The sequence below is a fragment of the Novosphingobium sp. UBA6272 genome (assembly GCF_002440635.1).
Classification (GTDB): Bacteria; Pseudomonadota; Alphaproteobacteria; order Sphingomonadales; family Sphingomonadaceae; genus Novosphingobium.
The window spans coordinates 1-56,958 of record NZ_DJUW01000034.1 but is presented as its reverse complement, the minus strand read 5'-3'; the positions used below and the strand labels follow the sequence as shown (position 1 = coordinate 56,958).

The window sequence follows — 56,958 nt, the reverse complement described above, 5'->3', positions numbered from 1 at the left end:
TTCGCTCAGGCCGGCACCGTAGAAGATGTTGTCGCCCAGAACCAGCGCGCTGGGCCCGGAGCCAACGAAGTCTGCGCCCAGGTGATAGGCCTGGGCCAGGCCTTCGGGGCGGGGCTGGACGACATAGTCGATCTTGATCCCGAACTGCTCGCCCGTTCCAAACAGGCGGCGGTAATTGTCGAGATATTCGGGTGAGGAGATCAGCAGGATCTCGCGAATCCCGGCAAGCATCAGCGTGCTGAGCGGGAAATAGATCATTGGCTTGTCATAGACAGGAAGCAGCTGCTTGTTGACGGCCAGCGTCGCAGGGTGCAGCCGCGTGCCCGATCCGCCTGCCAGGATTATGCCCTTCATCGTGCCTGTCCTTCACCTGCCAGCCGGGCCACTATTTCGGCGACCGCCTCCTGCCACGGGCGCGGCGAAATACCAAAGTCGTTTGCGATTTTTGTGAAATCGAGCCGCGAATCCGCCGGTCGGCGGGCGGGGGCGGGGTACTCGGAAGTTGTGATTGGCTCGACCTTCGTCGGAACCTTCAGCCCGTGCTGGGAGGCGCAGGCGAAGACCTGCTCGGCCAGACCGTGCCAGGTTGTTTCACCGGCATTGGCGAAGTGCCACACGCCCGAAGCCTGTTCGGGATCGGCCACAAACCTAGCGGTGATCCGGGCGAGGGCTGAAGCGAGATCGCCGGCATAGGTCGGCGTTCCGCGCTGGTCGGCAACGACCTGCAAGACGTCGCGCTCGGCGCCGAGCCGGAGCATGGTCTTGACGAAATTTTTGCCATCGGCACTGATCACCCAGGACGTGCGGACGATTGCGTGGCGTGCGCGCGAGGCCTTTACGGCCATTTCACCCGCCGCCTTTGTCTTCCCGTAGACGCTGAATGGGGCAATCGGATCGTCTTCGCGCCAAGGGCCTTCACCTTCGCCAAAGACATAGTCGGTCGAAACGTGGATAATCGGAATGCCCGCTGCCGCAGCTGCTATTCCCAGCATTCCGGCCGCTTCGCAATTCACGGCATGGGCCTGAGCGGGTTCGGTCTCAGCCTTGTCAACTGCGGTATAGGCCGCGCAGTTGATGACTGCGGTAAACTCGGAAAGCTCGAGAACGCCCTGATCGATCAAAGTCGACAGGTCGAGCACATCGCGCCCCGGCGCAACGATATCCACCCCCGGCGGCGGATTGCGGCGCAGCGCGAGGCCGACTTGCCCCGACCCGCCGGTCAGCAACCAGCGCTCAGCCATTTGCCAAGCCAAGCCTTTCGCCCTGATAAGCCCCGCTCTGGACCGCACGCCACCAGTCCTCGTTGCCGAGATACCAGGCGACAGTCCGGGCGATGCCGCTCTCGAACGTCTCGCGTGGTTCCCAGCCGAGTTCGTCCTTCAGCTTTGTGGCATCGATTGCGTAGCGGAAATCGTGTCCCGGACGGTCGGTCACGAAGCTGATCTGGGAACGGTAGGGCTGGCCATCGCTGCGCGGGCGCAGCCGGTCGAGCTCGTCGCAGATCGCATGGACGACTTGCAGGTTGGTCCGTTCGGCATTGCCGCCGACACAATAGGTTTCACCGACCCGTCCGCCGGCAACGACGGCGCGCAGCGCGCGGGCGTGATCTTCGACATGCAACCAGTCACGCACGTTGGAGCCATCGCCATAGACTGGCAGCGATTCGCCCGCGATGGCCTTGAGGATGGTGAGCGGGATCAGCTTTTCGGGGAAGTGGTAAGGCCCATAATTGTTCGAACAATTGGTCAGGACCACGGGCAATCCATGGGTGTGGTGCCAGGCGCGGACCAGATGGTCGCTCGCCGCCTTGGATGCCGAATAGGGCGAGCGCGGGTCATAACTGGTAAACTCGTCGAAATGGCCCTCGGTTCCCAGCGAGCCAAACACCTCGTCGGTCGAGATGTGATGGAACCGGAACGCGCCGCGCGCCGCCGCGTCCAGCCCGCGCCAATAGGCGGTTGCCGCATCGAGCAGCGTGAAGGTGCCGACCACGTTGGTCTGAATGAATTCCGCCGGGCCGTCGATCGAGCGGTCGACATGGCTTTCGGCGGCGAGATGCATGATCGCTTGGGGCCGGAAGTCGGCCAGGACGTGGGCCAGCGCCGGACCGTCGCAGATGTCGACCTGGTGGAAATGGTGACGGTTGGATTGCCGCGCTTCGGCCAGTGAAGCGAGGTTTCCGGCATAGGTCAGTTTGTCGACATTGCAGACCTCGGCCGGCGTCTCGTCAATCAGCTGCCGGACCAGCGCCGAGCCGATGAACCCGGCGCCGCCGGTTACCAGGATGCGTTGCGGTTCGGACATGCTCGATCAGGACTCCAGCGGTGCCAGCGGCGTGCCATCATAGTCGAACTGGCCTGCAAAGTCGCCCAATGCGGGGAGCAATTGATCCTTGTCGGATAGGACCGGTTCGATCCCCTCAAGCGGCCAAGCGATCCTGATCGCTGGATCGTTCCACATCACCCCGGCTTCGCATTCGGGTGCATAATAATCGGTACACTTGTAGTGGACTTCGACATTGTCGGTCAGTGTCAGGAAGCCATGGGCGAAGCCGACCGGCACGTAAAGCTGCTCGCCGCCCTCGGCGGTCAGGGTCGCGGCTACCCAGTTTCCGAATGTCGGCGAACCGCGGCGCAGGTCAACCGCGACATCGTAAATCGCCCCGCTCAGGCAGCGCACCAGCTTGGCCTGCGCAAATGGTGCAAGTTGGCAATGCAACCCACGCAGGGTCCCTCGTGTTACCGACAGGCTGTGATTGTCCTGCACGAACACATCACCGATCCCAAGCTCGGCAAAGGTCCTCGCATTGTAGGTTTCGCTGAACCACCCGCGCGCATCACCGAAACGGCGGGGGCGAATTAATTTCGGGATCACGCAGCCAAGTCTCCGTCAAGACGGGGAATTTCCGAATTACGAATGTCTTTCAGGATTTTGGACATGACAAATCCCTTATGCCGCCTTAGTCAGCATGACCAGCCCCAACAGCGGGCGGGATCGCTTTTCAATTCAACCGGCTGAGGATCAGCGCGCCGATGGCACCGAACAGGCTCCGTTTGCAGCGCAAATCGGCGTGGCTCAATCCGCTGACGCAACTTGGCATCGCGGCCCTGGCCTGTGTGATCTGGCCGTTTTTCCTAACCGTGCGATTTCTGCCGGCCCGCTGGCATGATTACGTTGCACAAAACACCTTGATTGCCTGCCTGATCGCCCTGGTGCTGGGTTTTACCCTGCACCGCTCGCTCAGCAAACTGCCGGGGACCTTTGAAAGCTTCGGGATTCTGCCAGGCTATCTGGCTTCGTTCGGCCTAGTCCTTTCCGGCATTCTGTTGCTGCGGATCGAATATACCCGGTCGCTGCTGGTTTTGAGCTTCTTTGCCTGCGTGGTCTGGTTCTTCATGGTCTACTTGGTAGTCCAGCGCAAAACGGTGTTGCGGCTTGGGACCATACCCGGCGGACGAATGCCTGCCTTCGCCGAGCTGGCTGGCGTTTCCAGCGTGGAGCTGTCGCTGGATTCGTCGCTTGAGGAGATCGACGCGATCACTGCCGATTTCCGCTTTGATCACAGCGATGAGTGGGAAGCGCGAATCGCCGATTTCACGCTGGCCGGAATCCCGATTTACCACTCGAAGGACCTTTACGAATCACTGACCGGTCGGACCGAGCTTGAACATCTTTCCGAAAACAATTTCGGCGCGCTTGGACCGGCCAATTCGTGGATGCTGCCCAAGCAGGCGATCGACTGGATAGTTGCCTTGTCATTGGCTCCGATCGTGCTGCCGGTCTGCCTGATCGCGGCTATCGCAGTCCGCATCGACAGTCCTGGGCCGTCGCTGTTCCGCCAATCGCGCACCGGCTATCGCGGCGAGGAATTCACCGTGTTCAAGTTCAGGACCATGAAGGTCAGCAACAATGGCAGCGCCAAGGCCCCGGTTGAAGAGCTGATCACGCGCAAGGAAGATGACCGAATCACCCGGCTCGGTCGTTTTCTGCGGTTCACCCGGATCGATGAATTGCCGCAGCTGATCAACGTCCTGCGCGGCGAAATGAGCCTGATCGGACCTCGCCCGGAAGCGACCGGGCTGGCCGACTGGTACCAGGCCGAAGTGCCGTTCTACCGCTATCGGCACATCGTCAAGCCGGGGATCACCGGATGGGCCCAGGTCAATCAGGGCCATGTCGCCGGGGTAGACGACATCAAATTGAAGCTTCAGTACGATTTCTATTACATCCGCAACTTCTCAATTTGGCTCGACATTCTGATCGTCATGAAGACGGTGAAAACGATGCTGACCGGTTTCGGTCACAAATAAGGCTATCCGATGAACGACTTTTCTCCTCGCGTTGCCGTGATCGGCCTCGGCTATGTTGGCCTGCCGCTGGCTCTGGCCCTCGCGCGCCATTTCGAAACCCACGGCGTCGATGTCGACAAAGGTCGCATCGCCGAACTGCGAACCGGCCACGACCGGACCGGCGAGATCGAGGAGCCGGCGCTGACCGCCAGCCCAATCACGCTGCACGAAGGCGTGGAGAGCTGCCCGCCGTGTGATTTCTACATTGTCACCGTGCCGACCCCGATTGATGGCGAGAACAGGCCCGATCTCGATCTGGTGGTCCGCGCCAGCCGCTCGGTCGGCGCGGTGCTGGCCGGTGCCGCCGCCGAAGACCGCCGTCCGGTGGTGGTCTATGAAAGCACGGTCTATCCAGGCGTCACCGAGGATATCTGCGCGCCGGTGCTGGAAGAGGTTTCTGGTCTGATCTGCGGGAAGGACTTCTTTCTCGCTTACAGCCCCGAACGGATCAATCCCGGCGACCGCGAGCATACGGTCGACAAGATCACCAAGGTGGTCTCCGGCCAGACCCCCGAAGTGCTGGATGACGTCTCCGCACTGTATGGCGCGGTTACCACCGGCGGTGTGTTCCGCGCAAGTTCGATCAAGGTCGCCGAGGCCGCCAAGGTGATCGAGAACGCCCAGCGCGATATCAACATCGCCTTCATGAACGAGATCGCGCAGATTTTCTCGCGGATCGGAATTTCGACCTGGGACGTGCTGGCGGCGGCCGGGACCAAGTGGAACTTCCTGCCGTTCACCCCCGGCCTGGTCGGCGGACACTGCATCGGGATCGATCCCTATTACCTCGCGCACCGCGCCCGCGAACTGGGGATCGAACCCAACGTGATTACAGCCGGGCGCGGGATCAACGATTCGATGGCTGAATGGGTTGCCGGCGAACTGCATACCGCGCGCGGCGGCAAGGGTGGCTCAGCGCTGGTGCTGGGGCTGACCTTCAAGGAAAACATCCCCGACCTGCGCAACAGCAAGGTCGCCGATCTGGCCGCCGCGCTGGGCAAGCTGGGCCACAGCGTGACGATCCACGATCCGATGGCCGATCCGGGGGAGGCGCGGCACGAATACGGCGTCGAGCTGGCGGCGGAGCTTCCGGCCGGTCCATTCGATCTGGTGCTGCTGGCGGTGCCGCATGGCGATTATCTGGCGCTGGGGCTCGATGCGCTCCGCGCCAGGCTTGCGCCGGGCGGGACCCTGGCCGACCTCAAGGGTGTGTTCGGCGGCAGGGCTGACTGGTCGCTGTGACTTGCGCCGGGGCAGACAAGCTGTCACTGGCCCGGCTATGACTGATCCCCGCGTTCTCAAGCTCGATGGCGTCCACAACTTCCGCGATTATGGCGGTTACGAAGGCGCGGAAGGGGCGCGGGTAAAGACCGGTTTGCTGTGGCGCTCGGCCCAGCATGGCGACGCCAGTGATGCCGATCTGCAGGCGATCCACGATCTTGGCATCGCCGATGTGATCGACCTGCGCGGTCCGATCGAGCGCGACAGCAAGCCCTGTCGTCGCCACGATGGCTTCGCCGGGCAAGTCTGGACTTACCCTGAGGAAACCGCCGGCCTCGCGCTCCACACCGAAGCTGCCGACGGCGTGGTGACTGCCGCTGAAGCCCGCGCGGCGATGGTCCGGCTGTATGACGGGATCGCCTTCCGCGAAAACCTGGTGCCGATGCTGCGGCTCTATTTCGAACTGCTGCACCGCGCCGACGGACCCAGCCTGGTCCATTGTGTGGCCGGGAAAGACCGCACAGGCTTCGCGGTCGCCATGGCGCAGCACGTGCTGGGCGTCTCGCGCGAGGCGATCATGGACGATTACCTGCTGACCAACAGCGCCGGGAACATCGAAGCCCGGATCGAAGCCGGTGCAGTGCAGATCCGCGAGCGCCATGGCGCGATTTCCGACGAAACGATCCGCGCGCTGATGGGGGTTGAAGCCGATTACCTCAACGCCACCTTCCGGGCAGTCGAGGCGCGTTATGGAAGCCTCGATACCTATCTGGCCGAAGTTCTGGGGATCGATGCGGCCAAGCGCGAGGCGCTGCGCGGGCATTACCTCGAAGGCTAGAGGAACGCCCGCACTTCCGCGATGAAGCGGTCGAACTGGTCATGGTGAAGCCAGTGTCCGGCATTCTCGAAGTCGACCACCCGAGCGTTCTGGAACAGCTTGTCGCGACCGTCCTTGGTCGGGCTGGTTGCCCATGAATCGTTGCCGTAAAGCAGCAGTACCGGGCAGGTTATCGCCCGCCAAAGCTCTTCGCTCAGGTGCTGCGGGGTATCCTCAAACGGCCAGACATTGAGATAGGGATCGAACTTCCAGCTCCAGGTGCCATCTTCGTTGCGGCTTGCCCCGTGAATGGTCAGGTGGCGGGCCTGTTCGTCGGTCAGGAAGGAGTTCTCCTCCTTCATCCGCGCGAAAGCCGCTTCGATCGTTGGATAGCGCCGGGGGATTCGCCCGGCGGCAGCGCGGCGCTTTTCGATCCATTCGCGAAAGCGGTTGGCATAGCCCTTCGCCTCACGTTCGGCGCGGGTCTGGGGGGAGGGGCCAAGTCCCTCGATGTTGACCAGCTTGCGGACCTTTTCAGGGTAAAGCCCGGTGAACCGCGTCGCGACGTTGCCGCCGAGCGAGTGCGCCACGATCGTCACCTGCTCATGATCCAGCGTGTGGACCAGTTGGGCAAAGTCATAGACGAAGGCGTTCATCTCGTAATTGCCGTCGGGCGCCCAGGCGCTGTCGCCGTGGCCGCGCAAATCGGGGGCGATCACGTGCCAGTCCTTGGCCAGCTCTTCCGCCACCCAGTCCCAGCTGCGGCTGTGGTCGCGCCCGCCGTGCTGAAGGATCAGCGGCGGTGCCGAAGGATTGCCCCAATCGACGTAATGCAGGCGCAGGCGCTGCGAGATGAAGCTGTTGGCGGTCGGTCCGTGCGGAGTCATGGCGAAGCGCTTTGCGCGCAAGCGGGGCTTGCGTCAATCCGGGGGAAATCGCCGCCTGCAACTCTGGCATTCGGGCCATGTGCTGCCTATCTGCCACCGACATAACGGAGGACGAGATGGCAACCCACACCACGCGCATGCTGATCATCGGTTCGGGACCGGCAGGGCTTTCGGCCGCGATCTATGGTGCCCGCGCCGGGATGCAGCCGATCGTGGTCCAGGGGCTACAGCCCGGCGGGCAGCTGACCATCACCACCGATGTCGAGAATTATCCCGGCTTTCGTGATGTGATTCAGGGGCCGTGGCTGATGCAGGAAATGCAGGCCCAGGCCGAACATGTCGGCACCCGGATGCTGTGGGATACGATCACCTCGGTCGACCTCTCGGGCCCGCCGTTCCGCGCGGTGGGTGACAGCGGCGACATCTATGAGGGCGAAACGCTGGTGATCGCGACCGGGGCCCAGGCCAAGTGGCTGGGCGTACCGGGCGAGCAAGAGCTTTCGGGCAAGGGCGTTTCGGCCTGCGCGACCTGCGACGGGTTCTTCTATCGCGGCAAGAAGGTGGTGGTGATCGGCGGGGGCAATACCGCGGTGGAAGAGGCGCTCTACCTCACCAACCACAGCCAGGACGTGACCCTGATCCACCGCCGCGACAGCCTGCGCGCCGAGAAGATCCTGCAGGATCGGCTGCTGGCCCATCCCAACATCAAGGTACTGTGGAACAAGGCGGTCGATCACTTCGTCGGCGATGCCAGCGGGCTGACCGGCGTGGCGCTGACCGATACCGTGACCGGCGCAAGCTCAGTCGAACCGACCCAGGGAGCTTTCGTCGCGATCGGCCATGCCCCCGCGACCGAGCTGTTCAAGGACAAGCTCGAGATGGATGCCAGTGGCTATCTGCTGGTCGAGCCCGGCACTCCCAAGACTGCGATCCCCGGGGTGTTCGCCTGCGGCGACGTGATGGATCACGTCTATCGCCAGGCCGTTACCGCTGCCGGCACCGGCTGCATGGCCGCGCTTGATGCCGAGCGCTTCCTGGCCGAGCGCGAATTCGCCGCTACGAAGGGCTAAAGTCCGCGCAGTGCCGCGAGGATCTGGCCTTGCAGCCAGATTCGCGCTTGCGGTTCGACAAAGCTGTGCCCGGCACCGGGGCAGGTCCGCAGTCGCGGATCGTTCTTGTCCCAGGCGGCCTTGAACGCCTGAGCCGTGCGGTCGTTTTCGGCGAGCAGGATGGTGGCGGGACCGGCAAACTTCTCCAGCCCAGCGGCCATTTCCTGCGCGAGGTTGCTCGGCGGACCATCGGGGCCGACCGCCTCGACCAGGCTCGCCGCCATTTCGGTGACCTTAACCTTGCCGCCCAGCAGGCGCTTCCACGCTGCCAGGTTGAACAGGCGGCGCAAGTAATAGCTGCGCAGCGCGGTGGGCGGCATCGGTGTTGGGGCTGCTTGTTCGGACGGGGCTTCGACGACTGCCTCCGGCTCGGGATCGAAGGTCCACGGGTTGGCCAGCACCAGCGCGTCGCAGCCTTCACCGCTGTTCAACATGAGCGCGCTGGCTGCGTCGCAATTGCCATAGGCGACGACCTTGCGCAGCGTCGGCACATGATTGCGGAAGGCGCGGATCGCTGCGGCTATATCGGGGCCGCTGTCGGTAAAGCCCGCGTTGGCGCCCTCGCTGTCGCCGATCCCGCGCCGGTCAAACCGGAGTACCGGAAAGCCTGAAGCGGCGATCCGGTCGGCCAACTGGGCCTGGCTGCCCCAGGGTCCCGCACGCACTTCGTTGCCGCCGCTGACGATCAGCAGGCCGGTGCTGCCAGCGGCCATATCGAGTGAACCGACCAGTTCGGCGCCATCGCAAGCAAAGGTGAAATGCTTGCGGTTCATTGTGCGAGGCCCACTGTCAGGACAGCCGCCAGGGCATCGACCTGATCCGGTGCCTCGTCGGGTTCGGCCCGCAGCCACAGCGCGCTGCCACCGATCATCTCCTGATCGACCGGGATCAGATCGCCGCGTTTGGACGGAAGCAGGGCCTCCAGCTGGCGCAGCATCTCGGCCGAGAGCGGCCAGCCGGCAAGTTCAATCCCCTGTTCCTTGCCGCGCTCCATCAGCTCGGCGGCGTCTTCCTCGCGTCCGGCTTCGCGGGCCGAGATGATCCGGGCGCGGAGCAGTGTCTTGACCAGGCTTGCCCCTTTGACCGGGGCAAAGTGCCAGCCCGGCAGCTTGTCGGGCAGCACTAGCCCGCCGCCCCGGATCGCCAGCACATGGGTCGCGCCGAAATGCCGCGCCGCGGCTTCAAGGCCCATGCGCCAGTCCTCCGGCTCGACCTGGGCGAGTTCTTGCTCGCTTTCGTTGCAGCCGGGCAAATCTGGCAGAATGCTGTCGATCCCGGCCCCGTCGAGCCGGCGCATCACTTCCACGGTGAAGCGCCGCATCCGGTTCGCCTCGTCGAACAGCGCCGGAGCCACCAGCACACGGTGCTGGCGCCCCCGGTCGAAGGTCAGGGCCAGTTCGCTTGCCGCGGCACCGCCGGGCAAGGGGCAGGGGTAAATGGTGGCCTTCACGCGTCCTCTTGCTTGGCGATCGCGAAGTTCAGCAGGTTGCCGTAGGTCTCGAACAGTTCGCCATCGATCTCGTCTTCGTCGATCACGATATCGAGCCGATCCTCCATCTCGGTCAGCAAGCCGGCCACAGCCATCGAATCGAGTTCGGGAAGGTAGCCGAACAGCCCGGTTTCATTGGTAAATGCATCGGCCTGCCCCGGCTTGAGGCCGAGGACATCTTCGAGAATCTTGCGGAGTTTTCGATCGATCGTGGAGCGCATCGGGTTCCTGCCAAAATGGGTTCAGCGCCTCTTGCCGCGCGGCCAGAAGTTACGCAAGGTTGCCTTGGCAATGCCGGGCCAGTTTCCGGGCCAGAGTGGGCGGAACGCCTCGATCCGGTAACGCGGGCGGACCAGCTCCATCCAGTCGCGCTTGTAGCCGTCATTGCCGGTCCCGAAATCGACCAGCGCCACCCGATCGCGATCGATGACCTGCTCGAATAATGCTGCTGAAAGCGTTGTTCCTGCTGACAAATGCTTGGCGTCCTCAGTGTGGGCCAACTTGTGGATAAAGGCGGTAGAACTTTCTACCGTCCAAAACTGCGCGGCCACCGCGCGGCCATCAGCGCGGGCAATCGCCATCCGAAGGCGGCCGGCCTGGCCTTCCTGCTCGGCAAAAGCGCGCAGGAAGGGGGGTGAACCCTCTTCCGGTTTCCAGCTCGCGGCATAAACCGTTTCGTATTCCGCCCAAAGCGCTGGATCGAAGTGGGTGACCAGTTCGACCGCCACCTTGCCCCCCTTGCGCTTCAGCGTGGTGCGCAGCGGGCCGGGGCGACTGGCCAAATAGTCGGCGTAGCTGCGGCCACCCACCTGCAACACATGATTGACGTCGCACTGCTCGACAAAGACCGTCCAGCCCGTGCGGCGTAGTGCTTCGGCCAGCAGCGTGGTCTCGCGGTTTTCGTCCGGAAGCGGTGAAAGAATCAGGTGCGGTGCTTGCCCCGCCAGATCCTCGGCCAGCGCGTGAAGCAAGGCCGGCTTGTCCGCACCACTGCTGAAAAGCGGCGCCATGCGGAAGGTGTACCAGTTGCCGAGCGCATGGATCCGCCGCGCCTGGCGGAGCAGCGGCAGGACCGCGCGGTGCTCGCCATCCCGGACGACGGCTATCAGGGGCAACATATCACAATGTTCGACCAGACCTTGCCACCATTCGATCCGGTCAAACGGGGCGCGGGCGCACGGCGCGGCGAGCAGGGCGGCCAGCTTGGCATCGCCTTGCACTTCTTTAAGATCATCGTGATAGACGACCGCAACCAAACGCTTTTCCTTTGCCCCTTGGAGCCTGTTTAACCCGTGTCTGCCCAGCAAAACCCAGCGATCCGGCCGCTTGACCACCTCGCGCTGCGCGGGGCGGACGATGCGGCTGCGCTGGTGCTGCGCGAAGGCTCTCTTAGCTACAAGGACTTAAGGGATCGTGTCGCCCGCTTGGCGGGTTGGCTCCGGGCGCAAGTCGGCGAGCCCGGCGCGCGGATTGCGACCTGGGCAGCCAAGGGTGAACTGACCTGCCTGATGCCGCTCGCCGCCGCACGGGCCGGGCTGGTCCATGTTCCGATCAACCCGCTGCTCAAGCGCGCGCAAGTTGCCCATATCCTTGCCGACAGCGGTTCGCGGATGCTGATCGCCACGTCTGCCCGGCTTTCCGCGCTGGAAGCTGGAGATGTCCCGCCAGACTGCCGGATGCTGGGGGAGGGCGAGGCGCTTCAGCTTGCCGTCGAGGCCGAACCGCTGGCGCCTAGTGACGGTAAACCCGATGCGCTGGCCGCGATCCTCTATACCAGCGGTTCGACCGGCAAACCCAAGGGCGTCATGCTCAGCCATGCCAACATGTGGCTGGGTGCCGATAGCGTCGCCACCTACCTTGGTCTCGCCGCTGACGATGTCACGCTGGCGGTGCTGCCGCTGTCATTCGACTATGGCCAGAACCAGCTGCTTTCGACCTGGTTCGCTGGCGGCAGTGTCGTTCCGCTCGATTATCTGGCCCCGCGAGATGTGATCAAGGCCGTCGAGCGACACGGGGTGACCACCCTGGCTGCGGTCCCGCCGCTGTGGGTGCAGCTGGCGGAGCTTGACTGGCCGCAGGATACTGCAGCCCAGTTGCGGCGCATGACCAATTCGGGCGGGGCGCTGACGGCTGACCTGGTCCGGCGTCTCCGCGGCCGATTTCCGCAAGCGCGGCTTTTCGCGATGTACGGCCTGACCGAGGCCTTCCGCTCGACCTTTCTCGATCCAGCGCTCATCGACAGCCATCCGACCTCGATGGGCAAGGCTATTCCGCATGCCGAAGTGCTGGTCATCAACGATCAGGGCGATCTCGCTGCCGATGGCGAAGAGGGTGAACTGGTTCACTGCGGGCCGCTGGTCGCGCAGGGTTACTGGCAGGACGCGGTGCGCACGGCCGAGCGGTTCAAGCCGGCTCCAAAGGCGTCGCATTATGGCGGTATGGCGGTCTGGTCAGGCGACCGGGTCCGGCGCGAGGCCGATGGCCTGCTCTATTTCGTCGGCCGCCGCGATGCGATGATCAAGAGCGCCGGAAACCGGATCAGCCCGCAGGAGATCGAGGAAGCTGCGCTGGCGACCGGTTTGGTGGCCGAAGCTGTCGCGCTCGGCGTACCCGATGTGCGGCTCGGACAGGCGGTACACCTGATCGTGCGGGCCGCGCCAGGAATTTCAGATGTCGCGCAAGAATTGCCACGCATCTTGCTGAAAGAACTGCCCAACTTCATGCAGCCTAAGATGATCCATTGGCGCGAAGCCATGCCGATTTCGCCCAATGGCAAGATCGATCGCACCGGGCTGTATCAGGAACTTGCCGCATGAAACCGCTAGGTCCGATCCCTTCCGGTTATGGCGTGATCGATGGCCAGCTGGCGATTGCCGGGCGCAAGGCCACCGACCTCGTGGCCGAAGCCGGCAGCACGCCGTTGTTCGTCTATTCGCGCCAGCACCTGGAACGCCGTGTGGCCGAACTGCGCGCCGCCATGCCGGAGCGGCTCGCGCTGCATTATGCGGTAAAAGCCAACCCGTTCGTGCCGGTTTTGCAGGCGATGGCCGGACTGGTCGATGGTTTCGACATAGCATCGGGCGGGGAACTGGGAATCGTCCAATCCGCCGGGATCGATCCGGCCCGGATCAGCTTCGCCGGGCCAGGCAAGCGGGTGGACGAACTGGAGGCGGCAATTGTCGCCGGTGCTACGATCAACCTTGAATCCGAAGGTGAATCAGTCCGGGCGCTCGAAGTCGGTTCGCGGCTTGGCATCGCGCCCCGCCTGGCGATACGGGTAAATCCGGATTTCGACCTCAAGGGTTCGGGCATGAAGATGGGCGGCGGCGCGAAGCAGTTCGGCGTCGATGCCGAGCGTGTGCCTGCCATGGCCCGTCAGGTGATTGCCAGCGGTGCCGAATGGCGCGGTTTTCATATCTTTGCGGGCAGCCAGGCCCTCGATGCCGCTGCAATCATCGAGACCCAGGCCCAGACCCTGCACCTGGCGGCGCGGCTCGCGGATGAGAGCGGCGCCGCGCTGCCGCACTGCAATCTCGGCGGGGGGTTCGGGATACCTTACTTCCCCGGTGATGCGCCGGTCGATCTGGCTGCAATCGGCTCGGCTTTGGGCGAGGCCTTTGCGGTGTTGCCGGACAGCCTGCGCGATACCGCCTTCTGCATTGAGCTTGGCCGCTATCTCGTCGGAGAATCAGGAGTTTACCTGACCCGCATCGTCGACCGGAAGCTGAGTCATGGTGAGGTCTTCCTGATCGTCGACGGCGGCCTGCATCACCAGCTTGCCGCCTCAGGCAACTTCGGCACCGTCGTGCGCCGCAACTATCCGGTCGCGATCGCCAGCCGCTTCGATGCGCCCACTGAGGAAGCGGCAAGCGTCGTTGGATGCCTCTGCACTCCGCTCGACCGCCTCGCCGACAAGGCCGGTTTTCCGCGCGCCGACGTGGGCGATCTCGTCGCGGTGTTCTGCGCCGGGGCCTATGGGGCCAGCGCCAGCCCGGCGCAGTTCCTCGGGCACGGTCCGGCGGCGGAAATTCTGGTTTAACCAAGCGCTTGTTGCCCGTCCCAATTCGGGACCGGCCCATTGTGAACATCGAATCTGCACATAGGGCTAACGCAATATTCACCCTTTTTTCCGATAGCGGAGGCTGATCTAGCCGGGTCGCTGGTCGGGAAGGGCATCCCCGATCGTCGGCGCGGCACCAAACAAGGGATTGCCCGATGCCGATCAACCGTTTCGCTCACCTGCTGGCCGGAAGCGCCATGCTCAGCTTGATGCTGACCGGCTGTGCCGGGTCCGCAAGCGGCCCGCAGCTGCCGCCGGCGTCGACCGTGCCGATGCAGGAAGGTCCGGGTGAAGACTATATCATCGGCCCGCTCGACGAGCTGACCATCTTCGTCTGGCGCAACCCAGAACTGGGCGCAAAGGTTCAAGTCCGGCCCGACGGACGGATCACCACGCCGCTGATCACCGACATGCCGGCCGTGGGCAAGACTCCCAAAATGCTGGCCGACGACATCACGCTGCAGCTCTCGCAATACATCCAGGACCCGCTGGTCTCGGTCATCGTCAACAAGTTTGCGGGCACCTTCAGCCAGCAGATCCGCGTTGTCGGCGCGTCCGAGAAGCCGGCCTCGCTGCCGTACCGGGCCAACATGACCCTGCTTGATGCGATGATCTCGGTCGGGGGGCTGAGCGAATATGCTGCCGGCAACCGCGCCAAGCTGATCCGGTTCGACAAGGAAACCGGCAAGCAGAAGGAATATTCGATCCGTCTGGGCGATCTGCTCAAGAAGGGCGACAGCAAGGCCAACGTCATGCTGATGCCCGGTGACGTGATCATCATCCCTGAAAGCTCGTTCTGAGGAAGGGGCAGGCCAGGGGCGCACGATGAACAACATTTTCGACGAGTTGCGCTCGGCGCTCTATTCGGTCTGGCACCGCAAGTGGCTGGCCCTGGGCGTTGCCTGGGGCGTTTGCCTGCTTGGCTGGCTGGTCGTGGGGATGATCCCCAACAGCTATGAATCCAAGGCCCGGATATTTGTGAAGCTGGAGGATGTTCTGTCGGATGTCACCGGGGTCCAGACCAGCAACAAGCGCGATATCGAACGGGTCCAGCAGACCCTGACCAGCGCTGTGAACCTGGAAAAGGTCATTCGCGGCACCCCGATCGGCGCCGACATCACCGATCCCAAGCAGATGGAAGGTGCCGTTCTGGGCCTCGGCAAGCGGATCAAGATCGAAAGCACCAAGGACAATCTGTTTGAGATCACTGCCAGCTATGGCGACGGAAGCAAGTCCGACGCAGCCAATGCCAAGATTGCCCAAGCCATCGCGCAAAAGTTGATTGACATTTTCCGCGAAGAGAACCTCGCCGGAAATCGCGGCGAAATGTCGACATCGCTCGATTTCATGGACCAGCAGCTGGCTCAGCGCCAAAAGGAGCTGGAAACCGCTGAGCAAAAGCGCCTGGCTTTTGAAGCGGCCAATCCGGCGCTGGCCAAAGGCGGCACTTCGCCGATCCAGCGGATCGAATCACTGCGCGCCGAACTGCGCGGGATCGATGCCGATCTGGCTGCGGCGCAAAGTGCACTGGCGGCGATGAACGGTCAGCTGGCCGGCACACCCAAATATCTCCCGATGTCCGGTCCGGCCGGCGGCGCGCGCGGTGCCCTGGCCGAGGCCCAGGCTCAGCTTAGCGGACTGCGGGCGCGTGGGCTTACGGAAAACCACCCTGACGTGATTGCCGCACGCAATCAGGTAAGCATGCTCAAGCAGGCTGCAGCCGGCGAAGGTGGCGGGGGCGGCATGCCGAACCCGGCCTATTCGTCGCTCGAATCAATCAAGGCCGAACGCCAGGCCAATGTTCAGGCTCTGAGCGCGCGGCGCGCATCGGTCCAGACCGAACTGACCCAGCTGACCGCGCAGCAGTTCACCAATCCGGAAGTGCTCGCCGAACAACAGCGGATCAACCGCGATTACGACGTGCTCAAGCAGCAGTACGACAAGCTGCTGCAGGATCGCGAAGAACTGCGTCTGCGCGGCCAGGTCGAAACCGAGCACAATTCGGTCAAGTTCCAGGTCATCGATCCGCCGACGACGCCGCGCAGCCCGATTGCTCCCAACCGTCCGCTGCTGCTGTTCGGCGTGCTGGTGCTCGGTCTGGGCGCGGGGGTCGCGGCTTCGTTCGCGGTGGGCCAACTGCGCTCGACATTTGCCACCACGGCCAAGCTTGAAAGAGCGATGGGTCTGCCGGTTCTGGGTGCGATCAGCGCCACTGTAACCGATGCCGGCAAGGCGTTGCGGCGCAAGCGCCTGAAGTATTTCTACGCCGGCACGGCTGCCCTGGGCGGGGTTTTCGTTGTGCTGCTGGCACTCGAAATTTTCGAACGCAGCATGGTGGCCTGAGGGGATCGCAATGACCGAACAGACGAAAATCCCCGTGCCTAACGAAGGCGAAGAGGCAAAAGGCCCGAGCCTGATCGAGCGGGTCGTGCGCAATTACGACCTGGTCCAGCTTTCGCCCGCTCCGATCCCGCAAGACCTCATTCCGCCGGTGGCCAAACGCCGCCGCTATCGCCGCGCCGATGAAGTGGTCGAAGATGCCGAAGTTTCTCCTGTTGCGGAAGTAACCACGCCGCGGCCGGATCCGGTTGCCGCCAAACCGGCGGCGGCCAAGCCCAAGCCTGCACCGGAACCCGCACCAGAAGTGGTCGAGCCGGAAGTGATCGCTCCGGTAACGGCCAAGGTCAATGTTCCTGCTCCGGTCGCGGTTCCCGTGCGGTTCCGCGGCGAAAAGCAGCCGATCAACCGCCAGCATCTGCGCGATCAGGGCCTGATTGTTCCCGAGGGAACGGTCACCGCGCTGCTCGAGGAAGTGCGCATCGTGAAGCGCCAGTTGCTCTACAACGCCAGCCAGCTCGGCCAACAAGGTATGGGCCCGGCTTCGCAGCGTATCCTGGTTTGCTCGCCGCACCCCGGTGAAGGCAAAAGCTATACCTCGGTCAATCTCGCGTTGGCGATCGCGGCCGAGAAGGAAAGCGAAGTGCTTCTGGTCGATGCCGACTTTGCCAAGCCTTCGGTCCTCTCGATGCTGGGCTTGCCTGGCGGTCCCGGACTGATGGACGCGCTGGCCAATCCGGATATCGATGCGGCCGAATGCGTGATCACCACTGATGTGCCGGGGCTGTGGGTGCTTCCGGCAGGCAATGCCACGACTTCGGACAGCGAGTTCCTGTCAAGTTCGCGCACCGCTGCCGTGCTAGACCGCCTTACACAAGGTGCGCCGCATCGGATCATCATCTTCGATTCTCCGCCCGCACTGGCTGCTTCGCCGGCGGCGGAGCTTGCAAAATATGTCGGACAGGCCGTGCTGGTGGCCCGCGCCGACCGTACTGGACAGGGTTCACTGGAAGACGCGGTTTCGCTGCTTTCCGCCTGTCCGAATATCCAGCTGCTTTTGAACGCCGTTCACTTCAGCCCAAGCGGTCGCCGCTTTGGGTCCTATTATGGATATGGGGGATGACCATGAGGTCGAAACTCTTCAAGACCGCCGCCTTCCTTGCAGTCGGCTTTGCTGCCGGCTTGCCTGCTCTGGCACACGCCCAGGAACTGCCTTATGGGGATGTCGGGGCATCGGGCGCTGCCGTCAACGATGGAGACAGCGAAGCTGACGACGGGGAAGACGTCGCTCCGCGCGCTGCAATCCGCACCAAGCGGGCCAATGTGGTGCCCTATATCGAGGTGCAGCAGATCGTCGCGGCCGAGCTTTCGCCAGGAGACGAGGTCCTGACCTACACGACGGTTGCGGCAGGGGTCGAAGCTAGCATGGCCGGGCGCAACAGCTCGGGTGCGGTTTCGCTGCGGTACGAACGCCGGATTGGCTATGGCAACAACCGCGTGCCCGATAGTGACGTGTTCAGCGGTGTCGCGCGCGGCAGCATCGCTATCGTGCCGCGCGCTCTGACCTTTGAGGCCGGCGCAATGGCCGCGCGGTTGAGCGTCGAAAACAACGGCGCGGCGGTTGCAGGACGCGAAGACAGATCTACCTCGCAGATCTATAGCATCTATGCCGGCCCGTCCGTTCACACCGATTTGGGTGACCTGTCGGTCGATGGCCATTATCGCTTTGGTTACAACCGGGTTGAATCACCCGATAGCCTGATCGTTGCCCCGGGCCAGAACCCGATCGACATCTATGACGAAGGCACTGTCCACAACGCCCAGCTTCACGCCGGGTTCAAGGCCGGAACTGTCCTGCCGGTGGGGCTTGGTGTCGGTGCGGGGTGGAACCGTGAAGATACGTCCAATCTCGACCAGCGGATCGATGACAAGCATGCCCGCGCCGATGTGAGCATTCCGATCTCTTCGGATCTCGCGCTGCTGGGCGGGGTTGGCTATGAAGACGTAAAGGTTTCGCATCGTGATGCGGTCCGCGATCCACTAACCGGTCAGGCGGTTATCGGCAGCGATGGCCGCTACGTCACAGACAAGAGCCAGCCGCGACAGATCGCCTACCAGGCTGATGGCCTGATCTGGGATGCCGGGGTCCTGTGGCGCCCCAGCAAGCGAACCGCGCTCGAAGCCCATGTAGGCCGCCGTTATGGCTCGACCAGCTATTATGGCAGCTTTGCCTATGCGCCCAATTCGAGGATGAGCCTCAATGTCTCGGTTTACGACAATGTTACCGGCTTTGGCGGCATGCTCAACAACCAGCTGGCCGGCTTGCCGACACAATTCGAAGGTGTCCGCAACCCACTAACCGGCGATCTCGGCACCTGCGTTGCCGCTACCGCTTCGGTCGGCTCGGGGCAGGGCACCTGCTTCGGTTCTGCGCTTGCCTCGGTCAATTCCGCCATGTTCCGCGGCCGCGGCGCGATGGGCAGCATCTCGGTGTCGGGCAACCGCCTCCAATATGGGCTGGGCGTTGGATATGACCGTCGCAAGTTCATTGCAGCGCCCGGTACGGTGCTTGCCGTTGCCAACGGCACGACTGACGAGACCCTGTGGATGGGGGCCTACCTCAACGGCCAGATCGACCGCAATTCCAGCTTTGGCACCAATGTCTGGGCCAGTTGGTACCAAAGCGGAGACTCTAACGCTGGCGATGTCTCTGCCTATGGCGCAACTGCGGCGTACTATCGCTCGCTGACCAGCCGTCTTTCGGCGACTGCGGCCGTGGGCGTGCAAGGCGCCGAGCGCGAACTGCTTGAAGACATCTGGTCCGCGCAGGCGATGGTCGGCGTTCGGTACTCGTTCTGAGCGGCACGGAAGGGAAATGATGATGTTCAACGACTATTATGGACTGACCGGCCGTCCGTTCCAGCTGACGCCCGATCCGACTTTCTATTTTGAAAGTCTGACGCACCGCAAGGCGCTGTCCTATCTCTCTTATGGTCTGGCGCAGGGCGAAGGCTTTGTGGTGATCACCGGTGAAGTCGGCGCAGGCAAGTCGACCCTCGTTGCGCACCTGATGGCGACGATCGATCCGGCCCGGCTGACCGCTGCGCAGATCGTCACCAGCAAGCTTGATGGCGAGGAACTGGTCCATGTTGTCGCGCAGGCTTTTGGCCTGATTGTCGACGGGCATGACAAGGCCTCGGCGCTCGGCGCGATCGAGGCGTTCCTGCATGACGAGGCCCGCTCCGGGCGGCGCTGCCTGCTGGTGGTCGACGAAAGCCAGAACCTGGGGATCGATGCGCTGGAAGAGCTGCGAATGCTTTCCAACTTCCAGCTTGGCGCGCACCCGCTGTTGCAGACCCTGCTGCTGGGCCAGCCGGAATTCCGCGACACGATCCAGGATCACCCGCAGCTTGAGCAATTGCGCCAGCGCGTGATCGCCGCGCACCACCTTGAGGCGATGGAGCTGGGCGAGGTACAGCCCTATATCGAGCACCGCCTCAAAGTGGTCGGGTGGACCGGCAATCCCAAGTTCGATCAGCGCGTCTTCACCGAACTGTTCGAGGCTTCGGGCGGCGTGCCGCGCCGGATCAACCAGATCTGCAACCGGCTGATGCTACTCGGCTCGGTCGAGCAGCGCAGCCGGATCGATGGGGCGATGCTCAGCCAGGTGCTTGAAGAGCTTGAGCTTGACGGCACCATGCAGCTCAAGCGGCCGACCCCGAAGGCCGAGCCGGTGGCTGTTGCCCCGATTGCCGAAGCTGTCCCAGCCGTGCCCGCGCCGCTTCCCGTCGATGTTGTCGCCATGGCCCAGCTGCAGGCGCTGCTGGCCGAACGCGATGCCCAGATTGCTGAACTGCAACAGGCCGTGATCGAACTTGCCAACGAGCGTGAGGCAATGCCGGCGATGCCGGCTCAGCCCGACGGCGGGGCACTGGCCGCGATCGAAGCCAAGCTTTCGGGAATCGAGACCAAGATGCTCGAGCAGGAACGCACGATCCGTCACACCCTGACCATGCTGATCGAGTGGATCGAGGCCGACGACGCCAGCCGCGCTGCGGCTTGATCGACTGGAGCGCGCCGCCATGGCACCCCCCGCTTTGGTCAATGGCCTGTCGGTCGACGTCGAGGACTGGTTTCAGGTCGGCGCATTCGAAGGCGTGATCGACCGCCAGAACTGGGACGGACTGACCGATCGGGTCGAGCGCAACTGCGACCTGATCCTGCAGATGTTCGCCGACGCGGACGTAAAGGCGACCTTCTTTACCCTTGGTTGGGTGGCGCAGCGTCATGGCACGCTGATGCGCCGGATCGTAGATGCCGGGCACGAATTGGCCAGCCACGGCTGGGACCACGAACGCGTATTCCGGTTCGACAAGGCCAGCTTCGCCGCCGATCTTGAACGCAGCCGCAAAGTTCTGGAAGATACCTCGGGCCAGCGCATCACCGGCTATCGCGCACCGAGCTTCTCGATCGATAGCCGCACGCCCTGGGCCTATATGGCGCTGGTCGAGCAGGGGTTCGAATATTCATCCTCAGTCGCGCCGATCACGCATGACCACTACGGCTGGCGCGAAGCCCCGCGCTTTGCCTTCAAACCATTGCCATGGTCAGACCTGGTCGAGATCCCGGTCACCACAGCGCATTTCGCGGGCAAGCGGCTTGCGGCCGGGGGCGGGGGCTTTTTTCGCGTGCTGCCCTATGCCTTTTCGCGCTGGGCGATCCGTCAGGTCAACACGGTCGATGAGCGTCCGGCGGTGTTCTATTTCCATCCGTGGGAAATCGATCCCGAGCAGCCTCGGGTGCCTAATGCCTCGCTCAAATCGCGGGTCAGGCATTACACCAATCTCAGCGTTATGAGCGACAAGCTGCGCCAACTGGTCCAGGACTTTGCCTGGGGCCGGATGGACTTGCTCGCGCACCGTGAGGCAGCCCGCGCGGTGGAGCTGGCGGCGTGAACGCACCGTTCCGTCCAGCTGCGCTCGCCCTGCGCGAAGCGGACCTGCGCGATCCGGGCGAACTGGCCCGGCTTGAGCGGCTTGTCGCTGAACATCCGGAAGGCTCGCCTTTCCATCGCCCGGCCTGGCTTGTTGCCGTGGCGCGGGGGACGGGCAACAGGGCGGTCGCACTGGTGGCAGAGCAGGGCGGCGACCTTGCCGCCTTCCTGCCCCTGATCGAAGCCCATTCGCCGTTGTTCGGGCGGGTCATCGTCTCAAGCGGGTTTGCCGTCGGCGGCGGAATTCTGGCCATCGATGAACGCGCCGGGCGCGAATTGCTCGGGGCGCTGGAGGAGCTGGCGCTGCGCCGATCCTGCCCCTCGGCCGAGCTGCGTGGGGGGCTGCTGCCCAAGGCCAGGGCAGGCTGGTCGATCCGGAAGGATTCGCACTGCAACTTCGCGGCCGACCTGGCTGCCGACGACGAAGCCCAGCTGACCTGGATCCCGCGCAAGCAACGCGCTGAAGTCCGCAAGGGACTGGCCAACGACTTGACGATCGAGATCGGCTGCGGGGCTGGAGATCGCGCGGCGCACTATGCGGTCTATGCCGAAAGCGTCCGCAACTTGGGCACGCCGGTGTTCCCCAAGTCCCTTTTCCACTCAGTGCTCGATGCATTCGGCGATGATGCCGATATTCTGACCGTGCGGCACCAGGGTCGCCCGGTGGCCAGTGTGCTGTCGCTTTATCACAAGGGTGCGGTCATGCCGTATTGGGGTGGGGGCACCTGGGAGGCCCGGCGGCTGCGCGCCAACGACCGGATGTACTACGAACTGATGCTCCACGCCCGCCGGCGCGGCTGCACCCGGTTCGATTTCGGCCGCTCCAAGACCGGCAGCGGCCCCTATGATTTCAAGCGCAACTGGGGTTTCGAGCCCGAGCCGCTGAGCTACGCCAGCTGGACTGCTCCGGGCGCGGCACCGCGCGATGCCGATCCGACCAGTGCCGGCAATTCGGCCAAGATCGAATTGTGGAAGCGGCTGCCCCTGCCGATCGCCAACCTGATTGGCCCCCATGTAGCCCGGGGGCTGGCGTGAGTGGCGAGATCCTGTTCCTGGCGCACCGGATGCCGTTTCCGCCGGACCGGGGGGACAAGATCCGTTCGAGCCATGTGCTGAAGCATCTGGCGGCACTCGGCCCGGTCCATGCCGCGACCTTCGCAGAAAACGAGGCCGACCTTGCGCAGGAACCTCAGCTCGAAGTGCTCTGCGCCAGCCACTTGCTGGTGCGCCGCCGCAAACCCTTGCCGCTCGCGGGTGCCGAAGCCCTGCTGCGCCGCCAGCCGGTCAGCCTGACGGCATTTCACAGCCCCGCAATCCGGGCCTATGTCGACAAGGTGCTGCAGGAACGGCCGATTGCGGCGATTTATGTGTTCTCCGGCCAGATGGGGCAATATGTCCCCGATTGGTTCGACGGACCGGTGATCCTCGATTTCGTCGACGTCGATTCTGCCAAGTTCGATGCCTATGGCGCCTCCGGCTCCGGGCCGAGGGCTTGGATCGACGCGCGCGAAGGGCGCTTGCTCGCGGCCGAGGAAGCTCGTCTGGCGCGCCGGGCCCGGCACAGCCTGTTCGTTTCGGCAGAGGAAGCTGCCCTGTTCCAGTCGCGCCTCTCGGGTCCAGATCGGAACCCCTGCGACATTCGCGCCTTGCGCAACGGGATTGATTGCGCTGTCTTCGATCCGGCGTCAGTCGCGCCGGAACTGGCGCTGACCGAGCTTCCCGCGCCGCGCCTGATCTTCACCGGGCAGATGGACTATGCCCCCAACATCGCCGCTGCCGAGCGCGCGATCACCCGGCTGATGCCGGCAATCCGGGCCGAACTGCCCGAAGCGAGCTTCCATGTCGTCGGGCGCAATCCGCCCGCAGCGATGAAGGCCCTGCACCGACAGAATGGGTGCCACGTCTGGGGCGAGGTTGCCGACATCCGGACTTGGCTGCGCGGTGCGGACATCGCGCTGGTGCCGCTGGAGATCGCGCGCGGGGTCCAGAACAAGGTGCTGGAAGCCATGGCGATGGAACTGCCGGTCGTGCTGACCTCCGGTGCCGCGACGGGCATCGGTGCACGCGATGGCGAGCACCTCTCGATCATCGACAGCGATGCCGAACTGGTTGGCCGGGTGGTCGAGCTGGCAAGGGATCCGGGCAAGGCCACATCATTGGGACATTCGGCGCGGCGATATGTAGCGGATACGCTCAGCTGGCCGGCCACGCTGGCACCGCTTGAGGCCCTGATTTTCGGCTCTGCACAAGGTCAACCGCGCCATGCCGCCTGAAGCGGTCCTGTCCTCTCCTGTCGCGGAGCAGTTCGAGGTGCCGCAGGTCTGGCGTTCGGCCGGCTTGCGACTCGGCCTCGTCTGGCTTGCGCTGATCGCGCTGTTTGCCGGCGATTGGTTGGCGATGGCGCGGCAGTGGTGGGACAGTTCGACTTACAACCACATTCTACTCGTCCCGCCGATCATCGCCTGGCTGGTCTGGCAGCGCTGGCCCGAAGTGCGTGAGGTTGCGCCCCGTCCGTCGCGCTGGGGGCTGGTCCCGCTTGCCATGGCAGTGTTCGGTTGGGTGCTTGGCACCTTTGCCGGGTTCGACCTGCTGCGGCAGGCCGGTGCAGTGGCGATGCTGCCGTCAACCGCGTTGCTGCTGCTTGGCCCGCGATCCTGCGCGGCACTGCTTTTCCCGCTCTGCTACATGGGCTTCCTAGTACCCTTTGGCGACGAACTGGTTCCGCCGTTGCAGACCATCACCGCCATGCTGACGATCTTTCTTGTCGGGGTCAGCGGCATTCCGGCGGTGATCGAGGGCGTGTTCATCGATACCCCGGCCGGATTGTTCGAGGTCGCCGAAGCCTGTTCGGGCGTGAAGTTTTTGATCGCGATGATCGCCCTCGGCGTGCTTGTCGGCAACATAGGATTCCGGAGCTGGAAACGCCGGGCTGCGTTCCTGGCGCTGTGCGTGGTGGTTCCGATCATCGCCAATGGAATTCGTGCCTGGGGAACCATTTTCGCCGCGCAGCACGTAGGGATCGAGAAGGCGGCCGGAATCGACCATTTGATCTATGGCTGGGTCTTCTTCGCTGTCGTCATCGCGGCAGTGTTGGGCGTCTCATGGAAATTCTTTGATCGTTCTCGAGACGAGCCGATGATCGATCCTGCTGCCATTAACGCAAGTTTGGCATTGGGCCACTGGGAAGGGCATGCATTCGCTCCGGCCAAGGCCGTGATTGCTGCGGCGGCCTTGATCGTTGCCGGCATGGGTTGGTCTTACGCCGCGCAGCAGATTACCGCGCCGATGCCGCGCGCGGTAGATCTCCCGCAAGTCGCTGGGTGGCAGAGGGTGGATTTTGGCCCCGCCGCACCTTGGGAACCGCGCGCGGTTGGCGCGGACCACCGCCTGCTAGGCACCTACGCCAATGCCGCCGGGCAGAAGGTCGACGTGTTCTATGCGCTCTATGCCGCGCAGTCCGAAGGGCGCGAAGCCGGCGGGTTCGGGCAGGGCGCCCTAATCCCCGACGGCACCTGGTCGTGGTCCAGCAATGTTGCTGCGCCCGCAGGCGGCAAGGGCGAAGTGCTGGTCCACAAGAGCGCGACCGAGCGACTGGCCCACACCTGGTACCGCACGGATACCCTGCTGACTGGCAGCAATGCCCGGCTCAAGCTGGCCAACATTGCTGACCGGCTGTTCCTGCGCGCTCGGCCGACTGCGGTCCTGATCCTTTCCTCCGAACGCGAAGCCGGACGCGATCCGACCGTGGCGCTGCGGTCATTCGAGAGTGCCGTGGGCGAAATTGGGCCGTGGATGGACCGCATCGGCGAACAACGCTAAGCGCTGCGGCCAATGTGCGGAATCGCTGGCATTTTTCATCTCTCGACGCCCAAGCCGGTTGATCCGGCGCGGATCGAGCGGATGTGCGCAGCGATGGCGCACCGCGGACCGGACGGGCAGGGCACCTGGACCGCCCCTGGGGTCGGCCTGGGCCACCTGCGCCTTTCGATCATTGATATCGCCGGATCGCCGCAGCCGATGGCGTCGACCGACGGCCGCGCGATGCTGGTCTTCAATGGCGAGATCTACAACTTCCGCGAACTGCGCGAAGAACTGCGCGCCCATGGGGCGGAGTTCCATACCGACGGCGACAGCGAGGTTATCCTCGCAGCTTGGCAACGCTGGGGCCCGGCGTGCCTGCCGCGCTTGCACGGCATGTTCGCTTTCGCGATCTACGATCTGGGGCAGCGGACCCTGTTCCTGGCGCGCGACCGGCTGGGGGTGAAGCCGCTGTTCTATGCCCCGCTCAGCGATGGCAGCCTGGCTTTCGCCTCCGAGCTCAAGGGCCTGACCGCGCATCCGCTGCTGCGGCGTGATATCGATCCGCTGGCGATCGACGACTACCTCGCCTGGGGTTATGTGCCAGATCATCGCTCGATCCTGGCCGGGGTGCACAAGCTTCCGGCAGGGCATTCGCTGCTGCTGCGCCACGATGCCCCGTTGCCCGCGCCCAGCCAGTGGTGGGACATTTCCTTTGCCGACCGCCGCCAGGGCCGGACCGCCGACCTTGAGGCTGAGCTGCTGCACCTGCTGCGCCAGGCGGTGACCAGTCGGATGGTATCGGACGTGCCGCTGGGCGCGTTCCTGTCGGGCGGAGTGGATAGCTCATCGGTTGTCGCGCTGATGGCGGAGGCGAGCAGCAACCCGGTCAAGACCTGCTCGATCGGTTTCGATGTCAGCCAGCACGACGAAACCAGTTACGCTGCCATGGTGGCCCAGCGTTTTTCGACCGATCACCGCGCGCGGCAGGTTTCGCCCGATGACTTCGAACACGTCGATGAACTGGCGGCGATGTTCGACGAGCCCTTCGCCGATGCCTCGGCCCTGCCGACCTGGCGGGTCTGCCAACTGGCGCGTGAGACGGTGACAGTAGCCCTGTCCGGCGACGGTGCCGACGAGGCCTTCGCTGGTTATCGCCGGCACAAGTTCCAGCACGCCGAAGATCGCTTGCGCTCGTTCCTGCCGCAGGCACTGCGTGGCCCGGTGTTTGGCGGGCTTGGCGCGATCTATCCCAAGGCCGACTGGGCCCCGCGTCCGCTGCGGGCCAAGGCCACGCTGCTGTCGCTCGCGGCCAGCAGCGAGGCCGGTTATGCCCGCGCGGTCGGGATCGTGCCGCCGGAACTGCGTGCCATGCTTTACACCCCCGACTATGCCCGGCTGCGCGGCGATTACCGCGCGGAACAGGCCTGGGAAGACGCAATGCGCCGGGCACCGGCCCGTTCGGGGCTGGACCGGGCCCAATATGCCGATCTCAAGTTCTGGCTTCCGGGCGATATCCTGACCAAGGTTGATCGCACTTCGATGGCGGTCAGCCTGGAGGCGCGCGAGCCACTGCTTGACCACCGGCTGCTCGAATTCGCTGCCAGCCTGCCGGAGCGGCTGCGCCTGCAGCGCGGCGAGGGCAAGTGGCTTCTCAAGAAAACGATGCGGCGCTACCTGCCCGACGATATCCTGTACCGGCAGAAGCAGGGTTTCGTCCTGCCGATCTCGAACTGGTTCCGTGGGCCGTTGGCATCAAGCGCGCGGGCCATCGCCTCCAGCTCTGCACTGGCGCGGACCGGTTGGCTGGATGCGGGCAGGATTGGATCGCTGGCCGAGGACCACATCAGCGGACGCTCGGATCACGGGCGGCTGTTGTGGCAACTGCTGATGCTGGATCGCTCGCTCGGCACATTGCGGATTTAGTGATCCACTCAAATTCAGCCGAAACGAAAACGGCCTCGACTTTCATCGAGGCCGTTTCAAAAATCTGTTGCTGAAATCAGCTGCGGCCGAACCAGCTGCGCAGCGACTCATAAATGCTCCAAGTCATGCCCATTCTCCTGCAGTGAGAGCAGCCCAAAGAGGATGCTTCAACCCTTAGGATAACGGATTCTTAACCAATTGCAACAGGGCGATATTAACCAAGTCGAATCGCGATGCGCGTTCAAAGTATTGAAATTCATACCATACTGCGAAAATGCACCACCGGATGGATCCGAAGTGGTCTGAAGGGGCGGGTTGGCGGCAAGAAATGGACGCACCGCGATAGCTATAGCGCCAGGTGATTCGGAGGTGCACTTTCGCCGGTTCAAATCGAACGATGGCTATGTTGCAACGGTTGCCAAGGCTAAGGTGAATAGGCCTGAATTTGCCCCACGCAAAGGCGAAGAAGGCCTAGGCCGCTTTGGTCTGTGCGGTTGCTTCTAGCAGTGTCGCGAGTGCATCGACTCGCATCGGTTTGGCCAGATAGTACCCTTGGGCATAGTCACACCCGATCGAACGGAGAATTTCCAGCGTTTCCGGATCTTCGATACCTTCGGCAATCACGCGCCGACCCAGGCCGTGGGCCAGTTCGATGGTCGATTCGACCAACAGCATGTCGCTGGCGTTGGTCACCATGCCGCTCACGAAGCGGCGGTCGATCTTGATCTCCTGGCACGGAACCGTCCGCAGGTACTCGAGCGTTGCATTCCCGGTGCCGTAATCGTCGATCGAAAGATCGATCCCGATCGCGGCGATGCCGGCTAGGTTCTGCGCAATTATCGTGTGCGCGCTGAACGGCGCGGATTCGGTCACTTCCAGGGTCAGGTTGCTCGCCGGGAACCCGGTCAGGATGAGGACGCGGGCGATTTCAGCCGGAAGCTGTGGTTGTTCGAGCAAGCTCGCTGAAATGTTGACGCTGAGCCGGAAGTGCGGATTCAAGCCGAGCATCGGCTTGGCCGCGCGGGTCGCCTGCTCGAGGATGTGGAAGGTGAGCCGGCTGATCCGGTTATGCGATTCAGCCGGCAACACGAATGCTTCCGGCGAAATCGCACCACGAACAGGATGCTGCCAGCGCACCAGGGCTTCGGCGCCGCAAATCGTATCGTCTGCCAGATTGTACTGCGGCTGATAGGCAATCCAGATATCGCCCGCATCGATTGCGGCATCGAGCTCGCTCATCAGCGAAAGCTCCCAGGCCACGTCTTCGTCATTGGCGCTGGAGTTGAACTGAACCAGCTGGTGCTTTGAGGCTGCGGTGTCGGCTGCCAGCAATGCCCCGCCGATCCGGTTCGAAACCGGGCGTGCCAGCTCTACATCGACACCAAAAGCAATGTGGATGTCGAGTTTGCGGCCGCGGATTTGGAACTGGCTCTCGACCAGGCGGGCAAGGCCGGCCAGATGGTCCTCAAGCTCGGTCAAGGACAACTGCGGACCGAGCCAATAGAGCACGTCCTCGGCCTGATAGAAGGTCGTAATGACATTGGGTAGCGTCAAGCGCCGGGCGAGCTCATTGATAAGCTCGTCTTCGACCCCCGTCTGGAAACTGGCACAGATCGCGGCATAGTTGCGAATGCGCATGGCGATGATCGGGTTTGCTGATGCAAGCGGCTCTTCCCTCAGCGCGGCAAGATTGGGCAGCAGCGATCCGGCATTCTTGAGCCGCGCTTCGGAGATTTCGCGCAGGCTTGCAGTCCGGTAAGTGACAAGGCCAAACATCAGGAAAGCCGCCAGATAGTCTGCCTTGATCAGAAGGCTGTCGAGCAGGAGCGGGGCTGCAGCAGCCAGCAGGACAGCAACGACAACGATTGCTGCCCCCTTTTTCCGGCTTCGCTCCCTGACTATCGCAAGCGCAAGAAGGGCTGCGACAAGCATGGGCGGAATCCATCCGATATCCAGCGGTGCACCTTCTTTGAGCGTCTGTGCACCCACAGCGTGAACATAGACACCGGGAATCCAGCCCTGCCCGAATACATAGGCAAAGTCATTGGTTTGGGCGGTTACACCAACGATAACGTCCTTGCCGCGAAGCTCATCTGGCGAAACCTTGCCATCAACAATATCGAGGACGCTTATTGTTGGCACGGAGCTCGCTGTAATTGACCAGTCGGGCAGAAACAGCCGACCATGCTGCCCATGCCTGTTGGCAATATCGGACGCAATGGAGGGCGCAGTCTTGCCCTCGAATTGGTCGCTGTAATACAATTCCGCCGTGAGCGAAGCCGGGTTGCGATCCCCAGTCAGCGAACGAACAGTCGTAACCCCAGCAAACATGGGATGCGGCCAGACCGGTTCCAAGGTTCCGCCCTTGCCATTTGGAGCCAGGAATGCGCCGGTAAAAACCCGACCCTTGTTGCGAGCAAGGGCCGCGGCAAAGGCGCGGTCACCTGCAGCATCGATTGGTTTTGAAAAAACCTCGTCGAAATAGGCGCGCTTAGCACCGGCTTTGAAGACCTGATCAAGAAGCTTTGCGTTGTATTCGCGTGAGTAATAGTCAGAACCGAATGCCTGAATCGTCTTCAAGTCTATCGCAGCAACTACCACGGATTGGTCGGCGGGCCGGGCCCGGACTTGGTTCCTGACCCCGCGGAACACGCCCTCAAGCGGAAGTGCCAGATCAATTGCCGCAATGAAGACGCAGATCAGCAGCGTCCAGACGTAGATCCTGGTTCGTGTTGTACGCTTCTTTGCGGCAGTTGTCCGGCGGAACGGCCACATCAGGCGAGATCCCCCGTGAATCGGCATTCGCAGAACATGGGGACGATGAAAATCAACGCCTTAAGCGTGTATGGCTCAAGGCGGATTGCGGGCGCGCTGTGATGCAATCCCTTCATCATTCGGACGGATTAGGCGCAATATGGTAATTTTTCGTTAGTGCTAACGCCGGGTTTAGATCCGCGAGCTCTGTCGGTGAGGCGAGTCGAGGCGAAGGCGCGGCGGATCGCAAGCCGATCCGTAATGAGATATTGTAACAGCCCAACAGGGCGGTTAAGGGAGCGGTGCAACTCAGTCATCGGATCCTGAATGATTTCCCGCTTCTGCGTCTCCATTTCCGCCATAACGATTGCCCTGGCCGCCACGGCTCCCACTGTCGCCGTCGCTCGGGAGGCCGATCAAGTCGACTACCACGACAGCGCGAACGAAGAGATTGTAGTGACGGCCATGCGCCGCGCTTCGGCGCAGGATTCGGTTTCCGGCGTCGCCGTCGTCCAGGCTGAGCAACTGGTAGCCAACGCCCGGCCGGGGCTGGGCGACAGCCTGACGCATACTCCCGGCGTTTCCGCAACCTCGTTCGGTCCCTCGGCTTCCCGACCGGTTCTGCGCGGCCTGCAAGGCGAACGGGTCAGGGTGCTTTCCAACGGAATCGGCTCGATCGACGTATCGAACACCTCGGTCGATCATGCCCCGGTGGTCAACCCGCTGCTGGCCCAGCGGATCGAAGTGCTGCGCGGTCCACAATCGCTGCTTTACGGATCATCGGCCAGCGGCGGGGTGGTCAATGTGATCGACCGGCGCATTCCTAGCCAGGTTCCTGACGAGCCGATCCACCTGTCGGCGATGGCCGGCTATGGCAGCGCCGCCAAGGAGCGGATGGGCGCGATGTCTGCTGAAGTGCCGCTCGGCGGTAACTGGGTCGGCCACGTCGATGGATCATGGCTCAAGACCGACGATCTTCGGATCGGAGGCTACGCGCTGACCCCGGCACTACGGGCGAAGGCGACCGCCTCAAGCCTGCTGCCGCCCGATCCCGAAGCCGATCCCGAAATCGATTTCGCCGCCAATGCCGCGCTCAAAGGCATCTTGCCGAATACCGCGAACGAGACCTGGACCGCCGGGGCTGGGGTGGCTTACGTTACCGACGGCGGCAACATCGGTGTCGCCTACAGCCACTATGACAGCCTCTATGGCGTGCCGATCCGTTTCGCGACCGCACCGGGTGAGGGCCAGGAAGCCCCGCGGATCAAGCTGCGGCAAGACCGGATCGATGCCCGGGCCGAACTGGAATCCGGCGGATCGCTCATCGAAAAACTCGCCTTCCGCTATGCCTATGGCGATTACGTCCATTCCGAAATCGAACCGGACGGCGGCATCGGAACGACGTTCTTCAGCAAGGGCATGGAGGGGCGGCTTGAGCTGGTTCAGGCCGATCGCGGCGGCTGGAAGGGCGTGACCGGCTCCCAATTGGTCATCCGTGATTTCAACGTTGTCGGCGCTGAAGCCTTTCTGCCCAAGAACAGCACCGAGCAGATTGGCTTCTTCACGCTGCAGCAGTTCGAAAGCGGCCCGTGGCTGCTGGAAGCCGGGGCGCGGTACGAGCATACCCAGCAGACGGCCAAGCCGGATCTCTCCCATCCGCAATTTTTCACCGGATCAAAGCGGTTCGAAACCTTTTCCGGCGCCTTGGGCGGCGCCTACGATTTCGCCGAGGGCTGGAAGCTGGCCTTCAACGTTGCCCATACCGAGCGCGCACCTTCGGCAGAGGAACTGTTTGCCAACGGCCCGCATGCCGGCACATCAGCTTTCGAGATCGGCGATCCAGACCTCAAGGTCGAACGGGTCTGGTCGGCCGAAGCAATCGTCCGTGGCCATGTCGACGGGCTGAAGTTCGAAGCCTCGGTGTTCCACAACTGGTACAGCAACTTCGTTTATGACGACCGGACCGGTGTGATCGAAGACGGGCTGCCGGTTTTCGAGATGCGTCAAGCCAATGCCCGGCTCTATGGTTTCGAAGCCCAGGCAGATGTGACCCTGGCCAAGCCTGGCCCCTGGAACATCGATGCGACGGCGTTGATCGATTACGTTCGCTCTGAAATCGTCGGTGTAGGCGCTGCGCCGCGCATACCGCCGCTACGGGTCATGGGCGGGCTCAGCGCCAAATCGCCGCATCTCGACCTTTCGGTCGAGGCAGAGCATGTCTTTGCCCAGAACCGTATCGCCGCGTTTGAAACCGCCACGCAGGCTTATACCATGGTCAACCTTTCGGCGATCTGGCGGCCGACTGGCGACGATGGGCCGCTCAGCATCCTGCTGTCGGCGAACAACCTGTTCAATGTCGATGCGCGGCGTCACGCGTCCTACCTGAAAGACTATGCACCGCTGGCCGGACGCGACCTCCGCGTTACCGTGCGGCTTGAGATCTAGGCCTAGGCCTCGCCGTGACCGGCGGCGAGGTACTCGGCGCTTTGCATTTCCATCAGCCGGCTGACGGTGCGCTCGAATTCGAACGCGCCGTCGCCGGCGGTATAGAGCTGGTCCGGCTCTGCCGCAGCGGTGGCGAACAGCTTGACCTTGTTCTCGTACAGCGCGTCGATCAGCGTCACAAAGCGGGCCGCTTCATTGCGGTTTTCCGGCCCCATCTGCGGAATGCCGACGACGATCACGGTGTGATAAGCCTGCGCGATCGCCAGGTAGTCGGGCGCGCCGCGGGCTTCGGCGCACAGCCGCTTGAAGCTGAAGACGGCGACACCCTTCAGGCTTTTTGGAACGTGAAGGATTCGCCCGCCACCGAGGTCCAGATCGGCCGAGGGAACATGGGCGCTGTCTTCCGGCGGATAGTCGGTCAGCCGGAAGAACGCCTCCCGCACTTGCGCAGTGGCGGCGTCACCCAGGGGGGTGTGCCACGTATCGATCCCCGCGAGCCGTTCGAGCCGGTAGTCGAACGGGCCGTTGAGCGCCATGACGTCAAGGTCCTGCTCGATCAGGGCGATGAACGGCAGGAAATGCTCGCGGTTGAGCCCGTCCTTGTAGAGCTGGTTCGGCGCCCGGTTGCTGGTCGTGACGATGACCAGGCCATGGTCGCGGATCAGGGCGGTGAACAGCCGGCTCATGATCATTGCATCGGCCGAATTGTTCACGACCATTTCGTCGAAGGCCAGAACCCTCAGCCCGGTGGCAATTGCTGCGGCAACCGGCGGGATCGGGTCGCCGGTTTCGCTCTTGCGGGCCTCGCGCAGCCGGGCGTGAACCTCGATCATGAAGGCGTGGAAGTGGACCCGGCGCTTCTCCGGAACTTCGAGGCACTGGTGAAACAGGTCCATCAGCATCGACTTGCCGCGGCCGACCCCGCCCCACAGGTAGAGCCCGCGCGGCGCTGGAGCCTTCTTTCCGAACAGTTTTCCGAGCAGCCCCGGCGACGAAGCGGACTCCAGTTGCTGCTGCAAGGCATCGAGCCGCTCCGCTGCGGCGAGCTGTTCAGGATCGGCGCGCAGCTCGCCAGCCTCGACCAGCTGCGCATAACGATCGGAAATCCGGGTCATCGCGGCCCGGTGGGCTTGCGGATCGTTCCCGAGAATGCCGCGACCAGGTGACCATCGCCCTGTTCCACCACGCCGCGCAGGAAAACCAGTCGCCGGGTTTCCTTCAGCACTTCGGTTACCGCATCGCAGGGAATGCCCGGCTTGCCTGCGCCGATGAACTGGACGTTGAGATCAAGCGTGACCGCAGTCCCCGCCTCGATAATCCCCAGCATCCGCGAACAGGCGAACAGCGCGATGTCGACCAGCGCCATCACCGTTCCGCCGTGGATGTTGTTGCCCAGGTTGGTGTGGCGGTGTTCGGGGAACATCCGCAGCCGCGCCTTGCCGTCAGGATCTGCGCGGACCAACAGCTTGGGAAACATCCAGCTGTTGAAGCGGGTCGAATCGATCAGCTGCCAGGTGTGCCAACCGGGATTCTCGGGATCGGGCTCACTCCGGAACCCGCGATCATCGCCGTAACCCGTCTCGCTCAAACGTGGCGCTCCGCCTGCAGCTTCTTGATCTCGGCTATCGCGCGGGCCGGGCTCAGGCCCTTGGGGCAGACGTTGGCGCAGTTCATGATCGTGTGGCAGCGATAAAGTCGGAACGGATCCTCCAACTCGTCAAGCCGTTCGCCGGTCATCTCGTCGCGGCTGTCGGCTAGCCAGCGATAGGCCTGGAGCAGGATCGCCGGACCAAGGAACTTGTCGCTGTTCCACCAATAGCTCGGGCAGCTGGTCGAGCAGCAGGCGCACAGGATGCATTCGTAGAGCCCGTCAAGCTTCTCGCGCTGTTCGGGGCTTTGCAGCCGCTCTTTGCCCGAGGGCGTGGTGCTGACGGTCTGCAGCCAGGGCCGGATCGAAGCGTACTGGGCATAGAAGTGGGTAAAATCGGGGACCAGGTCCTTCACCACTTCCATGGCCGGGAGCGGGGTGATCCGAACATCGCCGGAGAGGTCTTCGATCGCGGTGGTGCAGGCGAGGCCGTTGCGGCCGTTCATGTTCATCGCGCAGGATCCGCAGATCCCCTCGCGGCATGACCGGCGGAAGGTCAGCGTCGGGTCCATGTCCGACTTGATCTTGATCAGCGCGTCGAGAACCATCGGTCCGCACTTGTCGAGATCGATCTCGAAAACGTCGTAGTGCGGGTTCTCGCCGCTGTCGGGATCGTAGCGATAGACCGTGAACTTCTTGACCCGTCCGACACCTTCAGCCTTGTGGTGCGTGCCCTTGCCGCTGATCTTGCTGTTAGCGGGGAGAGTGAAGCTTGCCATGACAGTCCCTGTTTTTCGGTGGCGTGGTACCGCCCTTTGCGGCCCTCTCTAGCGATTCATCGCGCAGGGGCAAGCAGCCCCGAGGGGAAAATGAATGGTCATCCGCCCACCGGCCCCAAGAAATTGGTCACAGCAAAGGCGATCGCAAGCGAAGCGCCAACAATTGCCGCGATCATGCCAAAGCGAACAAGGGCTGTGGCGCGATCATCGCGCCACAGCCAAGTATCGTCCGGTTGGAAGAAAACTGCGGTCAGTCGCGACCCATCCCCTTTGTCCGGCTCCGCCAAGCGCGACCCGTCGGACCCGGAAGGAGGGATACTTTCCGCAAGTCCTTCTTTGCTAAATCGGTCCGCATTGGGAAGGTGAATTTTCTGCCATGTTGGCAAAGACTCTTCTAAATTCAAATCATTAGGTGAATACTTCTGCCTGTAAAGGCGGGCCAGTTCACCCCGAGGAAGCCCGCCGAGGCGAGCTCTGACCATTTCGATACGCTGATTTACCGCGCTTTCCGATATGCCCAAGCGAGCCGCAATTTCCTTGCTGGTGCGGTTATCTGCAACTAGCGCCAAAACGTCGCGTTGCTTCTTGGTTAGCTGCGGCATGGGTTTGGCGCCGTGGGTCATTAGATTCCCTTTTCGCCCGGTAAGGCTAGCCTAGTGGATCGCTCGGAGCAATGCCTGCGGTTTGCCCACGGAGCCTGGTGTAACCTAGCAGCGCGATTCCTGATGCAATCGTCAATCCGCTAGCCAGGGCCCAACTTGTGAGTGCAATAGCGCGGCGGACGGTGCCGGCCATACCAAGGCCAAACAGATCGAGCAGGCCACCCAATGCTGCGATCAAGGCGAGGGAGCCTATAACGATTGGTAACCAGCGGTCATGATAATCGACCAGCCGCACCAGCAAGACCAGCGCTCCAAGCTCGGCAACGGTCAAGGTGACCAGCGGGCCTAGGTATGCCGGCAAGGCGCTGGCCTCGACGGCAAACCAGGCGGCAGTCGGCAGAATCAAAGCCGCGTTGCAGTCGCAGTGGAGCAAGCAGCGATGTTTGAGGCAGACTACACAAGCGATCACGTTCAATACGAACAGGAGAGCAAAAGCCGCGCCCATTTTAGCTGCCGTGACCTTGGCCGAGCATATCGAGCAGGCTATGGCTGACAACGATCAGTAGTAGGGCCAGACTGACGACCCCCACGGCAATCAAGACTACAGCGGCATGGCGCCACTGCTTGCCTTCGCTTCCGCGCATCAAAAGGGGAAAAGTGGAGGGTTGCAACTCGCCGTCGGCCTCGTCACCAGGTGCGTTGAAGACTTCGGCACCCTCCGACGACAACTGCTGGTCGAATTCGCTCTCGGCCTGAAGATGGATTGCATTACCTGTAAGAGAATTACTGGTTGGAATCGTGAATATCAGGGCGTTGGTGTCGCGGTAGAGGCGGGCAATGCTAGCCCGGGACATCCCTCCCAGGCGCTGCCTGATCACCTCGATCCGTTGGTTGACCGCGCTTTCCGAAATGCTCAATTTTCTGGCGATTTCCTTGCTGGTCATGCCTTCCGCAACCAGCAACAGCACTTCGCGCTGCTTGTCGGTCAAGCTATCGAGCAGGGCAGTCTGTTTCAGCAGTTCTGACATTTCTCGGCAGACTAGCTGCAATTGGGGCTGGTATCAAATATGTATATCCTAGGGCCCGCGCGAGAGGGGATTACGAACGTCAATTGACTTCCGACTGCGGGGCTATTTGGTCAACGCTTGACTGGGACGATCTGGAAAAGTGGTTCGCGTACTCGCTGCCGGGCCGTGGCGGGCCGTCAGGAGGGCCTTGCATTGTTGGTTATCTTGGCGCTTCCCCTGACGCGCGTTTGTGCCATCATGGCTGCACACGGGCAGAGGAGGGCAAGCGGCCATGGGTTTTGGAAACTGGTATGACGAAAATGTCGTTCCGCGGCTCATCCAGTGCGCCTGTTCGTCTCCGGCGGTGTCGGCGCTGCGAGATAAAGTCGTCCCGCTAGCGAGCGGAAAGGTGTTTGAAATCGGCTGCGGTGGTGGTCTCAATCATGAGTTCTATGATTTAGGTAAGGTTACGTCCTTTTCGGGCATGGATCCTTCCGCCAAGGGACTCCAATATGCCCGCGAGGCTGTCGCCAAAAAGGGCTGGGCCGCCGATGTCAGGCAAGGGTACGGCGAAGCGATCCCGTTCGAAGACGAAAGTTTCGATTGCGTCGTTTGCACCTTCACGTTGTGTTCGGTTGGTGATCAGGCGCAGACTTTGAGAGAACTGCGCCGAATTCTGCGCCCAGGCGGGCGGCTGCTCTATGCCGAGCATGGTAGCGCACCCGATCAGCGTGTCCGCAATTGGCAAGGGCGGATCGAGCCGGTCTGGAAGCGGCTCGCTGGTGGGTGCCATCTGACGCGTCCGGTCAGCAGTGCAATTTCGGCGGCAGGATTTGCACCGCTGCAGACAGGCGAGCGTTATGCCCCCAAGACCCCCCGCTGGGCGGGGTGGATGGAATGGGGTGAGGCGGCAAAGGCCGGATAGAGAAGCATTACAGTGATCGGGTGCCAGGTGATCGGCAGCCCGAGGGCGGCCGATCACTGAGCAAAAATTCCGGTTCGTGGAAGCGGCTATTCGCCGAAGGTCCGTTGCCACCAGCCACGCCGTGGCGTCGCTGGCTCTTCATCCGTAAGTTCGGCAGGAGCAGTGGCGGCCTCTTCGGTGATCGTTTCCGAGGCAGGCTCAACCGCCTTCTTCCGGCTGCGCTTGGGCTTGGCCGGAGCTTCCTCGGCAGCCGGTTCTTCCGCAACAGGGGCGGGGGCTTCAACTTCGGCTTCAGCCTCAACCTTTTTCTTGCGGGTCCGCTTCGGCTTGGCCCGGGCTTCCTCAGCAGCCACAGCCGGTTCTTCGGCGGCGGGTGCTTCTTCGGCAGCAGGCGCTTCCTCGGCTTCTACCTTCTTCTTGCGGCTGCGCTTGGGCTTGGCCGGAGCCTCTTCGGCAGCGACCTCGGTTGCGCCAGCAGCTTCCGCCGGTGCATCATCGGTCGCCGCATCGTCGGTATCGCCGGCTTCGTCTTCGCCCCCCTCGATACCGCCTTCACCGTCACCACGGCCACGGCCACCGCGGCGGCGGCGACCACGGCGGCGCTTTTTGCGCGGCGCTTCGCCATCCTCGGCAGAGCGTTCCCCGGTTGCACCATCCCCGTCCTCGGAGTCGGACTCGTCGCCTTCGTCGGCATCATCGCGCTGGCCGGATTCACCTTCACCTTCACCGTCGCGATCACGGCCGCCACGGCGACGACGCTTGCGGCGGCGCTTGCCGCGGCCTTCGCCATCATCCCGGCGCTCTTCGTTATCGGCCTCGAACTCGTCCTCGTCCTCGATGATATCGTCATCGTCTTCTTCGATCACGATCGGTTCGAAGCGCGGGGTGAATTCGGGGCGCGGGCCGGACGAAGCAACGCGCATCTTGGCGCCTTCGTTCTCACCCTCGGGCAGCACTTCGACGCGGACGCCATAGCGTTCCTCGATCTCACCGAGATCGGAGCGCTTGGCGTTGAGCAGGTAAACCGCCGCTTCGGTGCTGGCAAAGAGCGAGATGACCGAACCCTTGCCCTTGGCCGCTTCATCCTCGATCAGGCGCAGGGCCGAAAGACCGGCGCTGGAGGCGGTGCGGACCAGGCCGGTGCCGTCGCAGTGCGGGCAGCCGCGGGTGGTGGCTTCGAGCACACCGGTGCGTAGGCGCTGGCGGCTCATTTCCATCAGGCCGAATGACGAGATGCGGCCCACCTGGATCCGCGCCCGATCGTTCTTCAGCGCGTCCTTCATCGCCTTTTCGACTTTTCGGACGTTGGAGTTGTATTCCATATCGATGAAATCGATCACCACCAGGCCGGCCATGTCGCGCAGGCGCAGCTGGCGGGCGATTTCGCGCGCGGCTTCAAGGTTGGTATTGAACGCGGTCGCCTCGATTCCGTGCTCCTTGGTCGAGCGGCCCGAGTTGATGTCGATCGAAACCAGCGCTTCGGTCGGATTGATGACGATATAGCCGCCGCTCTTCAGCTGGACGACCGGATCGTACATCGCGGTCAGCTGATCCTCGGCGCCATAGCGCTGGAACAGCGGCACCGGATCGGCATAGTGCTTCACCCGCTTGGCGTGGCTCGGCATCAACAGCTTCATGAAGTCACGGGCGGCGCGATAGCCGTCTTCGCCTTCGACCACGACATCCTCGATCTCGCGATTGTAGATGTCGCGGATCGCGCGCTTGATCAGATCGCTGTCCGAATGGATCAGCGCCGGAGCCGTGCTGCTCAGCGTGGTTTCGCGAATTCCGTCCCACAGCCTGGCCAGGTAGTCGAAATCGCGCTTGATCTCGGTCTTGGTGCGCTGCAGCCCGGCGGTGCGGACGATGCAGCCCATCGACTTGGGCAGGTCAAGCTCAGCAATGATGGTCTTCAGGCGCTTGCGATCGGCGGCCGAGCTGATCTTGCGGCTGATCCCGCCACCATGGCTGGAATTGGGCATCAGCACGCAATAGCGGCCGGCCAGGCTGAGGTAAGTGGTCAGCGCGGCACCCTTGTTGCCGCGTTCCTCCTTGACGACCTGGACCAGCAGCACTTGGCGACGCTGGATCACGTCCTGAATCTTGTAGCGACGACGCAGCGCCATCCGCTTGGCGCGCAGTTCGTCGGCTTCCTTGGCATGGCCGCGGTTGCCGCCCTGACGGCGGCGGCCCCGGCCACGCCCGCGGCGCGGTTCGTCGGAATCGCTGTCTTCGCCCGATTCTTCACCATCGTGGTCAAAGCCGTTTTCGACATGACCGTCTTCGATCGTCGCGACTTCGTCCTTTTCCGCGGTGTCGACTTCGGTCAAACCACCGAAATCGTCTTCGTCATGGTGATGCTCGTGCGTGGTCCCGGCCATGTCGTCGGCCAGGGTTTCGCCCAGTTCATCATCGCCGACGAAATCTTCCTCACCCTCAGCAATCGCGCGTAGGGCGGCTTCTTCCTCGGCATGGGCGGCTTCTTCCGCCAGCAGGGCCTCGCGGTCTTCCTTGGGGATCTGGTAGTAGTCCGGATGGATTTCGCTGAAGGCCAGGAACCCGTGACGGTTACCACCGAAATCGACGAACGCCGCCTGCAGCGACGGTTCTACGCGGGTTACTTTGGCGAGGTAGATGTTGCCCTTGATCTGCTTGTGTTCAGCAGATTCAAAGTCGAATTCTTCAATCCGGTTGCCTTTGAGCACCGCCACCCGGGTCTCTTCCGGGTGGCGCGCATCGATCAACATGCGCATTGTCATTGTATATTCTCCGTGCGCGCCAAGCGGCGACCGGCCCCGTTGGGGCGATCGTCTGGCCAGCGCGGCTATTTGCGGAAACTCCATGCCAGGCCGGGTATCCCGGGAAAGCTGGCGCGGACCTATCGATAGAGCCAGGGCCAAAGGCGGCCTTGGCGGCGATGATTGTGTCTGCAGCAACAAGATCGTGCGGCGAATAGGGTCGCACAGCGAATTCCGCCAGCAGCGCCGCATGCCCGCGGGCATTCGGCAAAGTGGACGGGAACACGCTTCTCATTACGGCATCAACCTGTTTGATCCGGTATATTTAGTCCGGATTCTCCCCCCGAAAAGCAGGCAAGCCATGCCGCGCCGCATTTCGGTTGGTGGCTGACTAGCATCGCTTGCCGACGGCGGCAAGGCGATTGCGCGCGCTGCCCGGTCTGACTAAGTGCAAGCGCATGCGTCGCATTCTGCTCGTTCTGCTGGTTTTGCTGTTCCCTGTCGCGGTTTTTGCGGCAATGGTTCTGGCTGATCGCAGCTTTGGCCGGCCGGGCCGCGGCTTCGACTATGTGGTCAAGGTCGACCTGCCCGCGCCCGCAGCGCTGGCGGCCCTGCCGAAGATCGAAGGGCCGCTGGATGCCTCGCGGCCGCTGGTGGTGATCGATGCCGGGCACGGCGGCAAGGATCCTGGGGCAGGTTTGGGAAATGTGCGGGAGAAAGATCTGACCTTGGCACTTGCCAAAGCGCTGCGCGACGATTTGCTCAGAAAGGGGGGGGTCCGGGTGGCTTTGACCCGCAGCGATGATCGCTACCTGTTCCTGCCCGAACGGACCTCGATTGCCCGGCGGCTTCGTGCGGACCTGTTCATATCGATTCATGCCGACAGTACCGAGGTGTCGAGCGGAGCGATCGGCGCGACGGTCTATACCCTATCGGCCAAGGGCAGCAGCGAAGTGGCCGAAAGAATGGCGGCGCGGGAAAACGCGGCTGACGAAATCGGCGGGGTGCGGATAGAGGATCAAAGGGATTCGGTCGGAGCGATCCTGGTCGATCTGTCGCAGCGCGAGACTCAAGCCAGGTCGGAAGAGCTTGCGCGGCTGATCCTGCGGGAAGGGCAGGGCCGGATGCCGTTTAAGGAAACGACCACCCAATCTGCGGCCTTCGCAGTGCTGAAATCGCCCGACGTACCGTCGATCCTGTTCGAAAGCGGCTATATCAACAATCCGATCGATGTGGAGCGGCTGACTTCTCAAGCAGGGCGGATGGCCTTTGCCGAGACCGTCGGCCAAGCGATCCGCGCCTACCTTGCCCGAACCGGATCATCCCCAAATGCTGCGTAGGAAGCCGCTGGATATACTGTCCACCGCCGTGCTAGAGCCAGTCGGCAATGGCTGACGACGACGTTCCCGAATCCGTCCATTTGCGCATCCGCAGGGAAGCGCGCGGCTTGTTTTCCGGCATAAAGAGCTGGTTTGCAGCGGCCTTGGCCTGGCTGTTGGGTCTCCGCACCCGCTTTAAAGAGAGCCGGTTTGGCCGCTGGCACGAGCGGCGCTGGAGTGAAAGTAAGCGCTTCCGGATTCTAAACTATATCCTTGGTGCAGGGTTCGCCGCATTCCTGGGGCTATGGATCGCGGTTACCTGGAACCTCCCCTCGGCTGACCGCTTGCTGACCTATCAGCCACGTCTGCCGACCATGGTCCGCGGTGTGAACGGCGATATTGTCTATGCCTATGCCCGCGAACGGCGCGTTCAGTTGCGCTTCGTCGATTTCCCGAAGCCATTGATCAACGCCTATCTCTCGGCCGAGGACAAGACCTTCTGGACTCACGGCGGGGTCGATTACAGCGGCCTTGTCGGGGCCGTGGTCGACTATGCGTCCAAGTTCGGTTCGGGGGAACGCGCCAAGGGCGGTTCGACCATCACCCAGCAGGTCGCCAAGAACATTCTGATCGGCAACGAATATTCGGTCACCCGCAAGCTTAAGGAAATGGTCCTGGCGCGGCGGATCGAGGGCGTGCTGACCAAGCAGCAGATCCTGGAACTCTATCTCAACGAAATTCCGCTGGGGCGGCAAAGCTTCGGGGTTGAGGCGGCAGCGCAGGCCTATTTTGGCAAGAGCGTGGGCGAACTGACGCTGGCGGAGAACGCGTTTCTGGCCGCCTTGCCGCGCGGGCCCGAGATCTACGGGCGCGAGAAATATGCCGACCGCGCAATTGAGCGCCGCAATTGGGTGCTCGACCAGATGGTCAAGAACGGCGCGGCCACCGCTCAGGAAGCCGCTCAGGCCAAGGCCCAGCCGCTCGGGATCATCCCACGCCGGGCAGCCGCCTACGATCCATCGACCGGCTATTTCGTTGAGGAAGTGCGCCGCAATCTGATCGAGAAATACGGAGAGAATTCCGAGGCCGGGCCGAACAGCGTCTATGATGGCGGGCTGTGGGTGCGCACGTCGCTCGATCCGCAAATGCAGAAAGCGGCGCAGGATGCCTTGCGCGCCGGACTGCTGCGCTATGGCGGCGGCCGGGCCTTTTCAAAGCCGCTCGAGAATATCGATGTCGATGACGACAAGTGGCAGAGCCAACTGATCGCACTGGGCAAATCGATCAGCTATCAGGATTGGCGGATCGCCTTGGTGATCGAGCGTGCGGGCGGCCGGGCCACTGTCGGGTTTGCTGATGGCAAAACTGGCCCGCTGGTCAGCGCGCCAGACGCGCTTCGCAAGGGCGATGTCATCGCTGTAGCGCCGTCGGGTAATGCCTGGGCGCTTCGGGTCATCCCCGAAATCGCTGGCGGCATGCTGATGCAAGAGGCTTTCTCGGGCCGGATCCTGGCAATGCAGGGCGGGTTCGATCCTGGCCTCGGCAGCTTCAATCGCGCCACTCAGGCGCTGCGCCAGCCAGGATCGACCATCAAGCCCTTCGTCTATGGCACCGGACTCGATTTCGGGATGAGCCCGTCGAGCGAGGTCGTCGATGGCAAGTTCTGCGTCTACCAGGGATCGAAGCTGGGGCAGAAATGCTTCCAGAACTTCGGCGGCGGGGGCGGTAGCGGAAGCCACACGATGCGCTGGGGGCTGGAGCAATCGCGCAACCTGATGACCGTGCGGATCGCCAACGACGCCGGGATGGACAATGTGGTGCGCACGATCGAGCGGGTTGGCATCGGCAAGTATCCGCCCTATCTGGCGTTCGCGCTGGGCGCCGGTGAGACGACCGTCGAGAAGATGGTCAACAGCTATGCCGCATTGGCCAACAACGGGGTGCAGTATCCCCCGTCGATCATCGACTATGTCCAGAATCGCAACGGCAAGGTGATTTGGCGGGCAGACACCCGCAAGTGCGAGAAGTGCAACATGGCTGAGTGGGACGGCAAACCCATGCCGCGCCTTGCCCCGCGCGGCAAGGAAGTGATGGACCCGCGCACTGCCTACCAGGTCGTCCACATGCTCGAAGGCGTGGTTACGCGTGGCACGGCCGTAGCGCTGCGCGATCTCGGTATTCCCCTGTTCGGCAAGACCGGGACCACCAGCGGCCCAACCAACGTCTGGTTTGTGGGCGGTAATCAGGAAATCGTCGGCGGGGTCTATCTCGGTTATGACCAGCCGATCCCGATGGGCGGCTATGCCCAGGGCGGGACGATCGCCGCGCCGATCTTCAAGCAGCTGGTTCAGGCGACCAAGCCGCGCTGGAGCCAGCGGGCTTTCGTTGCGCCGAAGGGCGTCTACATGGTCCGGGTTGACCGGATAAGCGGCAAACGCGTGCTCGATGGCATGCCGGGCAACGATCCGAAGTCCTCGTTGATCTGGGAGGCATTCAAGGCCGAAGCCGAAGCCCGAACCGGGCCGAGCACAGAAGAGCTCGCCAAGCAGCGCGATGCGTTGATCGCGGCGATCCGGCGCGGTGCGTCACGCGGATCCAGAGCGCCCAAAGCCGAGGAAACGGCGAGCGAAGAGGAAGCCCCGACGTCAAGCCCGACCATCGCCGCCGATGCTTCGATAGGCGTACAATAGGACAGGCTGGACAGCAGCGGTGATCGCGCGCAGATTGCGCGGCATGAACCGCTTTGTCCTAGCCGTATTGGCCTCGCTCACGACCCTGGCGATCCCCGCCGCTGCTCCTGCTGTCCTGCCGAACGGTGCCCGTGCACCGCAGATCGTGACCCAAGGAGCGTTGGCCGGAAAGCCGTTCACTTTCAATCTGGAGCAGGCGCTGAAGAAGGGGCCGGTCGTGCTCTACTTCTACCCCAAGGCCTTTACCCAGGGCTGCACGCTTGAGGCGCACGCCTTTGCCGAGGCAAGTGCCGATTTCAAGGCGGCCGGCGCAACCGTGATCGGGATGTCGGCCGATGACATGGTATCGCTCAAGCGCTTTTCGACCGAGGCTTGCCGTGACAAGTTCGCCGTGGCCATCGCCAGCCCGCAGATCATCGCCGCCTATGACGTGATGCTCAAGAAGCCTGACGGGACCAATGCCGGGGTAACCAGCCGTACCTCTTTCGTCATCGGCAAGGACCGCCGGGTGAAGTTCGTTCATTCCAACATGGACTACCGCGATCACGTCCGCCTGACGCTGCAGGCGGTACGCGCGCTGCGCCGATAAGGCTGCGCTTTACAATCGAGGGGCTTGCGCTAAGCGGGGCCGGGGCGCTCTGGGGTGCCTTCGTGTTCTAGTGGAGTAGCAGTACCATGCGTGCCGAAGGGCAGGCTTATATCGATCGGATCGAGGCCGCGCTGGCCCTCGTTCGCAAATTCCTTGACTGGGATCGCGCGCTGCGGCGCCTCGACGAGCTTAACGCCCGGGTCGAGGACCCCAAGCTGTGGGACAATCCAAAGGAAGCCGAAGCCGTCATGAAGGAACGCCGCCGGCTCGAAGCCGCGGTCGGCACCGTCAATGACATCTCCGCCAAGATGGCCGATGCGATCGAGTTCGTCGAACTCGGCGAGATGGAAGACGACGAAGCTACCGTCGAGGAAGGCGTTGCCGCACTCAGCGCGCTGGCTGACCGAGCCGATGCCGACAAGGTTCAGGCGCTGCTCGGCGGCGAAGCCGATGGTAACGATACCTATATCGAAATCCACGCCGGGGCCGGGGGTACGGAAAGCCAGGACTGGGCTGAGATGCTCTTCCGAATGTACACCCGCTGGGCCGAAAAGCGCGGCTTCAAGGTCGATACGATCGAGTATCAGGCTGGCGACCAGGCCGGAATCAAATCGGCCACGATCATGGTCAAGGGCGAGAACGCCTATGGCTATGCCAAGACCGAAAGCGGGGTCCACCGCCTGGTCCGGATCTCGCCTTACGACAGTTCGGCTCGCCGCCATACCAGCTTCAGTTCGGTCTGGGTCTACCCGGTGATCGATGACACGTTCCAGATCGAGATCAATCCCGCCGACCTCAAAATGGACACCTACCGGGCGTCCGGGGCTGGTGGCCAGCACGTCAACACCACCGATTCCGCCGTTCGCCTTACCCACGTTCCCTCGGGAATCATCGTCGCCAGCCAGCAGGACCGCAGCCAGCACAAGAACCGCGAAATCGCGATGGGGATGTTGAAATCTCGGCTTTACGAGGCCGAGATGCAAAAGCGCGAGGAGGCCGCCAGCGCTGAGCACGCTGCGAAGAGCGATATCGGGTGGGGCCACCAGATCCGCTCCTACGTCCTCCAGCCATACCAGATGGTGAAGGACCTTCGCACCGGTGTGACCAGCCCGACGCCGTCGGACGTGCTCGACGGCGCGCTCGATCCGTTCATGGCCGCAGCGCTCGCCCAGCGGGTCTCCGGCGAAAAGGTTGAGGTGGAGGACGTCGATTGATCCGGCGCGCGGCCGCCCTGCTGCTCCTTGCCGGAGCGCTGGCCGGTTGCAACCGGCAGACGGCCGATCCATCGCGGCCCGAAGGCGCGCGCGATTTCCCCAAGGCTTTCCGCCCGGTTTCGACCGTAGTCAGCAACGAATTTTCCGACGAAGACCAGCGCGACAACCTGGGCGAAGCCAAGGTGGTGATGGACCTGGCCAAGATTGGAAGCGGCACAACTGTCGCCGACATCGGGGCGGGCGAAGGCTATTACACAGTCCGCCTGGCTGAACGGGTCGGCACCAAGGGACGTGTTCTGGCGCAGGATATCGATCCCGGCGCGATACAGCGGCTCGGCCAACGCGTTGAGCGTGAGCGGCTCGACAATGTCTCGATCAAGCTGGGCGCCGTGGCGGATCCAAAGCTGCCGGCCAATTCGTTCGACCGCGTCTTCATGGTCCATATGTATCATGAAGTTACCGAGCCTTACGCCTTCCTCTGGCACTTGCGCCCGGGACTCAAGCCGGGTGGACAGGTGATCGTGGTCGATGTCGACCGGCCAACCGACCAGCACGGGATTCCTCCACAGCTGTTGTTCTGCGAATTCGGGGCGGTGGGCTTTCGCTTGGTGGAATTTGTCGTAAAGCCGGAACTAAATGGCTATTATGCCGCTTTTGAGGCTGTCGGCGAACGCCCGGCCGCGAAAGATATCAAGCCGTGCAATACGGCAGCAGGAAAGACGGGGACGTAATGGGATTCAAGGGGCTGCAACCGATCCTCTATGGTGGCCGGGAAGTATGGCCGCTGGTTGAGGGTGGCAAGGGCGTGGCGGTTTCGAATCACGCCAGCTCCGGCGCCTGGGCCGCGGCCGGCGGCATCGGCACGGTCAGCGCGGTCAATGCCGACTTCTATGACGAGCACGGCAACATCTCGAGCCAGCCCTATCTCGGCGCGACCCGCAAGGATCGCCACGAAGAGCTGATCGATTACGGCATCAAGGGCGCGGTTGAGCAGATCCACCGTGCCTATGACGTCTCGAACGGCAAGGGCGCGATCAACATCAACGTGTTGTGGGAAATGGGCGGGGCCCAGCAGATCCTGGATGGCGTGCTGGAACGGACCAAGGGCCTGGTCACCGGGGTCACCTGCGGCGCCGGCATGCCATACAAGCTTTCAGAGATCGTGGCGAAGTTCAACGTCAATTACCTGCCGATCATCAGCTCGGCCCGGGCCTTCCGCGCGCTGTGGAAGCGCGCCTACCACAAGGTTGCCGACCTGATGGGCGCAGTGGTCTATGAAGATCCCTGGCTGGCTGGCGGCCACAATGGCCTGTCCAATGCCGAGGATCCGCTGGTCCCGCAGGATCCCTATCCCCGCGTGAAGGCGCTGCGCGACACGATGCGGGCCGAAGGCATTGCCGATAGCGTGCCGATCGTTATGGCCGGCGGGGTCTGGTACCTGCGTGACTGGGAAGACTGGATCGACAATCCGGAACTCGGCCAGATCATCTTCCAGTACGGCACCCGTCCGCTGCTGACCCAGGAAAGCCCGATCCCGCAGGCGTGGAAGGATCACCTTCGCACGCTGGAAGAAGGCGATATCCTGCTCCACCGCTTCTCACCGACCGGGTTCTACAGCTCGGCGGTGCGCAATCCGTTCCTGCGCAATCTAGAAGCGCGCAGCGAGCGGCAGATCCCCTATTCCAAGGTCGAAGCGGGCGAGCATACCGCGCGGCTTGACGTTGGCGTGGGCAACAAGAACTTCTGGGTTGCCCCGGCCGATCTGCAACGCGCCCGTAACTGGGTGGCGCAGGGCTACAAAGAAGGGCTGCGGACCCCCGACGATACGATCATCTTCGTCGACGAGGCTGAGCGCAACCAGATCCAGACCGATCAGAAGGAATGCATGGGCTGCCTGTCGCACTGCGGCTTCTCGGCGTGGAAGGACCATGACGATTACACCACCGGCTACCTCGCCGATCCGCGCAGCTTCTGCATCCAGAAGACTCTGAAGGCGATCGTCCACGGTGAAGACATCCATCAGAACCTGATGTTCGCTGGTCACAATGCGCACAACTTCCGCACAGACCCGTTCTATTCGAACAACTTCACCCCCACGGTGAAGCAACTGGTCGACCGGATCTTGACGGGGGATTGAGTTCTATTCCCGCCCGCGCGGGTCTGGACCGAAACGGTTGGGGCCGACCGAACCTGGCAGCAGCACCAGAATGACGAAGGCCAGGCTGGCAAAGACCGAGAGCAGGTCAACCGGCCAGGTCCAGCCATCGAAGGCGACGCGCACCGAAAGGGGCTGGGTGAGCGACAACACCTTTCGTGCGGCCCACAGGCTGAGACCGGGCAAGGCGAGCCACAGGAACTTCGCGCTGCGGGCCTGATCGTGCAGGCGGCGGGTCAGCAGGGCGGGGACGGGGATGAAATAGAGCATCTGCAGCCCGTCCTGGACCAGCGCATAGAGCTCAAAATCGAGCCCGATCATCAGCAGGAGCCCGACCGCGAGGTTGAAGAACACCGCGCCCAGGACGTAGACGAGCAGCTCCGAATTCGGCGACCTTCCGCCGAAACGGAAGGTGCTGCCGATCGTGCTGCGAAACGTGGCAAGCCAGCTGGGTTGCCCGGCCTGCTCCACGCTGTGGCTCAATCCATTTCCCAGGCGCGTTCGCCGTGGCTGGCAAGGTCGAGCCCTTCGCGCTCGTCATCCTCACCCACCCGCATCGGGAACGCCAGCCCGACCAGCAGCGCGATCAGCGTGGTGGCGAGCGCCGACCAAACCGCGACCGAGAACACGCCGACCGCCTGAGCAGCCAGCTGGCTCGCCAGTCCAGCGCCTTCGGCATAGCCCGCGCCGCCCAGGGCCGGGTGCATGAACACCGCCAGCAGCAGCGAACCGGTGATGCCGCCGATCCCGTGGACCGCGAACACGTCGAGCGAATCGTCGATTTCCAGCTTCTGCTTGACGAACTGGATCGTCGGGAAGCAGGCCAGTGCGCCGATTGCGCCGATCAGGATCGCTCCGCCGGGAGAGATGAACCCGGCTGCGGGAGTGACCGTGGCCAGCCCGGCGATCGCGCCGGTAGCAAAGCCGACACTGGTCGATTTTCCGACCTTGAACCGCTCGATCAGGATCCAGACGAGCGCCGCGACGCTGGCACCCAGGTGCGTGTTGATGATCGCACTGGCGGCATCGTCATTGGCGGCAAGGGCAGAGCCGCCATTGAAGCCGAACCAGCCGACCCACAGCAGCGCCGCTCCCGCCATGGTCAGCGAGGGGCTGTGCGGCAGCATCAAGGTGCGCGGAAAGCCCTGGCGCTTGCCCAGCAGCAGCGCCGCGACCAGCGCCGATACCCCGGCGGTGGTGTGAACCACGATCCCGCCCGCGAAATCGAGCGTGCCCATCGAACTGGCCAGCCAGCCGCCACCCCAGACCCAGTGGGCCACCGGGGCATAGACGATCAGGCTCCACAGCGCCGAAAAGCCGACCACCCAGCCGAACCGGGCGCGATCGACCCAGGCGCCGACCATCAGCGCCGGGGTGATCGCCGCGAAGGTCATCTGGAACAGCGCGAAAGTTCGTTCGGTAATGTCATAATCGCCGCGCAAGACGTTTTCGGTACCGAGCAGCATCCACAGGTTGCCGCCGCCCAGCCAGCCGTTGGTGACGTCGCCAAAGGCCATGGTATGACCGACGACAATCCACAGCACGGAGACAATCGCCGCAATCGCGCCGACCTGGACCATCACCGAGAGGAAGTTCTTGCTGCGCACCAGCCCGCCGTAGAACAGGGTCAGGCCCGGCATGGTCATCATCAGGACCAGAGCAGAGGAAATCAGGATCCAGGCCGTATCGCCGCTGTTGAGCGCGCCTTCGACCAGCTCGCCCGGCGCCGCCGTCGTCTGCGCATGGGCGGTCAGCGGGGCAAGCGCCCCCAATAGAGCCAGGCCGATTGCTTGGATCTTGCGCATTGATTGCTCCCCTGCGGCGCAGGCTTTTTGCCCGGGCATGATTCCTCGCGTCGCGGCTTAGAGCAACGATTGCACCTTCTGCAAGGCGCTGATTGAAGTGATGTTGCGCGGGCGCGCGCTTATGCCCAGCCTTGCAGCACCTGATCCGGCGGGCGGTGGCCATCGACCCAGTAGCGGATGTTGGCGATGACCTTCTCTCCGGCGTGGGCGCGGCCTTCAACCGTCGCGCTGCCGAGATGGGGCAGGGTGATGACATTGGGCAAGGCGATCAGGCGCGGATCGACCTGCGGTTCGCGCGCGAACACATCGAGCCCGGCGCCGGCGATCTCGCCAGCATGCAAGGCCGTAATCAGCGCTTCCTCGTCGATCAGGTCGCCGCGCGCGGTGTTGATCAGGTAAGCATCCGGCTTCATTGTGCGCAGTCGGTCGGCATTGACGAGGTGGTGCGTCCCGGTTCCGGCCGGAGCATGGAGCGTAACGATGTCGGCCTCGGTGAACAGCCGGTCGAGATCGGGCTCATAACTTGCGCCGAACATGTTCTCGATGCTGGACGGCAGGCGGGTGCGGTTGTGGTAGACCACCTCCATCCCGAAAGCGCGGGCGCGGTGCGCGACAGCCTGTCCAATCCGACCCATCCCGACGATCCCCAGCCGCTTGCCGCCGATGCAGTGACCGAGCATCGCGGTCGGCGCCCAGCCGGTCCATTTGCCGTCGCGGACCAGCCGGCTGCCTTCGCCTAGCCGGCGCGGGACCGAAAGGATCAGCATCATCGTCAGGTCGGCCGTATCGTCGGTGAACACCCCGGGGGTATTGGTGACGATGACCTTGCGGGCGCGGGCTGCGGTAAGGTCGATATGTTCGATCCCTGCGCCGAAGTTGGCTATCAGGCCAAGCCTGTCACCAGCAGCTTCCAGCATGGCGCCATCGATCCGGTCGGTCACAGTCGGAACGATCACGTCGCAGTCCCGCATCGCCGCGATCAATTCGTCGCGGGTCAGCGGGCGATCCTCGACATTGAGCACGACATCGAACAGCTCGCCCATCCGCGCCTCGACCGAGGGCAGCAGGTGCCGGGTAACCTGAACGCGGGGCTTGCCGCTGATCCGGCGGGTGGGCTTGTTATCGGTGACGACGGTCATGAGCCTGCGCTAGGACGGGCCGGGCGGCACGGTCAAGCGGCTTGAAGCACAGGTGCGGCGCAGGCTATCAGGTGCCATGCACATATTGCGCCGATTCCTTTCTGTTTTTGCCCTGTTGGGCCTTACTGTCCCGGCTCTAGCTCAGGACACCGCCGAAACGCCCTATTGGGCCTCGGTTCGGGTCAGCGAGGTCAACATGCGCGTCGGTCCGGGCGAGGATTATCGCATCCTGTGGGTCTACAAGCGTCCGCAATTGCCGCTGAAGGTGCTTCGGATCAAGGAAGGCTGGCGCCTGGTCCGCGATCCCGATGGCGCGCAGGGCTGGGTGCTGGCCCGGTTCCTGACCCGCCAGCGCGCCGCCTATGTTCAGGGCAGGGAGCCGGCCGAAATGCGCGAGGCCGGGGATAGCGGCGCAAAGCTGTTGTGGCGGCTTGCCCCCGGCGTGGTCGGCAAGCTGGGCGATTGCGACAAGGGCTGGTGCGCGCTTGAGGTCGGCCCGCGCAAGGGTTTTGTACGGCAGGACCGGCTGTGGGGGGCAGGGGAGCCCTGAGGCTCCCCCGCCAATTTCCGATTACTTGGCGACCGGTTTAACGGTCAGGACGGTTCCCTTTTCATCCGTGGCGGTGAAGCTGCCGTCAGCGGCGCGAGCGCTTTCTGTGTAGCATTCCTGGGGTGCCTTGCCCGAAGGATCGAAGCAGAGCTTTCCGTCCACCACCTTCACAATGCCCGCAATGCGCTGACCATTGACGAGATCGTCAGCATAGGTGCCATCGGCATTGATCGTCGACGTAAGCTGCTTCTTGCCGGCGGCGTCGAAGACTTCAAACGTGCCCGGGGTGATCGTGGTGGTCTGGGCCGCGGCAGCATCGGTGGACGCGGCGGTTTCAGAAGCTTCCGCGACGGGCGCCTCTTCCTTCTTACCGCAAGCGGTGAGGGCGAGGGCAATCGAGGCGGCAAGTGCAATCGAACCAAGCGGACGCATCGGGAATCTCCTTCAAGTTCAAGAAGTCCCGAAGCTTACTCCGCCTGATCCGATGTGCAAGCGCGCTGCGACGATCAGTGGCGGCGCTGATGATGGAAACGGTGGCTGTCGCGGCGCAGTTCGCCCTTGGCGCGCTTCAGTTCACGCCGTTCCTCCTTCAGGTCACGTTTTTCCTCGCGCACCTGGTGCACATCGTGACGCAGCTCAGCCCTGGTGACACGGGCCTGGGCGGCGGCCGGCAAGGTCAGGCCAGCGATAAGCGCAAGGGCAATCAACTTGGTGTTCATGGCGTTTCTCCCAGTGAGAGTTGTGGCCGGACGGAGTTGTCCGGCCACACGCCATGAAATCGGGCCGCCAGCGTGAACGGCAGGCAAACCAATTGTATGGAAAGCCTGCCGAAAAGTCGCGAATTGTCGCAGAGTCAGACGAGCTCGATTGCCACCGCGGTCGCTTCGCCGCCGCCGATGCACAGGCTGGCCACGCCCTTCTTGCCGCCATGGCGCTGCAGCGCGGCGATCAGGGTGGTAATGATCCGCGCGCCCGAGGCTCCGATCGGATGGCCGAGCGCGGTCGCGCCGCCATGGACGTTGATCTTGTCATGCGGGATGCCGAGATCGTGCATCGCAAACATCGCGACGCAGGCGAAAGCCTCATTGACCTCGAACAGGTCGACATCGGACATCGCCCAGCCGGCCTTTTCCAGCACCTTGTTGATCGCACCGACCGGCGCTGTGGTGAAATCCTTGGGCTCCTGTGCATGGGCGGCAACCGCCACCACGGTCGCGACCGGAGCCAGGCCTTTTGCCTTGGCCACGCTGTCGCGCGTGACGACAAGCGCCGCCGCGCCGTCAGAGATCGAGCTGGAGGTGGCCGCGGTGATGGTCCCGTCCTTGGCGAAGGCGGGCTTCAGCGAAGGGATCTTGTCCGGGCGGCCCTTGCCGGGCTGTTCGTCGGTATCGATCACAGTTTCTCCAGCGCGGCTGACCAAGGTGACCGGGGCGATCTCTGCCTTGAAGGCACCATCAGCGATCGCGGCTTGGGCGCGGCGCAGCGATTCGATCGAGTAGCTATCCTGCGCTTCGCGGGTCAGCTGGTAGGCGTTGGCGGTGTCCTGCGCAAAAGTACCCATCGCCCGGCCGGCTTCGTAGGCATCTTCCAGCCCATCGAGGAACATGTGGTCATAGGCGGTGTCGTGCCCGATCCGCGCGCCGGAGCGGTGCTTCTTGAGCAGGTAAGGAGCATTGGTCATGCTTTCCATGCCGCCCGCGACGACCATGTCGACCGAGCCCGCCGCCAGCGCCTCGGCGCCCATGATCAGGGTTTGCATGCCCGATCCGCACACCTTGTTGACCGTGGTTGCCTGGACCGACTTGGGCAGGCCGGCCTTGATCGTGGCCTGACGGGCCGGTGCCTGGCCGAGGCCGGCAGGAAGAACGCAGCCCATGTAGACCCGCTCGACATCGCCGCCGCTCACCCCGGCGCGGTCGATCGCTGCCTTTATCGCGGTCGCGCCAAGATCGGTCGCGCTGACATCGGAAAGGGCACCTTGCATACCGCCCATCGGAGTGCGCGCGTAGGAGAGGATGACGATCGGATCGTTGGCGGAAATCTGGGCCATGGCTGGATTGCCTTTCGCGGGAGGGAACATTTGCCCTCCCACTTAATGCTGCAACGCAACAAATGCAATTGAACGCTTGGCATCACTTCCCGAAAACGAACTTTGCATAGGCGCTAACGATCGATTCCCATTTCGCCACGTTATCAAGGAACAACGGCTGCGAAATGCCACCGCGCTCCAGATCAAGATCGAATTCCATAACCGGTTCGCCTTCCTGATCGAGATAGACCCGGCCCCAACGAAGCTCGCGCGCGAAGCCATTCATGGCTTCAAATGTCGGGCTTTTTTCCGGATCGAGCGCGACGAAGAACTGTACGGACTTGCATAAATTGCCATCGTCGTTGCAACCAAGTGCAAGAATTGCGTATTGGTGACCGGCGGTTTCAGACAAAACGTACCGTTCGCCGCCAGCACTTTTAACTACCGCAGATTTTCCGCCTGCCTTCATAACTGCGGCTATCTGGTCCACGTCTGCAGCAACGTTTCTCGCTGTAGCTGCAGTGGTGGTCAACGCGGCGAAAACGCCAAAAAAGACCAGAATCATGCGGATCAGATTACTCATGGGTTCATTCTCCATCCAAATCGAACACATGCATAACACATCAGATTCGATTGTTGGAGAAGCTTGCCTATTGCCGCTGCATGCGTGAAAAGCGTGGCAAATTGAAACGGGGAAGGATCACATTATGAGCGCAGCCGAAATCGATCGCATGAATGCCGTGCTGGCCAGCCAGCGCAAGGCCTTCACCGCCGCCATGCCCGAGCCGCATTCGGTGCGGCGCGACCGGATCGACCGCGCGGTCGCCTTGCTGGTCGATCACAAGGATGCTTTCGCCAAGGCGGTCAGCGCCGACTTCGGACATCGCAGCACCGAGCAAACGCTGATGACCGATATCATGCCCTCGGTCGGCGCGCTCAAGCATGCGAAGAAGCATCTGGATGCCTGGAGCCGCGATGAAAAGCGCAGCGCGATGTTTCCGCTCGGTCTGCTCGGGGCCAAGGCCAAGGTGGTCTATCAGCCCAAGGGCGTGGTCGGCGTGATCGCACCTTGGAACTTCCCGGTCGGCATGGTGATGGTGCCGATGGCCGGGATCCTCGCGGCCGGCAACCGCGCCATGATCAAGCCGAGCGAATTCACCGAACGCGTCGCCGACCTGTTTGGCGAGCTGGTGCCGCAGTACTTCGCCGAAGAGGAAATGGCGGTGTTCACCGGCGGGGTCGAGGTTGGCTCGGCCTTCAGCAAGCTGGCCTTCGATCATCTTATCTTCACCGGCGCGACCAGCGTCGGCAAGCACATCATGCGGGCGGCAGCAGACAACCTGGTTCCGGTCACGCTCGAACTCGGCGGGAAGAGCCCGACCTTCATCGGCCGCAGCGCCGACAAGAAGAAAGCCGGCGAGCGGATCGCGATGGGCAAGATGATGAATGCCGGCCAGATCTGCCTTGCGCCCGATTACCTGATGGTCGCCAAGGATCAGGAAAGCGACGTGATCGAAAGCGTGAAGGGCGGGGTTGCGGCGATGTATCCCAGCCTGCTCGGCAACGATGACTATACCTCGGTGGTCAATGGCCGGAACTACGAACGGCTGCAGGGCTATCTGGCCGATGCCAAGGAAAAAGGCGCCGAGCTGATCGAGGTCAACCCGGCCGGCGAGGACTTCACCGCCTCGAACGGCAACAAGATGCCGCTGACAATCCTGCGCAACGTCAACGAAGACATGAAAGTGATGCAGGAGGAGATCTTCGGCCCGATCCTGCCGGTGATGACCTACGATTCGATCGACCAGGCAATCGACTACGTCAACGCGCACGACCGCCCGTTGGGCCTCTACTACTTCGGCAACGACAGCGCGGAGGAGGAAAAGGTCCTGACCCGCACGATCTCGGGCGGGGTGACGGTCAACGATTTGTTGTTCCACAATGCCATGGAGGACCTGCCGTTCGGCGGGGTCGGCCCGTCCGGCATGGGCAACTATCATGGGCAGGACGGGTTCAAGACCTTCAGCCACATGCGCGCGGTCTACAAGCAGTCGGGGCTCGATATCGCCAAGCTGTCGGGCTTCAAGCCGCCCTATGGCAAGCAGACCGAGGCCACGCTGAAGCGCGAGCTCAAGAAATAAGCCAACTTTTCCCCTTTGAGCGCGGATTCTAGGGGCTGGCCCCCTTGCGCGGGCGGATAGGCGGGACTAGGGCGCGGCTATCCGTTCAGCAAGGCGAGTCAGCCCCTTGGTAGACCTGTCACAATACCTGCCGATCCTGATTTTCATGGGGATCGCCTTTGCGCTTTCGGCGCTGTTCGTGTTTGCGCCGATGGGCGTCGCGCGCCTTACCGGCACGCATAACCCGACCGCCGAGAAGGAAAGCGAGTACGAATGCGGCTTTCCCGCCTTCGAGGAGCCGCGCAGCCAGTTTGACGTGCGCTTCTATCTGGTCGCGATCCTGTTCATCGTCTTCGATCTTGAAGCGGCCTTCCTGTTCCCCTGGGCCGTCAGCTTTCTTGAACTGGGCTGGGCCGCCTGGATCACCATGATGGTCTTCATCGCCGAACTGGTGGTGGGCCTTGTCTATGCCTGGAAAATGGGGGCTCTGGATTGGGAATGACCGACCAACTCGACGCGATCGGCCGTCCGCTGTGGAACCGGCCCGACATTACGCCGCCCGACTCCGACTTTTTCAACAGCCTCAATGCCGAGGTGAATGACAAGGGCTTCCTGGTCGTCGGTACCGAGGAACTGTTCCAGTGGGCCCGCACCGGCTCGCTGTGGTGGATGACCTTCGGCCTTGCCTGCTGCGCGGTCGAGATGATCCACGTCAACATGCCGCGTTACGACATGGAACGCTTCGGCGTCGCCCCGCGCGCGTCCCCGCGCCAGTCCGACGTGATGATCGTGGCCGGCACGCTGTGCAACAAGATGGCCCCGGCGCTGCGCAAGGTCTATGACCAGATGTCGGATCCGAAATACGTGATCTCGATGGGCAGCTGCGCCAATGGCGGCGGCTATTACCACTACAGCTACTCTGTTGTGCGCGGGTGTGACCGGATCGTACCGGTCGACATCTATGTGCCCGGCTGCCCGCCGACTGCCGAAGCGTTGCTTTACGGTGTGATGCAGCTGCAGCGGAAGATCCGCCGCGTGGGGACGGTCGAGCGATGAGCGCCGTGCTTCACTCCGCCCCGCGCTTCGCCTCGAACGAAGGCGTGGTCGCTGTTTTGACCGTCGCACTGGGCGATCGTCTGGTTGCTGCGCGCGAAGAACATGGCGAGGTCGTTCTGACCGTTGCCCGCGCCGAGATCGAGAATGCGCTGCGGATCCTGCGCGATCAACAGGACTATCAGCAGCTGATGGAAATCGCCGGGGTCGACTACCCCGACCGGGCCGAGCGGTTCGAAGTGGTCTATATGCTGCTGTCGGTCACCAAGAACCACCGGGTGATGGTGAAGGTCAATGCCGCCGAGGACACCCCTGTGCCGACCGTCACCACGCTGTGGCCCAACGCCGGCTGGCTCGAGCGCGAAGTGTTCGACATGTACGGGGTGATCTTCGCAGGCAACCAGGACCTGCGCCGGATCCTGACCGACTATGGCTTTGAGGGCCATCCGTTCCGCAAGGATTTCCCGCTGA

Annotated in this window: 53 protein-coding genes (1 of these 53 only partly in view); 29 read left to right on the top strand and 24 right to left on the bottom strand. The window is 63.0% G+C overall.

The annotated features are described in order from the left end of the window. The 4 genes in view from rfbA to rfbC are tightly spaced (at most 6 nt apart) and all read right to left on the bottom strand, a layout consistent with a single transcriptional unit that may run on beyond the window. A protein-coding gene (gene rfbA, locus B2V17_RS15910; protein ID WP_292999405.1) for a glucose-1-phosphate thymidylyltransferase RfbA crosses the window boundary here: on the bottom strand, nt 1-354 show its start. Its footprint begins 531 nt before the window's first position; only the first 354 of its 885 coding nucleotides appear in the window; the start codon lies at nt 352-354; its stop codon lies off the left edge, out of view. Beyond that, complete coding sequence (rfbD, locus tag B2V17_RS15905; RefSeq protein ID WP_292999403.1) at nt 351-1,241, bottom strand: dTDP-4-dehydrorhamnose reductase; 891 nt, start codon at nt 1,239-1,241, stop codon at nt 351-353. Before rfbD ends, rfbA begins: the two co-directional genes overlap by 4 nt. Beyond that, a complete protein-coding gene (rfbB, locus tag B2V17_RS15900; RefSeq protein ID WP_292999401.1) occupies nt 1,234-2,304 on the bottom strand; it encodes a dTDP-glucose 4,6-dehydratase in 1,071 nt (356 codons plus the stop codon). The genes rfbD and rfbB overlap by 8 nt, the downstream gene beginning before the upstream one ends. 6 nt (nt 2,305-2,310) lie before the next feature. Next, the gene (rfbC, locus tag B2V17_RS15895; protein ID WP_292999399.1) at nt 2,311-2,874 is read right to left on the bottom strand and encodes a dTDP-4-dehydrorhamnose 3,5-epimerase; all 564 of its coding nucleotides are present in this window, start codon (nt 2,872-2,874) and stop codon (nt 2,311-2,313) included. A gap of 158 nt (nt 2,875-3,032) precedes the next feature. Between rfbC and B2V17_RS15890 the strand changes: the two genes are divergently transcribed. The 3 genes from B2V17_RS15890 to B2V17_RS15880 are packed head-to-tail and all read left to right on the top strand — an operon-like array spanning nt 3,033 to nt 6,408. Next, on the top strand, nt 3,033-4,310 hold the full coding sequence (locus B2V17_RS15890; protein WP_292999397.1) for a sugar transferase: 1,278 nt from the start codon (nt 3,033-3,035) through the stop codon (nt 4,308-4,310). 9 nt (nt 4,311-4,319) lie between these two features. Continuing rightward, nucleotides 4,320-5,591: a nucleotide sugar dehydrogenase gene (locus tag B2V17_RS15885; RefSeq protein ID WP_292999395.1), complete on the top strand. Its 1,272-nt coding sequence runs from the start codon at nt 4,320-4,322 to the stop codon at nt 5,589-5,591. A gap of 37 nt (nt 5,592-5,628) precedes the next feature. Next, the gene (locus B2V17_RS15880) at nt 5,629-6,408 is read left to right on the top strand and encodes a tyrosine-protein phosphatase (protein ID WP_292999393.1); all 780 of its coding nucleotides are present in this window, start codon (nt 5,629-5,631) and stop codon (nt 6,406-6,408) included. Here the strand turns inward: B2V17_RS15880 and B2V17_RS15875 are convergent. Beyond that, nucleotides 6,405-7,274 (bottom strand): alpha/beta fold hydrolase, encoded by an 870-nt coding sequence (locus B2V17_RS15875; RefSeq protein WP_292999391.1) that lies wholly within the window; start codon nt 7,272-7,274, stop codon nt 6,405-6,407. The genes B2V17_RS15880 and B2V17_RS15875 overlap by 4 nt on opposite strands. Nucleotides 7,275-7,390: 116 nt before the next feature. Between B2V17_RS15875 and trxB the strand changes: the two genes are divergently transcribed. Then, nucleotides 7,391-8,344 carry a thioredoxin-disulfide reductase gene (gene trxB / locus B2V17_RS15870; protein ID WP_292999389.1) on the top strand — a complete coding sequence of 318 codons (954 nt, stop codon included), beginning with the start codon at nt 7,391-7,393 and terminating at the stop codon, nt 8,342-8,344. Here trxB and B2V17_RS15865 read toward each other — a convergent pair. Genes B2V17_RS15865 through B2V17_RS15850 form a run of 4 tightly spaced genes read right to left on the bottom strand, consistent with a single transcriptional unit; the run spans nt 8,341 to nt 11,128 of the window. Further along, a complete protein-coding gene (locus tag B2V17_RS15865) occupies nt 8,341-9,156 on the bottom strand; it encodes a hydrolase 1, exosortase A system-associated (protein WP_292999387.1) in 816 nt (271 codons plus the stop codon). The two genes, trxB and B2V17_RS15865, sit on opposite strands and share 4 nt — an antisense overlap. After that, complete coding sequence (locus B2V17_RS15860) at nt 9,153-9,833, bottom strand: hypothetical protein (protein WP_292999385.1); 681 nt, start codon at nt 9,831-9,833, stop codon at nt 9,153-9,155. The genes B2V17_RS15865 and B2V17_RS15860 overlap by 4 nt, the downstream gene beginning before the upstream one ends. Continuing rightward, nucleotides 9,830-10,093, bottom strand: a complete 264-nt coding sequence (locus tag B2V17_RS15855; RefSeq protein ID WP_292999383.1) for an acyl carrier protein — start codon at nt 10,091-10,093, stop codon at nt 9,830-9,832. The genes B2V17_RS15860 and B2V17_RS15855 overlap by 4 nt, the downstream gene beginning before the upstream one ends. A gap of 21 nt (nt 10,094-10,114) precedes the next feature. Then, a complete protein-coding gene (locus tag B2V17_RS15850; protein ID WP_292999381.1) occupies nt 10,115-11,128 on the bottom strand; it encodes a GNAT family N-acetyltransferase in 1,014 nt (337 codons plus the stop codon). A 36-nt stretch (nt 11,129-11,164) separates the two neighbouring features. Here B2V17_RS15850 and B2V17_RS15845 point away from each other — a divergent pair, with 36 nt between their 5' ends. From B2V17_RS15845 to B2V17_RS15790, 12 genes are all read left to right on the top strand, one after another. Next, nucleotides 11,165-12,688, top strand: a complete 1,524-nt coding sequence (locus B2V17_RS15845) for an acyl-CoA ligase (AMP-forming), exosortase A system-associated (RefSeq protein WP_292999378.1) — start codon at nt 11,165-11,167, stop codon at nt 12,686-12,688. Next, nucleotides 12,685-13,911: a pyridoxal-dependent decarboxylase, exosortase A system-associated gene (locus B2V17_RS15840; RefSeq protein ID WP_292999376.1), complete on the top strand. Its 1,227-nt coding sequence runs from the start codon at nt 12,685-12,687 to the stop codon at nt 13,909-13,911. The genes B2V17_RS15845 and B2V17_RS15840 overlap by 4 nt, the downstream gene beginning before the upstream one ends. Nucleotides 13,912-14,087: 176 nt before the next feature. Next, nucleotides 14,088-14,732, top strand: a complete 645-nt coding sequence (locus B2V17_RS15835; RefSeq protein ID WP_292999374.1) for an XrtA/PEP-CTERM system exopolysaccharide export protein — start codon at nt 14,088-14,090, stop codon at nt 14,730-14,732. Between the two features lie 25 nt (nt 14,733-14,757). Next, the gene (locus tag B2V17_RS15830; protein ID WP_292999372.1) at nt 14,758-16,275 is read left to right on the top strand and encodes an XrtA system polysaccharide chain length determinant; all 1,518 of its coding nucleotides are present in this window, start codon (nt 14,758-14,760) and stop codon (nt 16,273-16,275) included. A gap of 10 nt (nt 16,276-16,285) precedes the next feature. Then, a complete protein-coding gene (locus tag B2V17_RS15825; protein WP_292999370.1) occupies nt 16,286-17,392 on the top strand; it encodes a P-loop NTPase in 1,107 nt (368 codons plus the stop codon). A 2-nt stretch (nt 17,393-17,394) separates the two neighbouring features. Continuing rightward, complete coding sequence (locus B2V17_RS15820) at nt 17,395-19,128, top strand: preprotein translocase subunit YajC (protein WP_292999368.1); 1,734 nt, start codon at nt 17,395-17,397, stop codon at nt 19,126-19,128. 22 nt (nt 19,129-19,150) lie between these two features. Beyond that, complete coding sequence (locus B2V17_RS15815) at nt 19,151-20,332, top strand: XrtA/PEP-CTERM system-associated ATPase (protein ID WP_292999459.1); 1,182 nt, start codon at nt 19,151-19,153, stop codon at nt 20,330-20,332. Nucleotides 20,333-20,351: 19 nt separating this feature from the next. Continuing rightward, nucleotides 20,352-21,224 (top strand): XrtA system polysaccharide deacetylase, encoded by an 873-nt coding sequence (locus B2V17_RS15810; RefSeq protein WP_292999366.1) that lies wholly within the window; start codon nt 20,352-20,354, stop codon nt 21,222-21,224. Further along, entirely contained in the window at nt 21,221-22,297 is a 1,077-nt protein-coding gene (locus B2V17_RS15805) for a FemAB family XrtA/PEP-CTERM system-associated protein (protein WP_292999364.1), read from the top strand. Before B2V17_RS15810 ends, B2V17_RS15805 begins: the two co-directional genes overlap by 4 nt. Next, on the top strand, nt 22,294-23,535 hold the full coding sequence (locus B2V17_RS15800) for a TIGR03087 family PEP-CTERM/XrtA system glycosyltransferase (protein WP_292999362.1): 1,242 nt from the start codon (nt 22,294-22,296) through the stop codon (nt 23,533-23,535). The genes B2V17_RS15805 and B2V17_RS15800 overlap by 4 nt, the downstream gene beginning before the upstream one ends. After that, a complete protein-coding gene (gene xrtA, locus B2V17_RS15795; protein ID WP_292999360.1) occupies nt 23,525-25,081 on the top strand; it encodes an exosortase A in 1,557 nt (518 codons plus the stop codon). The genes B2V17_RS15800 and xrtA overlap by 11 nt, the downstream gene beginning before the upstream one ends. 12 nt (nt 25,082-25,093) lie before the next feature. After that, a complete protein-coding gene (locus B2V17_RS15790; RefSeq protein WP_292999358.1) occupies nt 25,094-26,986 on the top strand; it encodes an XrtA/PEP-CTERM system amidotransferase in 1,893 nt (630 codons plus the stop codon). A 471-nt stretch (nt 26,987-27,457) separates the two neighbouring features. Here the strand turns inward: B2V17_RS15790 and B2V17_RS15785 are convergent, their stop codons facing one another. Continuing rightward, nucleotides 27,458-29,761, bottom strand: a complete 2,304-nt coding sequence (locus B2V17_RS15785; protein ID WP_292999356.1) for an EAL domain-containing protein — start codon at nt 29,759-29,761, stop codon at nt 27,458-27,460. A gap of 306 nt (nt 29,762-30,067) precedes the next feature. On the opposite strand from B2V17_RS15785, the gene B2V17_RS15780 reads away from it, so the two are divergent. Beyond that, a complete protein-coding gene (locus B2V17_RS15780; protein WP_292999355.1) occupies nt 30,068-32,185 on the top strand; it encodes a TonB-dependent receptor in 2,118 nt (705 codons plus the stop codon). 2 nt (nt 32,186-32,187) lie between these two features. Here B2V17_RS15780 and zapE read toward each other — a convergent pair whose 3' ends face one another. The 6 genes from zapE to B2V17_RS15750 form a co-directional block, all read right to left on the bottom strand. Further along, the gene (gene zapE / locus B2V17_RS15775) at nt 32,188-33,300 is read right to left on the bottom strand and encodes a cell division protein ZapE (RefSeq protein WP_292999353.1); all 1,113 of its coding nucleotides are present in this window, start codon (nt 33,298-33,300) and stop codon (nt 32,188-32,190) included. Then, the gene (locus B2V17_RS15770; protein WP_292999351.1) at nt 33,297-33,773 is read right to left on the bottom strand and encodes a PaaI family thioesterase; all 477 of its coding nucleotides are present in this window, start codon (nt 33,771-33,773) and stop codon (nt 33,297-33,299) included. The genes zapE and B2V17_RS15770 overlap by 4 nt, the downstream gene beginning before the upstream one ends. Further along, nucleotides 33,770-34,552 carry a succinate dehydrogenase iron-sulfur subunit gene (locus B2V17_RS15765; protein WP_292999349.1) on the bottom strand — a complete coding sequence of 261 codons (783 nt, stop codon included), beginning with the start codon at nt 34,550-34,552 and terminating at the stop codon, nt 33,770-33,772. The genes B2V17_RS15770 and B2V17_RS15765 overlap by 4 nt, the downstream gene beginning before the upstream one ends. Nucleotides 34,553-34,650: 98 nt before the next feature. After that, nucleotides 34,651-35,175, bottom strand: coding sequence for a helix-turn-helix domain-containing protein (locus B2V17_RS15760; RefSeq protein ID WP_292999347.1), 525 nt, complete (start codon nt 35,173-35,175; stop codon nt 34,651-34,653). Between the two features lie 25 nt (nt 35,176-35,200). Continuing rightward, nucleotides 35,201-35,659, bottom strand: coding sequence for a hypothetical protein (locus tag B2V17_RS15755; protein WP_292999345.1), 459 nt, complete (start codon nt 35,657-35,659; stop codon nt 35,201-35,203). Between the two features lies 1 nt (nt 35,660). After that, nucleotides 35,661-36,182: a helix-turn-helix domain-containing protein gene (locus B2V17_RS15750; protein ID WP_292999343.1), complete on the bottom strand. Its 522-nt coding sequence runs from the start codon at nt 36,180-36,182 to the stop codon at nt 35,661-35,663. A gap of 271 nt (nt 36,183-36,453) precedes the next feature. Between B2V17_RS15750 and B2V17_RS15745 the strand changes: the two genes are divergently transcribed. Beyond that, nucleotides 36,454-37,086 (top strand): class I SAM-dependent methyltransferase, encoded by a 633-nt coding sequence (locus B2V17_RS15745; RefSeq protein ID WP_292999457.1) that lies wholly within the window; start codon nt 36,454-36,456, stop codon nt 37,084-37,086. 86 nt (nt 37,087-37,172) lie between these two features. Here the strand turns inward: B2V17_RS15745 and B2V17_RS15740 are convergent, their stop codons facing one another. Then, nucleotides 37,173-39,845 (bottom strand): Rne/Rng family ribonuclease, encoded by a 2,673-nt coding sequence (locus tag B2V17_RS15740; protein ID WP_292999341.1) that lies wholly within the window; start codon nt 39,843-39,845, stop codon nt 37,173-37,175. A 437-nt stretch (nt 39,846-40,282) separates the two neighbouring features. Between B2V17_RS15740 and B2V17_RS15735 the strand changes: the two genes are divergently transcribed. From B2V17_RS15735 to B2V17_RS15710, 6 genes are all read left to right on the top strand, one after another. Then, nucleotides 40,283-41,164 (top strand): N-acetylmuramoyl-L-alanine amidase family protein, encoded by an 882-nt coding sequence (locus B2V17_RS15735; RefSeq protein WP_292999339.1) that lies wholly within the window; start codon nt 40,283-40,285, stop codon nt 41,162-41,164. 47 nt (nt 41,165-41,211) lie between these two features. Next, nucleotides 41,212-43,833, top strand: a complete 2,622-nt coding sequence (locus B2V17_RS15730) for a penicillin-binding protein 1A (RefSeq protein WP_292999337.1) — start codon at nt 41,212-41,214, stop codon at nt 43,831-43,833. A 43-nt stretch (nt 43,834-43,876) separates the two neighbouring features. Then, on the top strand, nt 43,877-44,422 hold the full coding sequence (locus tag B2V17_RS15725; RefSeq protein WP_292999335.1) for a peroxiredoxin: 546 nt from the start codon (nt 43,877-43,879) through the stop codon (nt 44,420-44,422). 86 nt (nt 44,423-44,508) lie between these two features. After that, nucleotides 44,509-45,636, top strand: coding sequence for a peptide chain release factor 2 (gene prfB, locus B2V17_RS15720; protein ID WP_292999333.1), 1,128 nt, complete (start codon nt 44,509-44,511; stop codon nt 45,634-45,636). Then, nucleotides 45,633-46,367: a class I SAM-dependent methyltransferase gene (locus tag B2V17_RS15715; protein ID WP_414690825.1), complete on the top strand. Its 735-nt coding sequence runs from the start codon at nt 45,633-45,635 to the stop codon at nt 46,365-46,367. The genes prfB and B2V17_RS15715 overlap by 4 nt, the downstream gene beginning before the upstream one ends. Further along, entirely contained in the window at nt 46,367-47,773 is a 1,407-nt protein-coding gene (locus tag B2V17_RS15710; protein ID WP_292999331.1) for an NAD(P)H-dependent flavin oxidoreductase, read from the top strand. The genes B2V17_RS15715 and B2V17_RS15710 overlap by 1 nt, the downstream gene beginning before the upstream one ends. 3 nt (nt 47,774-47,776) lie before the next feature. Here B2V17_RS15710 and B2V17_RS15705 read toward each other — a convergent pair whose 3' ends face one another. From B2V17_RS15705 to B2V17_RS15695, 3 genes are all read right to left on the bottom strand, one after another. Further along, nucleotides 47,777-48,274: a DUF805 domain-containing protein gene (locus tag B2V17_RS15705; RefSeq protein ID WP_292999329.1), complete on the bottom strand. Its 498-nt coding sequence runs from the start codon at nt 48,272-48,274 to the stop codon at nt 47,777-47,779. Next, nucleotides 48,271-49,596 carry an ammonium transporter gene (locus tag B2V17_RS15700; protein ID WP_292999327.1) on the bottom strand — a complete coding sequence of 442 codons (1,326 nt, stop codon included), beginning with the start codon at nt 49,594-49,596 and terminating at the stop codon, nt 48,271-48,273. Before B2V17_RS15700 ends, B2V17_RS15705 begins: the two co-directional genes overlap by 4 nt. Nucleotides 49,597-49,715: 119 nt before the next feature. Beyond that, nucleotides 49,716-50,735, bottom strand: a complete 1,020-nt coding sequence (locus B2V17_RS15695) for a 2-hydroxyacid dehydrogenase (protein ID WP_292999325.1) — start codon at nt 50,733-50,735, stop codon at nt 49,716-49,718. 115 nt (nt 50,736-50,850) lie between these two features. On the opposite strand from B2V17_RS15695, the gene B2V17_RS15690 reads away from it, so the two are divergent. Continuing rightward, entirely contained in the window at nt 50,851-51,285 is a 435-nt protein-coding gene (locus tag B2V17_RS15690; protein WP_292999323.1) for an SH3 domain-containing protein, read from the top strand. 21 nt (nt 51,286-51,306) lie between these two features. On the opposite strand, the gene B2V17_RS15685 is transcribed toward B2V17_RS15690, so the two are convergent. The 4 genes from B2V17_RS15685 to B2V17_RS15670 all read right to left on the bottom strand — a co-directional run bounded on the left by B2V17_RS15685 (nt 51,307) and on the right by B2V17_RS15670 (nt 53,897). Then, complete coding sequence (locus B2V17_RS15685; protein ID WP_292999321.1) at nt 51,307-51,717, bottom strand: hypothetical protein; 411 nt, start codon at nt 51,715-51,717, stop codon at nt 51,307-51,309. 74 nt (nt 51,718-51,791) lie between these two features. After that, nucleotides 51,792-52,004, bottom strand: coding sequence for a hypothetical protein (locus B2V17_RS15680; protein WP_292999319.1), 213 nt, complete (start codon nt 52,002-52,004; stop codon nt 51,792-51,794). A 134-nt stretch (nt 52,005-52,138) separates the two neighbouring features. Continuing rightward, a complete protein-coding gene (locus B2V17_RS15675) occupies nt 52,139-53,335 on the bottom strand; it encodes an acetyl-CoA C-acyltransferase (RefSeq protein WP_292999317.1) in 1,197 nt (398 codons plus the stop codon). A gap of 82 nt (nt 53,336-53,417) precedes the next feature. Then, entirely contained in the window at nt 53,418-53,897 is a 480-nt protein-coding gene (locus B2V17_RS15670; protein ID WP_292999315.1) for a YbjN domain-containing protein, read from the bottom strand. Between the two features lie 124 nt (nt 53,898-54,021). Here B2V17_RS15670 and B2V17_RS15665 point away from each other — a divergent pair, with 124 nt between their 5' ends. The 4 genes from B2V17_RS15665 to B2V17_RS15650 all read left to right on the top strand — a co-directional run. Then, nucleotides 54,022-55,455, top strand: a complete 1,434-nt coding sequence (locus B2V17_RS15665) for a coniferyl aldehyde dehydrogenase (RefSeq protein ID WP_292999313.1) — start codon at nt 54,022-54,024, stop codon at nt 55,453-55,455. Between the two features lie 106 nt (nt 55,456-55,561). Further along, nucleotides 55,562-55,936: an NADH-quinone oxidoreductase subunit A gene (ndhC, locus tag B2V17_RS15660; RefSeq protein ID WP_292999311.1), complete on the top strand. Its 375-nt coding sequence runs from the start codon at nt 55,562-55,564 to the stop codon at nt 55,934-55,936. Further along, the gene (locus B2V17_RS15655) at nt 55,933-56,490 is read left to right on the top strand and encodes a NuoB/complex I 20 kDa subunit family protein (RefSeq protein ID WP_292999309.1); all 558 of its coding nucleotides are present in this window, start codon (nt 55,933-55,935) and stop codon (nt 56,488-56,490) included. Before ndhC ends, B2V17_RS15655 begins: the two co-directional genes overlap by 4 nt. Then, nucleotides 56,487-56,958, top strand: a 472-nt coding sequence (locus B2V17_RS15650; RefSeq protein WP_292999307.1) for an NADH-quinone oxidoreductase subunit C, incomplete at its 3' end; no start/stop codon positions are given. The genes B2V17_RS15655 and B2V17_RS15650, both read left to right, overlap by 4 nt.

Excerpts from the sequence above, each read along its gene's own strand:
- rfbD (WP_292999403.1), bottom strand. The coding sequence starts at position 1,241 with ATGGCTGAGCGCTGGTTGCTGACCGGCGGGTCGGGGCAAGTCGGCCTC.
- rfbB (WP_292999401.1), bottom strand. The coding sequence starts at position 2,304 with ATGTCCGAACCGCAACGCATCCTGGTAACCGGCGGCGCCGGGTTCATC.
- B2V17_RS15890 (WP_292999397.1), top strand. The coding sequence starts at position 3,033 with ATGGCACCGAACAGGCTCCGTTTGCAGCGCAAATCGGCGTGGCTCAAT.
- B2V17_RS15885 (WP_292999395.1), top strand. The coding sequence starts at position 4,320 with ATGAACGACTTTTCTCCTCGCGTTGCCGTGATCGGCCTCGGCTATGTT.
- B2V17_RS15880 (WP_292999393.1), top strand. The coding sequence starts at position 5,629 with ATGACTGATCCCCGCGTTCTCAAGCTCGATGGCGTCCACAACTTCCGC.
- B2V17_RS15875 (WP_292999391.1), bottom strand. The coding sequence starts at position 7,274 with ATGACTCCGCACGGACCGACCGCCAACAGCTTCATCTCGCAGCGCCTG.
- trxB (WP_292999389.1), top strand. The coding sequence starts at position 7,391 with ATGGCAACCCACACCACGCGCATGCTGATCATCGGTTCGGGACCGGCA.
- B2V17_RS15865 (WP_292999387.1), bottom strand. The coding sequence starts at position 9,156 with ATGAACCGCAAGCATTTCACCTTTGCTTGCGATGGCGCCGAACTGGTC.
- B2V17_RS15855 (WP_292999383.1), bottom strand. The coding sequence starts at position 10,093 with ATGCGCTCCACGATCGATCGAAAACTCCGCAAGATTCTCGAAGATGTC.
- B2V17_RS15840 (WP_292999376.1), top strand. The coding sequence starts at position 12,685 with ATGAAACCGCTAGGTCCGATCCCTTCCGGTTATGGCGTGATCGATGGC.
- B2V17_RS15835 (WP_292999374.1), top strand. The coding sequence starts at position 14,088 with ATGCCGATCAACCGTTTCGCTCACCTGCTGGCCGGAAGCGCCATGCTC.
- B2V17_RS15830 (WP_292999372.1), top strand. The coding sequence starts at position 14,758 with ATGAACAACATTTTCGACGAGTTGCGCTCGGCGCTCTATTCGGTCTGG.
- B2V17_RS15825 (WP_292999370.1), top strand. The coding sequence starts at position 16,286 with ATGACCGAACAGACGAAAATCCCCGTGCCTAACGAAGGCGAAGAGGCA.
- B2V17_RS15820 (WP_292999368.1), top strand. The coding sequence starts at position 17,395 with ATGAGGTCGAAACTCTTCAAGACCGCCGCCTTCCTTGCAGTCGGCTTT.
- B2V17_RS15815 (WP_292999459.1), top strand. The coding sequence starts at position 19,151 with ATGTTCAACGACTATTATGGACTGACCGGCCGTCCGTTCCAGCTGACG.
- B2V17_RS15810 (WP_292999366.1), top strand. The coding sequence starts at position 20,352 with ATGGCACCCCCCGCTTTGGTCAATGGCCTGTCGGTCGACGTCGAGGAC.
- xrtA (WP_292999360.1), top strand. The coding sequence starts at position 23,525 with ATGCCGCCTGAAGCGGTCCTGTCCTCTCCTGTCGCGGAGCAGTTCGAG.
- B2V17_RS15790 (WP_292999358.1), top strand. The coding sequence starts at position 25,094 with ATGTGCGGAATCGCTGGCATTTTTCATCTCTCGACGCCCAAGCCGGTT.
- B2V17_RS15785 (WP_292999356.1), bottom strand. The coding sequence starts at position 29,761 with ATGTGGCCGTTCCGCCGGACAACTGCCGCAAAGAAGCGTACAACACGA.
- B2V17_RS15780 (WP_292999355.1), top strand. The coding sequence starts at position 30,068 with ATGATTTCCCGCTTCTGCGTCTCCATTTCCGCCATAACGATTGCCCTG.
- zapE (WP_292999353.1), bottom strand. The coding sequence starts at position 33,300 with ATGACCCGGATTTCCGATCGTTATGCGCAGCTGGTCGAGGCTGGCGAG.
- B2V17_RS15765 (WP_292999349.1), bottom strand. The coding sequence starts at position 34,552 with ATGGCAAGCTTCACTCTCCCCGCTAACAGCAAGATCAGCGGCAAGGGC.
- B2V17_RS15760 (WP_292999347.1), bottom strand. The coding sequence starts at position 35,175 with ATGACCCACGGCGCCAAACCCATGCCGCAGCTAACCAAGAAGCAACGC.
- B2V17_RS15755 (WP_292999345.1), bottom strand. The coding sequence starts at position 35,659 with ATGGGCGCGGCTTTTGCTCTCCTGTTCGTATTGAACGTGATCGCTTGT.
- B2V17_RS15750 (WP_292999343.1), bottom strand. The coding sequence starts at position 36,182 with ATGTCAGAACTGCTGAAACAGACTGCCCTGCTCGATAGCTTGACCGAC.
- B2V17_RS15745 (WP_292999457.1), top strand. The coding sequence starts at position 36,454 with ATGGGTTTTGGAAACTGGTATGACGAAAATGTCGTTCCGCGGCTCATC.
- B2V17_RS15740 (WP_292999341.1), bottom strand. The coding sequence starts at position 39,845 with ATGACAATGCGCATGTTGATCGATGCGCGCCACCCGGAAGAGACCCGG.
- B2V17_RS15735 (WP_292999339.1), top strand. The coding sequence starts at position 40,283 with ATGCGTCGCATTCTGCTCGTTCTGCTGGTTTTGCTGTTCCCTGTCGCG.
- B2V17_RS15730 (WP_292999337.1), top strand. The coding sequence starts at position 41,212 with ATGGCTGACGACGACGTTCCCGAATCCGTCCATTTGCGCATCCGCAGG.
- B2V17_RS15725 (WP_292999335.1), top strand. The coding sequence starts at position 43,877 with ATGAACCGCTTTGTCCTAGCCGTATTGGCCTCGCTCACGACCCTGGCG.
- prfB (WP_292999333.1), top strand. The coding sequence starts at position 44,509 with ATGCGTGCCGAAGGGCAGGCTTATATCGATCGGATCGAGGCCGCGCTG.
- B2V17_RS15710 (WP_292999331.1), top strand. The coding sequence starts at position 46,367 with ATGGGATTCAAGGGGCTGCAACCGATCCTCTATGGTGGCCGGGAAGTA.
- B2V17_RS15700 (WP_292999327.1), bottom strand. The coding sequence starts at position 49,596 with ATGCGCAAGATCCAAGCAATCGGCCTGGCTCTATTGGGGGCGCTTGCC.
- B2V17_RS15695 (WP_292999325.1), bottom strand. The coding sequence starts at position 50,735 with ATGACCGTCGTCACCGATAACAAGCCCACCCGCCGGATCAGCGGCAAG.
- B2V17_RS15685 (WP_292999321.1), bottom strand. The coding sequence starts at position 51,717 with ATGCGTCCGCTTGGTTCGATTGCACTTGCCGCCTCGATTGCCCTCGCC.
- B2V17_RS15680 (WP_292999319.1), bottom strand. The coding sequence starts at position 52,004 with ATGAACACCAAGTTGATTGCCCTTGCGCTTATCGCTGGCCTGACCTTG.
- B2V17_RS15675 (WP_292999317.1), bottom strand. The coding sequence starts at position 53,335 with ATGGCCCAGATTTCCGCCAACGATCCGATCGTCATCCTCTCCTACGCG.
- B2V17_RS15670 (WP_292999315.1), bottom strand. The coding sequence starts at position 53,897 with ATGAGTAATCTGATCCGCATGATTCTGGTCTTTTTTGGCGTTTTCGCC.
- B2V17_RS15665 (WP_292999313.1), top strand. The coding sequence starts at position 54,022 with ATGAGCGCAGCCGAAATCGATCGCATGAATGCCGTGCTGGCCAGCCAG.
- B2V17_RS15655 (WP_292999309.1), top strand. The coding sequence starts at position 55,933 with ATGACCGACCAACTCGACGCGATCGGCCGTCCGCTGTGGAACCGGCCC.